The organism is Hydrogenophaga aromaticivorans, from assembly GCF_013387465.1.
GTDB classification, from domain to species: Bacteria; Pseudomonadota; Gammaproteobacteria; order Burkholderiales; family Burkholderiaceae_C; genus Hydrogenophaga; species Hydrogenophaga aromaticivorans.
This window is the reverse complement of sequence record NZ_VYGV01000006.1, coordinates 945,089-1,002,537: the sequence shown is the minus strand read 5'-3', so window position 1 is coordinate 1,002,537 and position 57,449 is coordinate 945,089. Positions and strand designations below refer to the sequence as shown.

The 57,449-nt window shown below is 65.1% G+C and carries 51 protein-coding genes (2 of these 51 running past the window's edge); 39 read left to right on the top strand and 12 right to left on the bottom strand.

Annotated elements, in window-relative coordinates:
• The 24 genes from F3K02_RS09035 to F3K02_RS08920 all read left to right on the top strand — a co-directional run.
• Positions 1-164: the end of a portal protein gene (locus F3K02_RS09035; protein ID WP_484496845.1), read on the top strand. Its footprint begins 1,969 nt before the window's first position; 164 of the gene's 2,133 nt are visible here — the last part of the coding sequence; its start codon lies beyond the left edge, outside the window; it ends in the stop codon at positions 162-164.
• A 189-nt stretch (positions 165-353) separates the two neighbouring features.
• The gene (locus F3K02_RS09030; RefSeq protein ID WP_177135231.1) at positions 354-1,268 is read left to right on the top strand and encodes a hypothetical protein; all 915 of its coding nucleotides are present in this window, start codon (positions 354-356) and stop codon (positions 1,266-1,268) included.
• 32 nt (positions 1,269-1,300) lie between these two features.
• A complete protein-coding gene (locus F3K02_RS09025) occupies positions 1,301-2,602 on the top strand; it encodes a phage capsid family protein (RefSeq protein WP_177135230.1) in 1,302 nt (433 codons plus the stop codon).
• 61 nt (positions 2,603-2,663) lie between these two features.
• Positions 2,664-3,104 (top strand): hypothetical protein, encoded by a 441-nt coding sequence (locus F3K02_RS09020; RefSeq protein ID WP_177135229.1) that lies wholly within the window; start codon positions 2,664-2,666, stop codon positions 3,102-3,104.
• 61 nt (positions 3,105-3,165) lie between these two features.
• Entirely contained in the window at positions 3,166-3,603 is a 438-nt protein-coding gene (locus F3K02_RS09015; protein WP_177135228.1) for a hypothetical protein, read from the top strand.
• Between the two features lies 1 nt (position 3,604).
• Positions 3,605-4,210, top strand: a complete 606-nt coding sequence (locus F3K02_RS09010; RefSeq protein WP_177135227.1) for a hypothetical protein — start codon at positions 3,605-3,607, stop codon at positions 4,208-4,210.
• Position 4,211: 1 nt separating this feature from the next.
• On the top strand, positions 4,212-4,868 hold the full coding sequence (locus tag F3K02_RS09005; protein ID WP_177135226.1) for a phage adaptor protein: 657 nt from the start codon (positions 4,212-4,214) through the stop codon (positions 4,866-4,868).
• Positions 4,869-4,883: 15 nt separating this feature from the next.
• Positions 4,884-6,275 carry an SGNH/GDSL hydrolase family protein gene (locus F3K02_RS09000; RefSeq protein WP_177135225.1) on the top strand — a complete coding sequence of 464 codons (1,392 nt, stop codon included), beginning with the start codon at positions 4,884-4,886 and terminating at the stop codon, positions 6,273-6,275.
• A 104-nt stretch (positions 6,276-6,379) separates the two neighbouring features.
• Complete coding sequence (locus F3K02_RS08995) at positions 6,380-7,300, top strand: tail fiber protein (RefSeq protein ID WP_177135224.1); 921 nt, start codon at positions 6,380-6,382, stop codon at positions 7,298-7,300.
• 2 nt (positions 7,301-7,302) lie between these two features.
• Positions 7,303-9,555: a hypothetical protein gene (locus tag F3K02_RS08990; RefSeq protein WP_177135223.1), complete on the top strand. Its 2,253-nt coding sequence runs from the start codon at positions 7,303-7,305 to the stop codon at positions 9,553-9,555.
• Entirely contained in the window at positions 9,552-9,746 is a 195-nt protein-coding gene (locus F3K02_RS08985) for a hypothetical protein (protein ID WP_177135222.1), read from the top strand. Before F3K02_RS08990 ends, F3K02_RS08985 begins: the two co-directional genes overlap by 4 nt.
• Positions 9,747-9,775: 29 nt before the next feature.
• On the top strand, positions 9,776-11,209 hold the full coding sequence (locus F3K02_RS08980; RefSeq protein ID WP_177135221.1) for a hypothetical protein: 1,434 nt from the start codon (positions 9,776-9,778) through the stop codon (positions 11,207-11,209).
• 1 nt (position 11,210) lies between these two features.
• A complete protein-coding gene (locus F3K02_RS08975) occupies positions 11,211-11,567 on the top strand; it encodes a hypothetical protein (protein WP_177135220.1) in 357 nt (118 codons plus the stop codon).
• Positions 11,564-11,914: a hypothetical protein gene (locus tag F3K02_RS08970; protein WP_177135219.1), complete on the top strand. Its 351-nt coding sequence runs from the start codon at positions 11,564-11,566 to the stop codon at positions 11,912-11,914. Before F3K02_RS08975 ends, F3K02_RS08970 begins: the two co-directional genes overlap by 4 nt.
• A 2-nt stretch (positions 11,915-11,916) precedes the next feature.
• Positions 11,917-12,294 carry a hypothetical protein gene (locus F3K02_RS08965; RefSeq protein WP_177135218.1) on the top strand — a complete coding sequence of 126 codons (378 nt, stop codon included), beginning with the start codon at positions 11,917-11,919 and terminating at the stop codon, positions 12,292-12,294.
• Entirely contained in the window at positions 12,291-12,779 is a 489-nt protein-coding gene (locus F3K02_RS08960) for a glycoside hydrolase family 108 protein (RefSeq protein WP_177135217.1), read from the top strand. Before F3K02_RS08965 ends, F3K02_RS08960 begins: the two co-directional genes overlap by 4 nt.
• 1 nt (position 12,780) lies before the next feature.
• Positions 12,781-13,242, top strand: coding sequence for a hypothetical protein (locus tag F3K02_RS08955; RefSeq protein ID WP_177135216.1), 462 nt, complete (start codon positions 12,781-12,783; stop codon positions 13,240-13,242).
• Positions 13,243-13,925: 683 nt separating this feature from the next.
• Complete coding sequence (locus F3K02_RS08950) at positions 13,926-14,555, top strand: putative periplasmic lipoprotein (protein WP_177135215.1); 630 nt, start codon at positions 13,926-13,928, stop codon at positions 14,553-14,555.
• A 39-nt stretch (positions 14,556-14,594) separates the two neighbouring features.
• On the top strand, positions 14,595-15,074 hold the full coding sequence (locus F3K02_RS08945; RefSeq protein ID WP_177135214.1) for a hypothetical protein: 480 nt from the start codon (positions 14,595-14,597) through the stop codon (positions 15,072-15,074).
• Positions 15,071-15,601, top strand: coding sequence for a hypothetical protein (locus tag F3K02_RS08940; protein ID WP_177135213.1), 531 nt, complete (start codon positions 15,071-15,073; stop codon positions 15,599-15,601). The genes F3K02_RS08945 and F3K02_RS08940 overlap by 4 nt, the downstream gene beginning before the upstream one ends.
• A gap of 10 nt (positions 15,602-15,611) precedes the next feature.
• Positions 15,612-16,490 carry a hypothetical protein gene (locus F3K02_RS08935; RefSeq protein ID WP_177135212.1) on the top strand — a complete coding sequence of 293 codons (879 nt, stop codon included), beginning with the start codon at positions 15,612-15,614 and terminating at the stop codon, positions 16,488-16,490.
• An 18-nt stretch (positions 16,491-16,508) separates the two neighbouring features.
• On the top strand, positions 16,509-18,125 hold the full coding sequence (locus F3K02_RS08930; protein ID WP_177135211.1) for a hypothetical protein: 1,617 nt from the start codon (positions 16,509-16,511) through the stop codon (positions 18,123-18,125).
• 3 nt (positions 18,126-18,128) lie between these two features.
• Entirely contained in the window at positions 18,129-26,489 is an 8,361-nt protein-coding gene (locus F3K02_RS08925; RefSeq protein ID WP_177135210.1) for an LPD38 domain-containing protein, read from the top strand.
• Between the two features lie 227 nt (positions 26,490-26,716).
• On the top strand, positions 26,717-27,625 hold the full coding sequence (locus F3K02_RS08920; RefSeq protein ID WP_177135209.1) for a DMT family transporter: 909 nt from the start codon (positions 26,717-26,719) through the stop codon (positions 27,623-27,625).
• Positions 27,626-27,640: 15 nt separating this feature from the next.
• Here the strand turns inward: F3K02_RS08920 and F3K02_RS08915 are convergent, their stop codons facing one another.
• From F3K02_RS08915 to F3K02_RS08905, 3 genes are read right to left on the bottom strand one after another with little or no spacing between them, the layout of a single operon-like run.
• Positions 27,641-28,102, bottom strand: coding sequence for an RNA-binding S4 domain-containing protein (locus F3K02_RS08915; protein WP_177135208.1), 462 nt, complete (start codon positions 28,100-28,102; stop codon positions 27,641-27,643).
• 17 nt (positions 28,103-28,119) lie between these two features.
• A complete protein-coding gene (locus F3K02_RS08910) occupies positions 28,120-29,541 on the bottom strand; it encodes a sensor histidine kinase N-terminal domain-containing protein (protein ID WP_177135207.1) in 1,422 nt (473 codons plus the stop codon).
• Entirely contained in the window at positions 29,538-30,227 is a 690-nt protein-coding gene (locus F3K02_RS08905; protein WP_177135206.1) for a response regulator transcription factor, read from the bottom strand. The genes F3K02_RS08910 and F3K02_RS08905 overlap by 4 nt, the downstream gene beginning before the upstream one ends.
• Before the next feature lie 142 nt (positions 30,228-30,369).
• Between F3K02_RS08905 and F3K02_RS08900 the strand changes: the two genes are divergently transcribed.
• The 11 genes from F3K02_RS08900 to F3K02_RS08850 all read left to right on the top strand — a co-directional run bounded on the left by F3K02_RS08900 (position 30,370) and on the right by F3K02_RS08850 (position 41,850).
• The gene (locus F3K02_RS08900) at positions 30,370-31,329 is read left to right on the top strand and encodes a tripartite tricarboxylate transporter substrate binding protein (protein ID WP_177135205.1); all 960 of its coding nucleotides are present in this window, start codon (positions 30,370-30,372) and stop codon (positions 31,327-31,329) included.
• Between the two features lie 75 nt (positions 31,330-31,404).
• On the top strand, positions 31,405-31,941 hold the full coding sequence (locus tag F3K02_RS08895; protein WP_177135204.1) for a tripartite tricarboxylate transporter TctB family protein: 537 nt from the start codon (positions 31,405-31,407) through the stop codon (positions 31,939-31,941).
• Between the two features lie 30 nt (positions 31,942-31,971).
• Positions 31,972-33,465: a tripartite tricarboxylate transporter permease gene (locus F3K02_RS08890; protein WP_177135203.1), complete on the top strand. Its 1,494-nt coding sequence runs from the start codon at positions 31,972-31,974 to the stop codon at positions 33,463-33,465.
• 127 nt (positions 33,466-33,592) lie between these two features.
• A complete protein-coding gene (locus tag F3K02_RS08885; protein ID WP_177135202.1) occupies positions 33,593-34,231 on the top strand; it encodes an HAD family hydrolase in 639 nt (212 codons plus the stop codon).
• 147 nt (positions 34,232-34,378) lie between these two features.
• Positions 34,379-35,872 carry a sigma-54 interaction domain-containing protein gene (locus F3K02_RS08880; RefSeq protein WP_177135201.1) on the top strand — a complete coding sequence of 498 codons (1,494 nt, stop codon included), beginning with the start codon at positions 34,379-34,381 and terminating at the stop codon, positions 35,870-35,872.
• A 165-nt stretch (positions 35,873-36,037) separates the two neighbouring features.
• Positions 36,038-37,228 carry a substrate-binding domain-containing protein gene (locus F3K02_RS08875; protein WP_177135200.1) on the top strand — a complete coding sequence of 397 codons (1,191 nt, stop codon included), beginning with the start codon at positions 36,038-36,040 and terminating at the stop codon, positions 37,226-37,228.
• 166 nt (positions 37,229-37,394) lie between these two features.
• Complete coding sequence (locus F3K02_RS08870) at positions 37,395-38,156, top strand: ABC transporter ATP-binding protein (protein WP_177135199.1); 762 nt, start codon at positions 37,395-37,397, stop codon at positions 38,154-38,156.
• A complete protein-coding gene (locus F3K02_RS08865) occupies positions 38,153-38,887 on the top strand; it encodes an ABC transporter ATP-binding protein (protein ID WP_177135198.1) in 735 nt (244 codons plus the stop codon). Before F3K02_RS08870 ends, F3K02_RS08865 begins: the two co-directional genes overlap by 4 nt.
• A complete protein-coding gene (locus tag F3K02_RS08860; RefSeq protein WP_177135197.1) occupies positions 38,884-39,870 on the top strand; it encodes a branched-chain amino acid ABC transporter permease in 987 nt (328 codons plus the stop codon). The genes F3K02_RS08865 and F3K02_RS08860 overlap by 4 nt, the downstream gene beginning before the upstream one ends.
• 10 nt (positions 39,871-39,880) lie before the next feature.
• Positions 39,881-40,981 carry a branched-chain amino acid ABC transporter permease gene (locus F3K02_RS08855; protein WP_177135196.1) on the top strand — a complete coding sequence of 367 codons (1,101 nt, stop codon included), beginning with the start codon at positions 39,881-39,883 and terminating at the stop codon, positions 40,979-40,981.
• Positions 40,978-41,850 carry an alpha/beta fold hydrolase gene (locus F3K02_RS08850; protein ID WP_177135195.1) on the top strand — a complete coding sequence of 291 codons (873 nt, stop codon included), beginning with the start codon at positions 40,978-40,980 and terminating at the stop codon, positions 41,848-41,850. The genes F3K02_RS08855 and F3K02_RS08850 overlap by 4 nt, the downstream gene beginning before the upstream one ends.
• A gap of 10 nt (positions 41,851-41,860) precedes the next feature.
• Here F3K02_RS08850 and F3K02_RS08845 read toward each other — a convergent pair whose 3' ends face one another.
• Both F3K02_RS08845 and hemH read right to left on the bottom strand, forming a co-directional pair.
• Positions 41,861-42,076: a hypothetical protein gene (locus F3K02_RS08845; RefSeq protein ID WP_177135194.1), complete on the bottom strand. Its 216-nt coding sequence runs from the start codon at positions 42,074-42,076 to the stop codon at positions 41,861-41,863.
• A gap of 29 nt (positions 42,077-42,105) precedes the next feature.
• Positions 42,106-43,197, bottom strand: a complete 1,092-nt coding sequence (gene hemH, locus F3K02_RS08840) for a ferrochelatase (RefSeq protein ID WP_177135193.1) — start codon at positions 43,195-43,197, stop codon at positions 42,106-42,108.
• A gap of 19 nt (positions 43,198-43,216) precedes the next feature.
• On the opposite strand from hemH, the gene F3K02_RS08835 reads away from it, so the two are divergent.
• A complete protein-coding gene (locus F3K02_RS08835; protein ID WP_177135192.1) occupies positions 43,217-43,960 on the top strand; it encodes an HAD family hydrolase in 744 nt (247 codons plus the stop codon).
• A 20-nt stretch (positions 43,961-43,980) separates the two neighbouring features.
• Positions 43,981-44,646 (top strand): glutathione S-transferase family protein, encoded by a 666-nt coding sequence (locus F3K02_RS08830; RefSeq protein ID WP_177135191.1) that lies wholly within the window; start codon positions 43,981-43,983, stop codon positions 44,644-44,646.
• A 60-nt stretch (positions 44,647-44,706) separates the two neighbouring features.
• Here F3K02_RS08830 and F3K02_RS08825 read toward each other — a convergent pair whose 3' ends face one another.
• The 5 genes from F3K02_RS08825 to F3K02_RS08805 form a co-directional block, all read right to left on the bottom strand.
• Positions 44,707-45,168, bottom strand: coding sequence for an SH3 domain-containing protein (locus F3K02_RS08825; RefSeq protein WP_177135190.1), 462 nt, complete (start codon positions 45,166-45,168; stop codon positions 44,707-44,709).
• Positions 45,169-45,265: 97 nt separating this feature from the next.
• Positions 45,266-47,686 (bottom strand): Lon protease family protein, encoded by a 2,421-nt coding sequence (locus F3K02_RS08820; RefSeq protein WP_177135189.1) that lies wholly within the window; start codon positions 47,684-47,686, stop codon positions 45,266-45,268.
• A 66-nt stretch (positions 47,687-47,752) separates the two neighbouring features.
• Complete coding sequence (hpnE, locus tag F3K02_RS08815) at positions 47,753-49,123, bottom strand: hydroxysqualene dehydroxylase HpnE (protein WP_281362738.1); 1,371 nt, start codon at positions 49,121-49,123, stop codon at positions 47,753-47,755.
• Positions 49,120-49,986 carry a presqualene diphosphate synthase HpnD gene (gene hpnD / locus F3K02_RS08810; protein ID WP_177135185.1) on the bottom strand — a complete coding sequence of 289 codons (867 nt, stop codon included), beginning with the start codon at positions 49,984-49,986 and terminating at the stop codon, positions 49,120-49,122. Before hpnD ends, hpnE begins: the two co-directional genes overlap by 4 nt.
• Positions 49,987-50,013: 27 nt before the next feature.
• Positions 50,014-50,742, bottom strand: a complete 729-nt coding sequence (locus tag F3K02_RS08805; RefSeq protein ID WP_177135183.1) for a Crp/Fnr family transcriptional regulator — start codon at positions 50,740-50,742, stop codon at positions 50,014-50,016.
• Between the two features lie 367 nt (positions 50,743-51,109).
• Here F3K02_RS08805 and F3K02_RS08800 point away from each other — a divergent pair, with 367 nt between their 5' ends.
• Positions 51,110-52,594, top strand: coding sequence for a methyl-accepting chemotaxis protein (locus F3K02_RS08800; RefSeq protein ID WP_343067042.1), 1,485 nt, complete (start codon positions 51,110-51,112; stop codon positions 52,592-52,594).
• A 12-nt stretch (positions 52,595-52,606) separates the two neighbouring features.
• On the opposite strand, the gene F3K02_RS08795 is transcribed toward F3K02_RS08800, so the two are convergent.
• A complete protein-coding gene (locus F3K02_RS08795; RefSeq protein WP_177135179.1) occupies positions 52,607-53,272 on the bottom strand; it encodes a Crp/Fnr family transcriptional regulator in 666 nt (221 codons plus the stop codon).
• 526 nt (positions 53,273-53,798) lie between these two features.
• Here F3K02_RS08795 and F3K02_RS08790 point away from each other — a divergent pair.
• Complete coding sequence (locus F3K02_RS08790; protein WP_177135177.1) at positions 53,799-55,436, top strand: sensor histidine kinase; 1,638 nt, start codon at positions 53,799-53,801, stop codon at positions 55,434-55,436.
• Positions 55,437-55,445: 9 nt separating this feature from the next.
• Here F3K02_RS08790 and F3K02_RS08785 read toward each other — a convergent pair whose 3' ends face one another.
• On the bottom strand, positions 55,446-57,449 hold the 3' portion of the coding sequence (locus F3K02_RS08785; RefSeq protein WP_177135175.1) for an efflux RND transporter permease subunit. Its footprint extends 1,155 nt past the window's final position; the window shows 2,004 of its 3,159 coding nt (coding positions 1,156-3,159); its start codon lies off the right edge, out of view — the gene reads right to left on this strand; it ends in the stop codon at positions 55,446-55,448.

Sequence of the window (57,449 nt, the reverse complement as noted above, 5' to 3'; positions counted from 1 at the left end):
AGGCCATGGCCAACGCCGCGTTGATCCAGCAGCGCATCGAAGCCGGTGAACCGCAGGCGAACGTCGCCGAGACGATGGCCAAGACCGAGCAGGCCATGCGCGCCGACGCCGCTGCCAACGAAGACCAGATTCTGGAACAGGTGCTGGCAGAAGCCGCCGCCTGACATCCACCCCATCAATCGCAAGAGCCCGCCAAGTGCGGGCTTTTTGCATTGCGCCATCCCGCAGCCCCGCACTGCATGGATGTGTACCCCGCGGAAGCCACCCGGAAGCGAATCGTCCACGCGCCGGGTGTGGATCAGGACGGTGCCGCAAGGCTCGGTGATCGACCGTAAACGAGACAGGAGCAACCAGTGAACGAATCCGCACACCCCACGTTTGACAGTGAAGAGCAACAGATCCTGAGCGCCATCCTGGCCGACGAAGACGGTGAGATGCAAGCCGTCGATGCAGCCACGGTAGACGGTGCACCGGCCGACGCTGCCCCAGCAGCAACGCCCGACCCTGCACCAGTTGTCACGCCTGACGCGAGCGCACCGGCCCAGGCCGATGTGAAGCCCGCCGACGACAAGCCCGCCACGGAACAGTCTCAAGGCGATGTGAAGGCCGCACTGCGCGCCTCACGCCGCTCTGAGCAACGGACCAAGGCTGAACTCGAAAAGGCGCGCCAGGAAATCGAAGAACTGCGCAAGGCGGTACCAGTTGCCGCCAACGAGCAGGACTTCACCCCGGAAGAGCTGGCATCGATGCAAGTCGATTTCCCGGCCCAGTACAAGCTCTACGTCAAACAGCAGGAACTCGCCAAGCAGATCGCCGAGACGCGCGCCGCAGTGCCGCAGCCAGCGACCACCAGCGACGAGTTTCAACCCATCGAGTTCCGGAACGACGTTCAGGTTCTCGTGGACCAAGTGCCGGACCTCCTGAACTGGCAACACGACCCAGATGCACAGGACAAGCTTCAGCGCGCCATCGCCTATGACAGCTCGCTGTTCGTTGATCCCGACTGGGCCGACAAGCCGATTCTCGAACGCCTCGCTGAAGCCGTCGAACGCACCAAGCGCGCGTTCGGTGTGAAGCCCGTTGCTCCCAATCCAGCGGCCCCACCCGCACCCCGTACCGATCCCGCCGCCGCCATCGCTGCGCTCAAGCCCGCAGGGCCGAAAAGCATCAGCGACTTCGGCGGTGGTCAACCCGCATCCGCCCCGACCCTGAACTACAGCCGCATGACCGACGAGGAAGTCCTCGCCAGTTTGTCGGCCACGCAGTGAAGGCAGGGGACACATCCATCTAGGAGTTTTCCATGTCCCAGACTTCCGTTCCCCGCGGCTCCGCACTCGCGAACAAGCAGTTCTCGAAGGCGCTGTCCGCCATGGCTGTTCGCCAGCCCACCCCCATGACGGCCCTGACCGGCCCGATGCCAACCCACGACGGCGCGATGCGCAAGCTCAAGCAGCAGTCCACGACCGAGATGCCCATCGTCCGCGTCGATGAACTGAGCAAAGGCCCTGGCGATGTGGTGCAGATCGACTGTGCCCACGTTGTCAAGCTGCGCCCAGTGATGGGTGATGCCAACGCCGAAGGCAAAGGCGCCGCGCTGAAGTACAGCTCCAAGGACATCACGCTCGACATGGCCACCATCCCGGTGTCCGCGGGCGGAAAGATGACTCAGCAACGCACGCCCCACAGCATGCGCCTGAATGCCCTGGCCCAGCTCAAGCGCGGTATCCCCGCCTTCCGCTGGCAGCGTTGCCTGGCCTTCCTGGCCGGCGCCCGCGGCAAGCAGGACGGAACCGACTGGGTGCTGCCCCTGGCCAGCGATGCCGAGTTCGCTGACATGATGGTCAACGCCATCAAGGCCCCGACCTACAACCGCCACTGGGTGGTCAACGGTTCGAGTCTGACGCAAGGCGGCGCGCAACTGGCTTCCGTGGCCACGACCGACGCCCTGAAGCTGTCGCATCTGGACGAGTTCGCTGCGATCTGGGACGAAATGACCGTGCGTATGGCGCCGATCATGATCCCCGGTGACCCGGCCGCTGGCGATGACCCGATCAAGGGCGTGATGTATCACGACTCCCTGGCCTGGGACGCGCTGCTGACCGACACCACGGCGACCGGCAACCTGCGCAAGTTCGAAGCCGAAGCCATGCAGCGCGCGAAGTACGGCGAACTGGGCAAGCACCCGCTGTTCAGTGGCGCGCCGATCTTCTGGAACGGCATCCTGCACCGCAAGATGCAGTACGCCATCCGGCACGACGCGAGCGATCTGGTCAAGCACATCACCGCGGCCAACCGTCTGACGGCGACCGAGACCGATGTGACCGTGGCCGCAGGCCTGTCCACCACCCACCAAGTGGCGACATCGATATTCCTGGGTGCCCAAGCCCTGGCCGTGGTTTCCGGTGGCAACCAGACCAGCGAGGAAACCTACTCGCTGCTGGAAGCCCGCACCAACTTCGAGCGAAACCTCGAACTGGCCGGCGAAATCATGGGCGTGGAAGAAAAGCTCCGCTGGAGCCTGCCGAACGCCGATGGCGAGCTGGAGCCCACCGACTTCGGTGTGGCCGTCATCAACAGCGTGGTGCGCAAGCGCAACGTCTGATGAACACAGCGGCGGGTTGACGCCCGCTGCTCCCAACCCCTCACATTCATAGGAGCCAAACATGGCACATCTTTACGGCAAAAAGGCCAAAGCGCCTCAGAACATGCCCGGCGACGGTCGCGCGGTGATGATCGATGACACCTACTCGGTGGCAGCGAACCCCACCGATGGCGACGTGGTGAACTTCCTGCTGCCCGCTGGCCTGCGCCTGGGCATGCTGGACATCCGCAGCGATGACCTCGACACCGGAACCCCGGAAATCGTGTTCAGCGTGGGCTACCGCGCCGCGACCACCGGTTCTTCGCTGTCGGCCAATGCCACCTACTTTGCCGCAGCCGGTCAGACCACGGCGCAGGGTGGCGGCACGCTGCACTGTTCCTTCGAGCCCATCAAGTTCGAAGAGGACGTCTACGTGACGATCACCATCGCCACGAACTCGGCCACATTCGCTGCCGGCGACATCTGCATGATCGCTGTCGGCGCTGCCGAAGGCGTGAAGTAAGCAGGAACCGAGAATCCTCCCGACCCACAAGGCCGGGGGGGCTTTTTCACAGGAGCACCAAATGAAGATCAAGTACGTGGGCCTCAAGGGCTTTGAGGACGCATTCAAGAGCGAGAGCGGCAAGACCTGGGGGCCTGGCGTTGAGCACGACATCGAAGACGCTGTTGCCGCTCGCATGCTCAAGCACCCCGACGTGTTCGAGATCGCTGGTGTTCCTGTGAAAGAGCCTGAATCGCTGACCCTGGCCGATGCCATGACGGTGCAGCCGATCCCTGTCGAACCCGACCACGAACAAGCCGCCACTCCAGAAGGCGACAAAGCCCCTGAAGAGCTGGCCGGCAAGCACATCATGCAGACCTCCAGCGGCCCGCTCGCACTGGACGGCCTCGACAAGGACACGCTGAAAGCCTTGGCCAAGGAACTAGACATCGCCGTGGGCAACTCCGGCGAAGAGAAGATCCGCCAGAAGCTGGCAGAAGCTTTCCACGTGAAGGGCTGACATGAAGCTCTGGGTCGATTTCCACCCGCGTGTGATGCCCTACGTGCTGGGTTGCCCGATCCCGGTCGTGGACACGGCCCTGATCGATGCGGCACGCGAGTTCTGCCACAAGACGCTGTGCTGGAAGCAGACCGAACTGGTCTATGTCTCAGGACAGACCCTGTTCGAGTTCGACATGCCGTTCGGCACCGAGCTGGTGAAGGTCGGCCGCGTGCGCGTCAACGGCAAGGAATACGACATCAAGACCTCGGACGATCTGCCAGAGGACTGGGACAGCAACACGCCCGACGACGAGACGCTGTATCAGGACAACCAGCTCGAGTACCGCATCTTCCCGGTGCCAACCGCGGCCGACGAAATCAGCATGACGCTGCACCTCAAGCCTTCGACGGACGGGATCGGCGTGGACGACGAGGTGTTCTCGATGTACTCCGACGCCATCGCAGCCGGCGCCAGGGCGATGCTGCAGCGCATGCCGCGCACGGCGTGGTTCGACATGACGCAGGCCGCTGTGGATGGGCAGGCCTTCATGAGCCGCATCAACTACGCGGCGAACCTCAACTTCATGCGCTCGAAACACCACCGCGTGGCGAAAGCAGGGCTCTGACATGGCAACCACGTCCGCCTACATCATCCGCGAGGTGCAGCGCAACCTGAACGACCTGAACGGGGATCGCTACCCGGCTACCGACGTGGCAGGTTTCGTCAACCGGGCACAGCGCGATATCCACAGCGTGCGCCCGGATGTGACGGCTTCGAACTTCACGTTCATCCCGGTGGCCGGCGCAAAGCAGGCGCTGCCGCAGGAAGCCTCAGTGCTGATCGACGTTCCAGCAAACGCCGAAGGCAACCAACGCCGTATCACCAAGGTGGACATGGAGATGCTGGACGCCAGCGAACCGAACTGGCGCAGCAAGCAGGGCGCCATCGAAATCAAGCACTTCATGCACGACCAGCGGGTTCCGCGGTCGTTCTGGCTCTACCCGCCAGCCGCGGCTACCGGTGTGTCGGTCGAACTCGAAGCCTCGCTCTACCCCATCGACATCACGCAGCCCACAGGCGCCGCGTCCAGCACAGCAACCGGAAACATTTCGCTGCGCGATGAATGGGCCACGGCGTTGATCTTCGTCTCGACCTCCTACGCGATGCTGACCGATTTGGAGGGTGAAGCGAACCCCAGTCTCGCATCGAGCTATCTGGCGCGCGCAGAACAACTGCTGGGCGTGCAACTGCAATCGAGCGCCGCTGTCGCTCCCAAGAACTGATCAACAAGGACCACCATGCGCAACATCAAGTACATCGGAACCAAGCCCACAGAAGACGCGTTCTTCGACCGCACGCAGATCATCTGGACGCCGGGCAAGGTTGACACGGTGCTTGACGATGCCTTGGCGACCGAGATGCTGCGCTTTGCCGAGTTCGAAGACGCAGGCGACTCGCAAGCCGTCGTAAACGGCGTCACCCTCGACCCCATCACCAACGAAGTGCAAGTGGCTGGTGCTGCGCTGGATGCGGGGCAGAAAGCGGATTTTCGGGCGGGGATTGGGGCTGGCGGATTGCTGAAGGCTGGGCGGGCATCTGCTATTGGAACGTCAATCACTGCGACTGGGTTAGCAAGCTGGTTTAAGCAAATGTGCTTGTATTCTGGCGGTATGCTTCGGCTTGCAACGAACGCCGGAGTCGCCTCAAACACCACGACTCAGATGGTTGCCCGCATCGCAACGGACATACCAAAGACCACGAAGAGCGACATCGTGTTCATCGAAGGTGGCACAAATGACACTGCGATTTCAGATGCACTCACGGTGCAAAACATCGTTGGCATGTACAAATACGCGCAGGCGATTGGAGCAAGTGCCTGCGTAGTCTTGATGCCGCCGCGCAGCGACTCGACGGTGAATCGCGACAAGATCATCAGTAAAAAGCTTGCCGTGCAGACCTACTGTACAGAAAACGGGCTGGTCCTCATCGACCCATTCCGCAATTTCATTGCTACAGATGGCGGATGGCTGTCTGGCTCAAGCTCGGATGGAATCCACCCAACAGCAGTGGTAGCGCGAGCAGCCGCACTAGATGCGTGGGACCAGATCAGCCCGATGCTGCAACAGGCATGGGACGGGTTGTCAGCGATGACTGGCGTCCCCGGTGCAATCATCACGACCAACGACTTTCTGTTCGATACGAACATGGATGGCGCTCCCGATGGCTGGGCGGGGTATGCAGTCAATGCACTTGTCACGACAAAGACGACAGTAGCCGGAGCCATCGGGAACGTCTGGAGGATGGAGACTGCTGGCGTGAACGGATCAGCGGTCGGCGTAGCTGGTGAGCGCGTCGAAGAGCGGACGATCAGCGGATTGACACTCGCGGCTGGAACTCGGATTGCCATCACTGGCCGGGTGAGCCTTGAGGGCTATGACTCCGGGATTCGGTGTCATGTCAGGTGTCTCCCGAATGGCGGATCGTCTGCACTAGCTCTGGAACCAACCGTGTTCTCTGGGGACTTGGATGGGGCAATTGTCTGGGCCGAGTCTGTCGTACCCGTGGCTGGCAGCACATCCATCCTTATCCAGTTTCGACTTGTCACGACGGGTACTTCAACGCCATCGGTGGGTGCTGTTGAATTGAGCGAGATACAGATCTGGAACTTGACCGAAATGGGCATTGTGTAACCACCCAGCACAGGTGAGCACGCACCGACTGACCTGACTGTCAAACCATCAGCCACAAGCCCGCGATGTGCGGGCTTTTTCATTTCCGTTGATCGGAACCCCACATGACCCAGAAGTTCTCCAACAACGCGCGCACGGTGCTTGCCGCTGGCATCTCGGCGTCCGAAACGTCGCTGAGTGTTCAGTCCGGCGACGGCGATCTGTTCCCGGTGGCTGACACCGACACCGGCCCGCTGTTCAGCGTTGACGACTGGTTCAAGCTGTTCATCACCGATGTCTCTGGCCAGATCGAAATCGTCGGCGTGCGCACGCGGGCTGGTGGCTCGGATGTCATGAGCAACGTGGTCCGGGCGCTGGATGGGACCACGGCCAGGATCTGGGGTGTGGGTGCTGTGGCCTATCAGGCGTTCAGCGCCAACGATCTGGTGTCGGCCATCTCCAACGCCGAAGCGGCTTTGCTCGCAGCGCAAGAGGCTGAGACGGTGGCGACGAATGCGCTGGCGCTGGTCAGTGGTGGTTCGATTCCTCCGGGTGTCATCGCCTACTGGCCGGCTGCAACGCCACCTGTGGGCTGGTTTATCCGAAACGGACAGGCTGTTTCACGAGCGGACAACCCTCTGCTGTTCGCGATCATCGGGACCGACCACGGCATCGGCGACGGAACCACGACGTTCAACCTGCCCAACGATGTGACGAACAACCGGTTCATCCGGGCGTCTGGTGGGGCTCTTGCTGTTGGTGCCATTCAGGCGCCTGTGAACCTGACCCACACGCACGCGGCATCCAGCGGAAGCACCGGAGCGCACACGCACACTCAGGGCCAGGTCGGAACGGTGGCGAGCGGAAGCTACAACCTGGCGTCAGGTGGCGTTGGCATCACCATCGTGAGCAGCGTCGGAAGTTCATCGGCGAACACGTCGTCAGCCGGTTCCCACGCCCACACGGTCAGCGTCACATCGAGCGGTGACGCGACGGAAGCACGACCTTACGCCCGCGCCTACCTCCCGATCATCAAGGGCGGCTGAACGTGGCAGCTATCACCATCAAGGGCTTCCGGGGGACAGTCCCGCGCACCAGCGGGCGCCTGCTGACGCCGAACTTCGCCAGCGAGGCGACGAACATCAAGATCACGTCCGGGCGCATCGATCCACTGCGTGGCTTGGCGCTGTCGCACACCTCGCTTGCTGCTGCGATCCGGACGATCTGGCGCTACCGATTCACCCAGGCTGACCGCTCGACGGTGGACAACTGGTTTACGTTCCCGGGTGACGCCGATGTGGTGGCCAGCCTGATCGCCAACGATGCCGATGGCCGCGTGTTCTGGACCTCGGACGATCACGAGCCGCGCATGAGCACCTACGAGGTGGCGATCAACGGCGGTGGACCGTACCCGGATGCTTGGTACGCGCTCGGTCTACCGTTGCCGCCCGCTGCACCGGTTCTGACGGCCGATGTGTCGTCTGGAACGGTCACAGCAGCGGTCGCGAACACGCCATCGGCCAACAAGGTGCAAGTCACGTTCAACACCGTCGAGGGCCTGGCCGTCGGTGATTCGGTGACGTTTGCCAGTGTTGGCGGCATGACCTCCTTGAACACCACGCTGGTGGTCGAGAGTATCACCGGCCTGAATGTGGTGTTCCCGCTGGTCACGTCACAGGTCTACACCTCGGGCGGTACGTGGTCGCGCGCCGGCATCACGGTTGATAGGTCCTACGCCTTCACGTTCGTCACCGCACTGGGTGAAGAGTCCGGGCCGTCGCCGGCAACCACACTGCGCAGCGGCCTGGTCAATGGTGCATGGGAACTGACCGGCATCCAGACCGCGCCACCGAACAGCGGCACCATCACCGCGGTGGCGAACAACACGCCATCCCCTGGCTACGTGACGGCCACGTTCGACACCGCCTTCGGACTTGCCGCGTTCGACACGCTGACGATGGCCAGCATCGGCGGCATGACGGACCTGAACGGTGCGCATCGCATATCGAGTGTCGAAGGCGACGACGTGGTGTTCCAGCTCGAAACCGCGCAGACCTACACGTCGGGCGGAACGTGGGTCCGTGATGCGCCAATCAACACGACGGGCATGGTCAAGAGGATCTACCGCACGGACGGAACAGCGGCGCAATTCTTCTTCCTGGCAGAGATTCCAGCCGCCACGACTACCTACAGCGACACAACGATCGTTCTCACAGGCGATCCGATCCAGACCGCTGACCACCTTCCTCCGCCAAAGAACGCGACGAGCATGATCACGCTGCCCAACGGCTGCACGGTGCTGCTGGCGGGGAATGAAGTGTGTTTCTCGGTCCCGTACCAGCCGCACAGCTACCCGGTCTCCAACCGGTACAGTTTCGTCGGTCGAGGCGTGGCGATCTTCCCGGCCGGCAACTCGGTGATCGTGCTGACCGACAAGTACCCGGTGCTGCTGACCGGATCTGATCCGGAGTCCATGAGCCCGTCGATCATGGAAACCTATGCGCCGTGCGTGAGCAAGCGCGGTGCCGTGGACGTGGGCGGTGGCTGCATCTACCCGAGCCACGATGGCCTGTGGCTGGCAACGGCAGGCCGGGTGGAGAACCTGACAAAGCGCCTGTACCGCGAGGATGAGTGGCGCACCAACTCGCCGGCCACGTTCGATGCGGCCTACCACGATGGCCAGTACTACGCGGTGCACACGCCGGTAGGCGCCGAGCGCGCCAGGATGATGGTGGCCGACATCCCGGAACTCGATTCCGTGGTGTTCGTGGACGAGACGGCCGACTTTCTGTATCGCAATGACTACGACGGCGAGCTGTACATCCTGAAGGATCAGAAGGTCTACCGCTGGGACGCACGGGATGATGCACGTTACCCGTCCGAGTGGCGCAGTTCGGAAATCCAACTCGACAAGCCGCGGAACTTCTCCGTCGCCCAGGTGCACGCCCGGTTCGGCGACATCGTGGAACCAGACACCACGCTGGACGATGCCAACGCGGCGATCTTCGCGAGCGGTCCGGATGCGGTCGGCGGCTACTTCGGGAGCGAACCGTTCGGCGTTCTCCCTGTGGGTGGCACGCATCTGTGGCTGCTGGACCTGCTGTCGTTCCGTCGCGTGCAGTTCACGATTTACGACGGTGACACGCCGATCTTCTCGCGCGAGGTCAGCAACTCGAAACCGTTCAAGCTGCCGGCTGGGCTCAAGCAAGAGATTCTGAGGATCGGAATCGGCGCATCGGTCGGCGTCTACAGCGTGACGGTGGCCGAGTCCACGGCCGAACTCGCCAGGGCTTCGCAATGAGCAAGCCAGCCATCCCCAGCGTGCACACGGGCGACATCCGAACCGATCTGGTGATGTCCGCTGTGAAGCAGACGTTGGACGAAATCACTGGTCAGGCAAGAAACATCGGTCGCCTCGCACCGCTTCCGGCCACGGCCACGACCGCACAAATCATCGACCGCCTCAACGCCATCATCGAAAGGCTGCAATGAGTCTTCCAGTTTGCTCAGTGACGTGCACCATGCACGGCCAGGATGGAGAGCCCGAACCGGGTGCTTCGTTCGAATTCAGCCTGAACCGGTACGAGGTCTATGAAGGATTCGTGGTGCCCGAGCGGGTGAGCGGCATTGCGGACGAAACCGGGTCCTGCGTGATCGACCTGTGGCCGAACCAGCTCGGCACCACGGAATCCGTCTACGACGTGAAGATGCGCAGCACCACGGGCAAGACGCAGCGCATCACGGCATCGGTACCGAACGAGGCTGCGGCTTTCCTGCACGACATCGCCATGTTGCCGCCGTACCCCGGGAAGCCTGACTTCCAGACGCAGATGGACGCGGCCATCGAGGCCAAGCAGTCGGCTGTTGCGGCAATGGACACGACTCTCGAAGCGCGGGACGTGACGCTGGCCGCGCGCGATGCTGCGCAGTCTTCCGAGGATGACGCGGCGGCTCAAGCGGTGATCGCAACAGCACAGGCCGTCATCGCAACCACCAAGGCGGCAGAGGCTGCGGCCAGCGCGGTCACGGCAGCGACGTTCGACCCGGCGCTGTTCGTGCCCAAGGCGGGCGGCGTGACGATGACCGGGACGCTTGCGGTACCTGCAGGCGCCACAGGCTCCAACGTGCCGCGGGCCTCTGAGGTGGTTCCGCTGGCCGGTGGCGTGACCATGACGGGCACGCTGGCTGTTCCGGCTGGCGCTACTGGGTCAAACGTTCCCCGGGCTTCCGAGGTCGCGCTTCTTGCTGGCGATCAGACCATCAACGGGATCAAGACTTTCGGCAGTTCTCCAGTGGTGCCAGCTGGAGCCACTGGATCGCAGGCCCCGAGAGTCAGCGAAGTGGTCGGCATCACAAGTGCCACGGGCAGTGCAAAAGGAACATCTGGCACCACTGCGCAGCGCGATGCATCGCCTGTCGCTGGATACGACCGGTTCAACAGCACGCTGGGAACCAAGGAATTCGGCAACGGCACCGAGTGGGTGCAGGTGAAACGCCAGGTTTCTGCGGTCGTCGCCACCACATCGGGGACGTCTCATGTCATCACAGGCATCCCGGCTTACGCAACCCGCGTGGAACTGCATCTGGACGCTGTGAGCACCACTGGCACGCAGCCCATTCTGGTGCAGGCTGGAACATCTGCTGGTGTAGTGGCTACTGGGTATGGCGAGGCTGCTTCGTATGACATATTCGCCGGGACATTCTCTGGTTCGATTACTGCCGGATTCCCGATATCCATAAACCTAGCGATAACCACGATGCGCGGGACGGTAACGCTGTTCAGGAAGCCGGGGACAAACCGGTGGGAGTGCCAAGGGATGACATCGCGTGCGGCCGGTGGCCTTGTCTGGACCACGGGTTACATCGACCTTCCCGGTGCACTGGATCGCATCGCTCTGTCTCGCTCTGGGGCTGACGACTTTGACGCTGGCTCCGTATGGGCAACTTGGAGCTGAGATGGCGCGCTACGAATACAACGCCCAGACGGGTGAAACCACCGAGCACGAAGATCTACCGGTTGTGTATCCATCACCTGCCGAGCTGCAGGCCCAGTACACCGCCACGCTGGACGCATTCATCGACGCCACGGCCAAGATGCGCGGCTACGACAACCGCGTGACCTGCGCTCTGCGTGCTGGCTACCCGGGACCACTGCAGGCCGAAGGGCAGGCCTTCGCACTGTGGATGGAATCCTGCTACGCGGCAGGAAGGCAAGTGCTTGCGGACGTGATGTCCGGCGCGCGCACCTTGCCGACTCCTGAAGCGTTCATCGCCGAGATGCCGCCGATGGTCTGGCCGGAGGCTGCGCAGTGAACGAAGACCCATCCATCTGGACAGTATTCGGCGCTTTCGCTTTGAAGGTTCTCAAGAGCCATTTCTTCATCGGCCTGATCGGCGCGCTTGTTTCCCTGCGCGGTGTACCCGGCTCGACGTGGCGAATCCGCTACCTGAACTCCATCGCCGGCATGCTGATTTCCGGCTTCTGGACGCCGGCCCTGGCCGAATACTTCGTGCTGGATTCAGACGCCACGATTGCAGCCCTGGCCTTCGCGCTGGGCCTGTTCGGGCTCAATTTGGTGGACGCCAGCCGGGAACGCGCGGTCGAGTTGATCCGCAACACCAAGCTGTCGGACTTCATTCCCGGAAAGAAGGGGGAATGACCATGCTGACACCAACCATGCAGATGATCAGCGTGCTGTCCTCGATGTTCGTGGTGGCGGTGCTGGTGGCGGTGATCATGCGCAACGACATCAAAGAGGGCGTGGTCATCAAGATCGGCCTGATCTTCGTGTGCATGTCGCTGCTGGCCTCCCTTTTCCTATCGATGCAGGAGCACGCGCCCGCTCAGGGCTGGGTGAACGCCGGGCTATCGCTCCGGGTTGGCCTGGCCATCACCTGCGCCGGCATTGTCTGGCGAGCCCATTTGTTGGGCAACCTGCGCCGCAGCCGTGAAGGCAGCAGTAAGAAGGCCGCGCGTCTCGTTGACGACCTGTCCGACATGCTGAAAAGCGACTGGGCCGACCTGGACGACAAGCCATGACAACTCCGACCAGCTTCGACGAATGCTTCCGCGTGCTTCTTGGCACCGAGGGCGGCTATGTTGACCACCCGGCAGACCCAGGTGGCGCCACCCGCTGGGGAGTCACTGAGCGCGTGGCGCGCGCGGCCGGCTACGTTGGCGACATGCGCGAGTTCCCGGAGTCCGAGGCCAAGCGCATCTACCACCGCCAGTACTGGGCACCGGCCAGAACCGACGAACTGCCGCCAGCGATCCGCCATGCCGTGTTCGACGCCGCGGTCAACAGTGGGGTGGCGCAGTCCGCCAAGTGGCTGCAGCGCGCCATCGGCGCCAAGGACGACGGCGTGATCGGATCGCAGACCATCATGATGGCTCGCGCATCGACGCCTGATTTCGTGCTGCGCCGGATGCTGTCGCAGCGCCTGCGCTTCATGACCGACCTGAAGACCTGGCCGCACTTCTCGCGCGGCTGGGCGCGGCGCATCGCCGACATGCTGGATGGCTGAGATGATCCAGCTCGTCCACTACACCGAAGGCTACCGCTACCAGACCGAGGCCGATTTCGAATGGCCCACCGGCATCAAACCCGTCAAGCAAGGCGGGAACCGGTTCGTCACGCTGCGCGATGACGGCCTGCTGTACATCGCGGCCGGCTACGCATGGGACGGCGCCAGCGGTCCAGCGTGGAACGACACCGCGTTCGTTCGCCCGTCGCTGGTGCACGATGCGCTGTGCCAACTCTGGGCGCTTGGCATCATTGACGACGCCGGCCGCGCAGCGGCTGACAAGCTGCTCGGCAAGATGCTGCGCCAAGACATGCAGATCGTTGCCGCGCGCATGCCGTGGGTGACCCGCAAGGCGTTCATCGCGCTGTCCTATGTCCGCCCGCTCTGGGTTGTGCGCGGGGTCAGTTGGTACAGCGAGCACATCGCGAACAAAGACCCGGGCGAAGTCCTGACCGCGCCATGACACGAGCAATCACCCTGCTGGTATTCCTTCTGCTGCTGGCATCGCTGGCGCTGGCGCAAGACCCGCGTTACGGCGGTCCACCTGAGCGCGCGATGCGGACGGATCGATCAAGCGCTCGCGTGCCGTGCTGCGAGAGTTCCAGCGCATCCACCCTTGCCCGTCCACCGGCCTGCAGTCAGGCGCCTGTCCGCGGTGGCACCTCGATCATGTGGTGCCATTAATTTGCGGCGGCGCCGATGCGATTTTCAACCTGCAGTGGCTCCCGGTTGAACTCAAGTCTTGTGCCGGCGCGCTTTGCAAAGACCGGTGGGAACGCCGCGTGTACTGCCGATTCATCACCACCAATGAGCCGCCTGCGGTCGGCTCGATTACAGAGTTGGGCACTAGCCCGGAGAGGATGCGATGAAGGAATCAACCAGAGGACGCGGCCCGGGGCAGTGGTGGCCGACGATAAAGCCGGAAGGCGGAATGTCTGCGACCTTCTACTGCAGCGAGTGCACAAAGCCAATGAGTCTCCGCGGCCATGGGATTGCAGGAGACGGAACGGTAACGCCGAGCGTTGTCTGCCCAACTCCTGAAAACGTCGAGTGCCCATCATGCAAGTTTCACGAGTTTGTGCGACTGGTCGGATGGTCGCCAAACACCCAATTCATCACCCCAACCACCACCCTGAAGGACCACCCATGAAACGCTTTTTCCTGCTGATCGCCTGCGCACTCGCTTTGACCGGTTGCGCCGGAATGGACATCACCGGCCTGTCTGACGCCAGCGTCAAGGTCGCCGAAACCTTGACCGACGAAAACACCAGCAGCGCCAAGGGCGTGACCGCTGGCATGTCGTCGTCGGATGCGGCCACGGTGCTCATGAACCGCGACTACTACGGTGCGATCAAGGCCATCGCAGGCGTTGGCACCAAGGGTTCATCCCAGCCTCTGGTCGAGATGGAAGCCCACGATGGCAAGCCCATCACCATCGATGCCAAGGCCTTCCGGGTCTACGCGCCGCCACCGCAGATCGGCGGCGCCGGCTATGCCCTGGCCGCACCGCCCAAGGTCGAGTCCATCGGCCTGAAGCTGTTCCGAGAGGTGCGCCAGACGCTGGCCGAGGTGTTCATCCCCTGGTACTCCATCGACAAGAACAGCGAAATACGCAAGTTGGACATCGTGACCGACGCGCAGGTAAGCACGTTCACCACCCGCGAGAACAACAGCCTGATGCGTGATCTGGTCGGCACCCGCAACGACCCCGCCGAGCTGGACCGGGCCGGCGCCTACCGCATCCGCACCGAAGCCGACAAAGCACAGACACCGTAAAGCGTGACATTTCCGCCGCCATCCAAGAGGATATAGAGCATGTCCAACCACGAAAGTACCGAGATGCATATTCACCCATTGAGAGAGGCCATCGGCGCCCACCTTGGCCAGGTGTTGACGCCCGAAGTGGCTACTTCCATTGAGCTGGCCGCCATGGCTGCTGCAAAAGATACCAACGATCACCGGGCCGTCGAGGTCTACGGTGGTGACGTGGACAGTGGCGGTGTTCTGGCCGTCGTGACCCACATTGATGGCGGCTTCCAGCTGGAATCGCACCGCCACGCCCATGGGCACATGAGCGTGCTAGCCAAGGGCACAGCCGACGTGACCATCAACGGTGTGACCACGCGCTACAGCGGCCCAACCCACGTTTGCGTCCCACCTGATTCTCAGCACGAAGTGCATGCCGTCACCGACGTTGTCTGGTACTGCCTGTGGTCAGAGAAGGACGCCCCGCGCGAGCAGATCGAACAATCTCTGCACGTCATCGAAGCAATGGAAGCTGGAGCCCATCAATGACCGACAAGATCAAGTTGATTTCCAGCGGCATCAATGTTCAGCCGCTGTACTGGGCGCTGATGAATAACCCGCAACTGTGGAACCAGCACACGATGCGAACGGAGAGCCCGGACAGTCCGCATTTTGGACTTGATGACATCTGGATTCGATACGGGAAGTCGGATGCCGCAATGCACGGAGAAGCCCACGATTCAGAATGGTACGAGGCATCCGACGTACTCGACCTCAAGCCGTTCCTGCGCGACCTGATGCACGCCGTTGGAGGCGATGTCATGGGCGGTGTTCTCATCACTCGAATACCGCCAGGTAAGACCTGCAAGCCGCATCAAGACCTTCGCTGGCACGCATTGGAGTATCAAAAGTACGGACTTCAAATCGCCAGCGCTCCAGGTCAAGCATTTTGCTTCGAGGATGTTCAGTTTGAGACAAAGCCTGGGGATCTGTTCTGGTTTGAAAACCAGAGCATGCATTGGGTGCCAAACCCAACCAACTACGAGCGGATCACGATGATCGCTTGCATCAAATAAGGGGATCGACATGCCATTTGCAGTTTCAGCCGTTGCTGGCGGTGTTTTCTGGGGGTCTGTGGCTGCAGGCGTGTACTCAGCAGACAAAGCAGACTCCGCCAACAAGCGGTCCATCAAAGCCTCAGCATCTGCAGCAGATGACGAGCGCGCACTCGCCAGGGAAACGTTGGACTACTACAAGTCCCGCGACGCTCAAAGCGCAAGCCTTCAAGCGCAGGCGAACGCCATTGCCGGCAAGGTAGCGAACTCGCAGGTTGCTCTGATGGACCAGCAGCGCCAGATTTCCGGCGAGTACCACACCCGCAACAAGTCGGTGTTCTGGCCGCTGGAAAACTCCATCGTCAAGAACGCGAACGAGTTCGACACACCAGCCCGTCGCGAGGCCGAAGCCGGCAAGGCGGTTGCTGATGTCGGGCTGCAGATCGACGGCGAGCGCCAGGCCATGGTGCGCAATCAGCAGCGCATGGGCGTGAACCCGAGCAGCGGAAATTCACTAGCCATGAACAACCAGATGAGCCTTGCCGCTGCATCGGCCAAAGGGTCTGCAGCCACCGCAGCGCGCGACAAGATCGAAACACAAGGGTTTGCCCGCAAGATGGACGCTGCCAGCCTCGGGCGCGGACTGGCCAGCGCTCAGGCCACAGCAGCAAGCACGGCAACGCAAGCTGGCAACGGAGCGGTAAGCGCGGCCTATGCCCCGGTCAACGCTGCCGCGCAGTCCACACAGCTTCTTGGCAACGCGCTGCAGGACTACCAGAGCAGCATGAGTGGGGCGAACCGCCTGCTGATTTCCGCCCAACAGCGTGAAGCTGACCAGTGGGGAAGCACATCAAACGCCTTGTTCGGACTGGCCGGCAGTGCCGCAGGTTCGTATTTCGGCAAGAAGTAACACGCGAAGGAAAAAATCATGGGTGCTGCATTGCTATCGGGTCTGGCCAACATGGGCACAACCGGGCTGAAAGCCTACAACGACGAGGTGGACAAGAAGCGCCGCCAGGAGAAAGAGGATGCCGATATTGCATGGCAGAACGAACAGCGTGATGCCATCCGTGCCGAGCGCGCGCAGAAGCAACAGCTCAAAACCTCTCTGGCCGCAGCCGCCAGGCCGGCCCAGGTGGACGCCGGGTATCAGGTGACCGACGCCGCAGGCAGCAATGCGTTCACGAAGGACGCCGATGCCGCTGCCGTCATGGGTGACATGGTTGCCGATCAGCGGCCGAGCCTCGCCAGCGCAACCCGCGTGCAAGACACCGCGTACCGCGATCCGAAACAGGCACAAGCCGCAGAGCAGCAGTACAACAGCACGCCGGCCACGCTGGGCCGCATGAGCACCGCCGCGATGCCAATCGACGCCGAGCGCGGCCTGAAACTGGCCGACAGCGCATCAACCGCCGCCAAGACCCAGAAGGCGCTGAAGGATGAAGAGATCGCCCAGGTGAACGAGTTGTTCAACCGCCAGATCCTGACCATCGCATCGTCCGGCCCGGACTGGTCTGCGCGCGCCGCCGAAGCGCTGACGAAATCCAACGCGCCGGGACTGCAGGGCATGCAGGTTGATCCCGCTCTTTCGCAGGACGGCAAGACGGTTTCATTCAAGGTCGTGCTGCCCAGCGGGGAAACCAAGATCGTCGGAAGCTACGAGAACACCGAGCGCGGCGCCGAGCAGTGGGTGCGAGATTCATCGCGGGTGGACTTCAAGACGAAGATCGGCTGGCTCAACGAGAACATGAAGCACGAGCGCGAGCTTGAGAAGATCGCGGCGCGCAACAAGGGCGACAAGGCACCGTCCGGATGGCAATGGAACGCGGACAGAACGGCGCAGACATTCATCCCAGGCGGGCCAGCCGACCCGGCTAACAGGAAGAACGGCGACAACACAATGCTTCGCGTGACCGTTTCAGGTCAGCGAGACAGTGCCGCCGCTGCCGTGCGAGATCAGCGGAAAGTCATTGCCGATCTTGAATCGAAGATTGCAGAAGACCGTGATCTTCGGTTTGCCGTGCGAGATGGCGCAAAAAGTGAGCACTACGGCAGGTTGCAAGAGATTCAGAGGCAGATTAAAGAGGCACAACAGGAGCTTCAAACATCGTCCGCCAGGGTGAAGGAGTTCGACGCTGCGCTTGATGAGATGAGCCGAGATGCCATCGGAAACCGAGGCGGAAAGCCAAGCCTGTCCACCGCATCGTCAGGCCAATCGCCATCCGCAAGGCCATCTGGCCGCATGTCACTGGCATCGACCAGTGCAGAGAGTGACCGCGCGGCGATCCTCAATGCCGAGCTGAAAAAGGCCAGGGATGCATACGCAAGAAACCCGTCCGATTCTCGCGCTGCAAATGACATCAAGGCGCTGGAGAGCGAGATCATCCGGCTTCCGAAATCGTCGGCTGCGGTTGGGCTGTCTTCTGCCCAGCAGCCCGCGCGACAAGCGGCCCCGGTGAAGGTCACGACCAAGGCAGAGCGCGATGCATTGCCGGCCGGCACCCAGTACATCGACCCGAACGGTCAAATTTTCATGAAGAAGTGATCCATGGCAAAGAACGAATGGGGCGACGAACTGGTATCGACTGGTGGCGGCTCCGACTGGGGCGATGAGCCCGTCAGTGATGCCGCATCCCCCGCCGATTCTGGCGGGGGATTTTCGCTTTCTGACTCTGCGCGCCAGGACTTACCAGCTGGCGTCACGCCATCGACGGCTGGCGCTGGCCGCGGCAACGCAGGATTGGCCGACTACCGCGCGAAGGCGGAGGCGGAAACGAGCCGTCAGGCCGCTCCAGTTGCGCCGCCGCAGGATGACATCGACCTGACCGGTGACGCGCAGGGCTTCGGCTCTTCGGCGATGGCCGGGCAGATGACCAAGCGTGAAGCCGCGCCGCGCGCGAGCGTTCTGGAAGGCGTTCAACTGCAGCCCGAGAAGCCATGGAGCTTCCGAGAAGCCAGCGAGGCACGCCGCGCCATTGACGACATGCCCGTTCGCCGCGGTGAATCCATCGCGACACCGGTACCGACTGCCGCCGGAATCGGCATGGACATCCGGGATTCGATCAAGAACCCGGCCGCGCGTGGTGTGGTGGCCGGATTCACTGGGCTGGGCCAGGTGCTGCCGGGCGCCGTCGAGGCCGCTGCCGATTTCGTAGGTGCAGATGGCGTGGCTGATGTGGCCGCTCGCACGGCGCGCACCGGGCGTCAGATCGCCGCACCGCTGCAGCCCAAGGCCGGCAACGACAAGTTGGTGTTCGACATCACAAACAGCATCGTGCAGACCGCTCCGACGCTGATCATGGGGCTGGGTGGCGGGCCGGCGATGACGGCGCTGTTCGGGCAGTCGGCTGCGCAGGAGTACAGCCAGGGCCGCGCCGCAGGCCTTGACGGTGGCACCGCTGCCGCCCGGGCTGGCGTCATGGCTGGCGCCGAGGTGCTGGGTGAGCGATTCGGGTTTGGTGAACAGATCAAGATCCTGAAAGGCCTGACCGCGCGCATCCCAGCCGAAGAGCTGGCACCGATCTTCGCGCGCCAGATCATGAAGGAAATCCCGGGCGAGCAACTGACCACGCTGGTGCAATTCCTAGGAGACAAGTACGGACCAGGCGCACAGAACCCCGAGGCCGCGCTGTCCGACTACCTGCAGCAGGCCGGCGACACGTTGAAAGTCACCATCGGACAGACGGCCGTCATGGGTGGTGGACCGGTGGCGATCAGTGAAGCGCGCAAGCAGTTCGCCCGCCCGGTGGACCGCACGCCTCAGATCGAAGCCCTGCGCAAGACCGGTGACGAAACCTCCGCCGCGCTGCTGGAGCGCCGTCAGCAGAAGGAACAGGCTGCGTTCACCACCGAGCGCGAGACTGAGGCCCTGGCCAACTTCGGGCCGGACTTGCAGCAGCGCTACCGCGACACGCGACTGGCCGGCGCAAAGACCGGTGACGCAGTGGTGCAGACCGCAGCGCGCTGGAACTTCGAGCAGGCTGCGCAACTGGCCGGCCTGTCTCCAAAGGCGCAGGAAGCCATCAGCAACAAGCTGGCCGAGGTTCCGGCAGAGAAGGCCGCAGGGTTTGTGCAGAAGGCCATCACCGGGCTGGTGAACGCCGGCCAGGCCCAGCCGTTCGACGGCCTTGATACCCTGGCGCAGACCATCGAAACGCAGCGTGACGCCATGCTTGACTCTGTTTTGTCGACCATGGCCGACATTGAACAACTGGAGCAACAGGATGCACCCCAAGAAGCTGCCACCTCCGCCGTTGAAACCGCAGCAGCAGAAGCGCCAGGACTTGGCGGCGCTGGTGTGGATGGAGTCGATCAACCGGGCGCCGTACCGGCACTGAGCGACATCAACGATGTGATGGTGACGCCTGAACTGGACGCAGTGCACGCCGCCGCGACCAGCCCACTGAACGATCTTCCAGAGCCGACCGACGCACAGAAGAAGGCCGGTAACTACAAGGTGGGCAAGATCCGCATGTCCGGCCTGGACATCAGCATCGAGAACCCACAAGGCAGCGAGCGCCGCGGGGTTGATCCTGACGGCAATGAGTGGACGACGCCGATGCGCGACCACTACGGCTACTTCAAGGGGACAACCGCAGCCGATGGCGACAAGCTGGACGTGTTCATCAAGCCCGGAACGCCGCAGGACTACGCCGGCCCGGTGTTCGTGGTGGATCAGGTCGATCCGAAGACCGGCAAGTTCGATGAACACAAGGTCGTGTTCGGCGCCGCCGACCAGGCAGAGGCCGAGGCGATCTACCGTCGCAACTACAGCGCCGACTGGAATGGCCTGGCCAACATCACCGCATTGCCGATGCCGGCATTCAAGGCATGGGCCAGCAGCAAGGAAACCCGCAAGCCGCTGGGCAATATCACTGAGCAAGCCAATGTCCAAAACGCAGCGCCAGGAACCGAAGCCCAAGCAGCCGCCGCGCCAGTTGAAGCGCCAGCGCCAGCGGGTGGCAATGCAGCCGCAGCAGGACTACCCACAGCGACTGGAGCCGGTGACGTTCAAGCCGATGGGGTGACGCTCAAGGACGGCGGGCGGATCACAATTTCTCAACAGCCAGCGCCGAAGGCATTCGGATCGCTGGTGCGAGGCGAGTACGGTGAGCCCAAGACGCTGATCGCTACCAACGATGCCGGCGAGGAAGTCGGTCGCCTGACGTTCATGCCGAACGGAGGTCCAATCGATTCGTTCGTTCGCGAGCAGGACCGTCGTCGCGGTGTTGGCTCGGCGTTGTATGACGCGCTTGAGGCGCGCGGCGGAAAGCTTCCGCCTGTGAGTTCTGGGATGACGATCTCTGACGATGCGCGCGCTTTGCGCACGGCGCGAGAAGGCACCAGCGAAAGCCTGACCGACCGCCCGGACGGAACCCTCTCCGTCAAGGGCGACACCAAGGCGCTGCGCGAACGCCTGACCGCTGCCGGCATCCCGGCGAAGTCCATTCTCTCGAGCGCTACCGGTGTGGTGGTGGGAAGGACTCAGGCGGTAAAGGCCCGCGAGGTTCTGACGCAGACACTCACCGCCCCCACGAAATCCGACATCGAATCCCAGCAGGAACGTGTAAGCCGCGCTGATGAGTTGGATGCACGCGCCCAGGTCAAGCGCGAGAGCGAAGCCGGATCCGACAGCTTCACGCTGACGGTCGAGGATGGTCGCCAGGACACGACTCAGCCGATGTTCTCGCGCAGCGCCGACCCGCTGGCCATCCTCGCCGAAACCGATGACCTGTACTCGATGCCGAAGTCCGATAAGGAAACCATCGAAGGAATCACGGCCGATCACGACCCGGAAATTAAAGTCCGCAAGGCCAACCTTCCGGGCAACGAGACGATGTACACGCTGACCATGCCTGACGGCAAGCTGGCCAGGATCACGGTTCGAAAGTCTGGCCCCAACAGCGTGTACGCCGGTGAAGTCGATTCCGACAACAACACGACATGGGAGATGGGCAGGCCCGGAGAGAACCCAGAGGATGTACCTGACAGCGCCGAAGACGTGTGGATTGATGTGTCGAGCCTGAAGCCCGGCCAGAACGGTGCGCGGGTCTACAACATCGCAGCGACCTACGCGCACAACACGGGGCGCATCTTCATTGGCGACCCATCTGGCCTATCTGACGAAGCCATGCGCCGACGCACCGAGCACATGATTTCCAGCGCTCTGAAGTTTGGCACGACCGCCCACCTGGCGCCGCACCCAAGGCAGACCGAAGGTTCGCCAAAGATCGGCGTACCAGCGCTGAAATGGGTCTATGGCGATCACGTTGGCAACATCGAGCGCATGATTGACGTGTCTGTCAGGGCGATGGACAATGCCTATCCCGACTCTGATCAGATCACCTATGACCTCGCAACCGGACAATTCTTGGGACGTACTGGGCGACCTATTCCTAGAGGGATGCTCGCAGCAAGAAGTAGCGAGTCACGACAAAAACTTCCGGGAAGTGACCTTGCCAAGGCTCAATCAGGGTGGCGCACGGTTGCGCGAGGCGCTGTGTTCCGTTCCCTTCTACGCGGACGGGGAACGGGTGGCGATGGAGCAGGGCGGACCGGTGCGGGTGAAAGCCTACTGGACAAACTTGTTCGCCAACGAGCGCAACTTGCATCGGCCTCAAAAGACGAACGGATCTTCTACAGCCGCCCCCTGACGGCTGATCTTTTCCGCCAGATGACCACGCCGATGCAGCGTGGCATGAAAACCGCCGATCTGCAGAAGGCCATCGCCCCGGTGCTCAAGCGCTGGCAGAACGGTCCGAACGTCACGGTGGTGGCAACGACCAAAGACCTTCCCATGCCTGCCCCGGGCGACGTGCACGGCGTGTACTTCGGCGGCAAGGTCTACCTCGTGGCGCAGAACATCCGCGACAAGGCCAAGGCCATGGAGGTGCTGACCCATGAGGCCATTGCTCACCACGGCCTGCGCGAGATGCTGGGGAAGGACGATTGGAAGAAGTTCATGGGGAACATCCAGCTTGCGCTTAAGACCGGCAACAAGCCGCTGGCCGCGATCCGCAATGACGTTCGCGCGGCCTACGTGGACGACGCCGGAAAGTTCAACCTGTCCGAGATGCAGGAAGCCGACGAGATTGCCGCGAAGGTGGTCGAGCAGGCTGTTGACGCAGACGGCAATTTCCGCCCAGGCTTCGGGTTCGTGAAGTCGGTCTATGCGAAGGTGGTCGAGTTCCTGCGCTCTATCGGTATCGACGTGAAGATGACCATGGCCGAACTGCAGGGCGCGCTGGTGAATGCGCAGCGGTTCCTTGAGGCTGGCAAGCGGACGGACAGCGCCAAGAAGTCAGCAAAGCCGGTGTTCGCTCGCGCATACCACGGCACGCCGCACCGGTTCGAGCGCTTCACCACGGACGCCATCGGCACAGGTGAAGGTGCACAGGCCTACGGGTGGGGTCTGTACTTCGCCAGCAAGAAGGAAATCGCCGAGCACTACCGCAAAGGCCTGAGCTACAAGCAGATCGTCAAAGAGTTCCGCGACGAGATGCCAGATGACGCAGATTTTGACGAAGCACTCGACGCCGCCGACACGATGAGTCCGCAACGCGCCCGCGTGATCCGTGCGCTGGCTGCTGACGACTGGCTCGGATTCGACTACCCGGCCCAGGCCATCACGGCGGCATTCAAGGAGCTTGACGCCTACGATGCATCGCAGGAGCTGCAAGACGCCGTGAAAGGTGCACAAGGCCAGCTCTACGAGGCCGAAATCCCAGAAGACACCGAGATGCTTCTGTGGGACAAGCCGTTGAGCGAGCAGCCGAAGAAGGTTCTGGAGGCGCTAAAACAGCTTGCAGTTGATGGCGCTGATTACTACCAGACACTGGCAGAGATGATGCAGCCGATGGAGGCTGGTAACACCACCGGCCAAGCTGTGTACATGGCAATGCAGCGCGAGTCTGGGAGCGACAAAAATGCGTCCCGTGAGCTTCGCTCTGCCGGCATCCGTGGCATAAAGTACCTCGATGGTGTCAGCCGTGACAAGGGCGACGGCTCGTTCAACTACGTGGTGTTCTCCGGTGATGACGTGAGCATCATTGAGGCTGCGTACAGCCGCACCGCCAAGGCCCCGGCATCCATCGAAGCAGAGAAGGCCGCAGGCGCTGCGAAGCCGGGTCAGGCCGAGATGTTCCAGCCCGGGTTCTGGGATGCCCCGCAGGAAACGCGACTGGACCGCGTGATCTATGAGCTGGCCGATGGTCGCATCGACCTCAAGCGCGTGCAGGAGGCCATCTCCAAGGCCAACACCATCCCCGAGAAGTTCGACGCCCGTCTGCAGGAGACGCTGTACCCGGGCCGTGTGGCGACCCGAGCCAAGCAGTTCCTTGACGACGAGGCCAAGCCGCTGCTGGATGCCATGGCGCGCAACAACGTGACCATGGACGAACTGGCCGACTACCTGCACGCACGCCATGCCGAGGAACGGAACAAGCAGATCGCCAAGGTGAACCCGGACTTGCCAGACGGTGGCGCCGGCAAGAACAGCAAGGGCGTGCTGATGACCACTGAGGCAGCAAAGGCGCACATCGCCGGCCTGTCCGAAGGCAAGCGCATGGTTCTGACCGCCATGGCCAAGCGGGTGGACGCGATCACCCAGGGCACAACGAAGCTGCTGGTTGACGAGGGTCTGGAGAAGCAGGAAACGATCGATGCATGGGCCGGCGCCTACAAGAGCTATGTCCCGCTGTTCCGCGACGAGGCCGAGAACGGCAACCCGCACCCGACCGGATCCGGGATGAGCGTGCGCGGTGGCAGCAGCAAGCGCGCCGTGGGCTCAACCAAGCAGGCGACGAACATCCTGGCGCACGTCCTGATGCAACGGGAAGCCGCGATCACCAGGGCGGAAAAGAACCGCGTGGCGGTGGCGCTGTACGGCCTGGCCCTGACGAATCCGAACCCGGACTTCTGGACCACGATCAAGCCCGGCATGAGTCCGGAGGCCATCGGCAGGGAACTGCAGCGCATGGGCGTTGACCCGACCGTGGCCGAAGCCGGGATGATGGGCGTTCCGACAATCAAGACCGTGGACCCGACGCTGGGCCGCGTGGTCAGCCGGCCGAACCCGATGTACAAGAGCCTGCCCGGCGCCATCGTGCTCAAGGTGAACGGCGAAGACCGGGTGCTGATGGTCAACGTCAACGACCCGCGCGGGCTGCGCATGGCCGAGAACCTGAAGAACATGGACGGCCTGACGAAGTTCGACATCGCCGGGAGCATCGTCGGCAAGACGACGCGATGGCTGGCCAGCGTGAACACGCAGTTCAACCCGGCATTCGGTCTGGTGAACCTGACGCGCGACACGCTGGGCGGGGCCATCAACCTGAGTTCGACCAAGCTGCGCGGAAAGACCTTGAAGGTCCTGGCCATGACACCAGGGGCACTCAAGGGCATCGGTCTGGAGTTGTCCGGCAAGAAGTCCGGCGAATGGGGTCGGCTGTTCCGTCAGTTCCAACAGGACGGCGGGCAGACTGGCTACCGCGAGATGTTCAAGGACGCCAACGACCGCGCCAAGGCACTGGAAGCCGAACTCAAGGCGATGGAGAAGGCCGGCAAGCTGACCACGGACAAGGTGGCCGGCAAGGTGCTGGGTGCGTTGGACATCTTCAACACGACCTTGGAAAACGCTGTGCGCCTGGCCGCGTACCGCGAGGCCCTGCAGGAAGGCATGAGCCGGCCGGAAGCCGCGCGCCTTGGCCGCGAACTGACGGTCGATTTCAACAGAAAAGGTCGCATGGGCCGGGAGCTGGGGCCGCTGTACGCATTCTTCAACGCATCGGTTCAGGGTTCCGCGCGCACGCTGCAGACCCTGGCCGGGCCGGACGGCGCCAAGATCATCGCAGGCGGTGTGACGCTGGGCGTGCTGCAGGCGGTGATGCTGCTGGCCGCTGGCTACGATGACGACGAAATCCCGGAGTTCGTGAAGTCGCGCGCGCTCATCATCCCGCTTGGCACCGACGACGAAGGCAAGAAGCGGTACTTCACGATCCCGCTGCCGCTGGGCCTGCATGTCCTGCCGAACACTGGGCGGGTGCTGGCCGAACTCACGATGGACGGCGGCAAGGATGCGCTATCCAAGGGATTCGCAGCCGTTGGAGAGATTGCCGGTGCGTTCAACCCGCTGGGTGGTGGCAACATCTTCACCGCCGATGGCGCGTTGCGCACCGTGGCGCCGACCGTGATCGACCCGGTGATCGAGGTTCTGTCGAACAAGAACTTTGCCGGCGCCGCCATTGAGCGCGAGGGCTACGGCAACGATCCGCGACCAGGCTTCGAGCGCGCCCGGGAAGGAACGCTGCGCGCGCCCACCGGTCAGGCCTACCTCGAAATCAGCCGCATCCTGAACAAGGTCAGCGACGGCGACGAGTACGAGGCCGGCCGGGTCAGCCCGACGCCTGAGATGGTGCGCTACCTGGCCCAGGTGGTCGGCGGTGGACTGCTGCGCGAAATCGAGAAGACCGTGAACACCAGCATCGCCATGTCCAAAGGCGAAGACACCAAGCCGACCGGGCTCCCGGTGTTCGGCCGCTTCTATGGCGAGGTGGATGACGCATCGGTGCAGCGCAGCCGGTACTACGACAACCTGACCGCCATCGAGAAGGCGGAAAAGCTGATCCGCGCTGCCGAGAAGAAGGGTGATCTGGACGCGGCCGACCGCATCGAAGCCGACAAGCCCGAGGCGATGCTGAAGAAGGAGAAGAACCGGGCCGTCAAGGATCTGCGCGAACTCAACAAGGAGGCGATGGAAACCGTGGGAGACAGCGAAGCCATCAAGGCCCTGGACGAAGAGCGCACCGCGGTCATGCGAGAGCTGAACGAGGCAGCGGCAGAGATTGACGCGCCGCGGCGGGACGCTACGCTGGGTGCGAGGCTGAGGAAGTCGCTGGCTGCTGCGCCCTGACCGTTCGAGTCCCAAGAAATCGCCCGCTGGTCTTCGGACTGGCGGGCTTTTCGTTTTGTGGGCACGGGTGTAGGCATCCTGAATTGTTTCCCGCGAAACACCGTTGATTTACAAGCGAAAATGGCTGTAGTTCGTTTCTCTCTCGCTCCGCCAATCAGAGAAACCCGTTTCAGCGCAAGCTGGAACGGGTTTTTTCTTGGGACTGCCCGCACAAGGACCTTTTGCGCATGTCTTCGACTTCAAGCCCGGCGCTGTCGCGCGCCGCCTTTGCCACGCTGCTGCTGATCGCCTTCATGATGGGGGCCAACCACGTGGCGGCACGCATGGCTTTCGACAACGGTGTCGATGTCGCGACCGCGGTGGTCTTCCGCAGCGGGGTCACGGCGCTGGTGGTGGCATTTCTGTTGCGCTGGTTCCGCGTGCCGGTGCGGCTCGGGCCCCGGCACCGCAAGGCGCTGCCCGTGATCGGCCTGCTGGTCGGTGTCCAGAGCCTGTGCCTGTATTCGTCGGTGGCCCGCCTGCCGGTGGCGCTGGCGCTGCTGGCGTTCAACACCTACCCGCTTTGGACCGCGCTGTGGGCGCGTGTGGTCTACGGCCACCGGCCCGAAGCGCGCATGGTGCGCGCCATGCCGGTGATGCTGCTGGGCCTGGCGCTGGCGCTCGATGTGTCCGGCGCCGCTTCGGGCCTGGGTGCCTCGGGTCACTGGGCGCAGATTGGCGTGGGCGTGGCCTTCGCGCTCACGGCGGCGGCCACATTCGGACTCGCGCTGGTGCTGACCCAGCACGAGACGGCCGACCTGGATGGCCGCCTGCGCACCGCGAGCACCATGGGCATCGTGGCGGTGCTGGCCCTGGCCGGGGTGGCGACACAGGGCGGGTTCCATTTTCCCGTGGCAGTGGCCGGCTGGTGGGGCCTGCTCGGGCTCACGGTCCTGTATGGCACGGCCTTCACCATCATGTTCACCGTGTTGCCGCGCCTGGGCGTGGTGGGCAACTCGGCCATCATGAACATCGAACCCATCTTTGCGCTGATGCTGGCCTGGGCGATTCTGGGACAGAGCATCGCGCCGGTGCAGGTGGCGGGTGGCCTGCTGGTGGTGGCCACGGTGGTGTGGCTGGGCACTCGAAAAAACTGACCGACCGCTCGACGATCAGTCGTCGTCCAGCGAAGCGCTCCAGCGTTCATTCCAGCCCGGGGCCTTGCCCTCGTCGCGCAGGCCTTCGATGTGGCGCCGGTCGCGTTTGGTCGGGCGACCCTGGGTGAGGCTGTGGGCCGGCTCGGGGGCCAGCCGGCGTTGTTCGGCGGCGGCCAGGCGCAGGGCCACCGACTCGGTGGTTTCTTCGTAGAGCAGGGCGGCCACAGGGGCCGGACCGCGCGCGCCGCTGAGCGCACGCACGAGCACGGTGCGGACGATGGGGCCCGACCGGATCTCCAGCGTGTCGCCCGGCTTCACGTCGTGCGAGGGCTTGACCGGCTGGCCATTGAGCCGCACGCGGCCCTTGTCGATTTCTTCGCAGCTCAGGCTGCGGGTCTTGTAGAAGCGCGCGGCCCAGAGCCATTTGTCGAGCCGGATCTTGCCGCTGCCTGCGCTGGTGGACGGGACGTTCTTCATCGAAAGGTCTGTTAGGTTCAGGTGGAGGCCAGCGGCAGGCGGACGGTCGCGTCAAGCCCCAAGACCTGACCATGGGTTTCGCGGTTGATCAGGTCGATGCTGCCACCGAGCGACAGGGTGACGCCGTGGCAGATCGCCAGGCCCAGACCCGAGCCGCTGCCCGGTGCACCGGCGCGCTGCGGGTCGGTGGCGAAAGGCTGGAACAGGCGCTCGCGCAGCGCTGCCGAGATGCCGGGGCCGCTGTCGCTGATGGTGAGCGCCGCGGCGTGGGCATCGCGCACCAGCATCACCGCGAGGCGCGAGCCTTCGGGCGTGTTCTTGATGGCGTTGTGCAGCAGGTTGCGGCTGAGTTCCCGCAGCGCCCACTCGTGTGCACGCACCCGCGCGCTGACGACGTCAAGCGAAAAATCGAGCGCGTGCTCGGCGATCAGGGGCGCGAGATCGAGTCCCACGGCGCGCACCACGTCGGCCCAGTCCACCACCGGCGCGTCGGTCTCCTGGCGCAGTTGCTCGACCTTGGCCAGCGCCAGCATCTGGTTGGCCAGTTCGGTGGCGCGTTCGACCGTGTGGCCGATTTCTTCCAGCGCCAGCTGTGGCTCCACATCGCCCCGGCGCGCCGACTGCACCTGGGTCTTGAGCACGGCCAGCGGCGTGCGCAGCTGGTGCGAGGTGTCGCGCACAAAGCGCTTCTGGTGTTCCAGCAACTGCGACAGGCGCTGCATGTGCTGGTTGGTGGCTTCCACCAGGGGCAGCAGCTCGCGTGGGGCGCTGTTGGTGGGCAGGGGCGACAGGTCGTTTTCGCTGCGCGCCGAGAGCGCGTGGCTGAGCGCGCGCACCGGACGCGTGGCGCGCTGTACCACGAACACCACCACGCCCGCGATCACGATCACCAGCGCCGCCTGGCGCCACAGCGTGTCGATGAGGATCTGGCGCGCCAGCGTCTGGCGCAGCTCCAGCGTTTCGGCCACCTGGATGGTGGTCATGCCCTGTCCGGCCACCCCGGCCACCGGCTGCAGCAGCACCGCCATGCGCACCGGCACGCCGCGGTACTGGTCGTCGTAGAAGTGCACCAGGGCGGCGTAGATCTTCTGGTCGGGCAGGCGCTGGCGGGCTGGCGGCAGGTCTTCAAAGCCGGAGACCATCTCGCCGGCAAACCCGCTGACCCGGTAGAAGATGCGACTGCGGTTGTCGGCTTCGAAAGCCTCCAGCGCGGAGTAGGCCAGCGATGACGTCACCCGCGCACCCGCGCCACCGCTCACCACCTCCAGCTGTTCACCCAGCGATTTGGCGGTGGCCAGCAGGGTGCGGTCGTAGGCCGTGTCGGCGGCGGCGAGCGCCTGGCGGTAGAGCACCACGGTGTTGATCAGCACGAAGCCGAACACCGGCAACAGGATGCCGAGCAGCAGGGTGCGCCGCAGCGAGAGCGAGCGGGACTTCACGTCGTGGCTTTCAACAGGTAACCCAGGCCGCGCAGCGTGACCAGCTGCGCACCGGTGTGGGCGATCTTCTTGCGCAGGCGGTAGGCCACGACCTCGATCGCCTCCGGCTGCACCTGGCTTTCCCCCGGGAACACCAGCTCGGTGAGCCGCTCCTTGGCGATGGCGTGGCCCGGCTTCTGCAGCACGGCGCGCAGCAGGGCCAGTTCGCGCGGCGCAAGTTCGAGTGGCTGGCCCTCGAAGTAGACCGCGCCGTTGTCCTTGTCGAGCTGCATGCCGCACCAGACGGCGGTGCGTCCGGTCGGGCCGTTGCCGGCTTCGCTGGCGCTGGCGGAGCGGCGGACCAGGGCGCGCAGGCGGGCTTCAAGTTCGTCCAGGTCAAAGGGCTTGGGCAGGTAGTCGTCGGCGCCGGTGTTCAGGCCGATGATGCGGTCGCCCACGGTGCCGCGTGCGGTGAGAATGATGACCGGCGTGGTCAGGCCGGCGGCGCGTGCGTCGCCCAGCACCTGCAGGCCGTCGCGCCCGGGCAGGCTCAGGTCGAGCAGCACGGCGTCGGGCAGGCTGGCCTGCCAGAGCGCCAGCGCACGCGCACCGTCGCCACAGGTGAGCACCTGCATGCCACGCCGCTCGAACGTGCGCTGCAGCGTGGTCTGCATGGTGGGGTTGTCTTCGATCAGCAGCAGTTTCATTCGGCTTCGATTATCGGCAGCACCGGGCGGAGCGCTGGGGTGATCCAGATCACTAGGGTTTCTCCTTAGATGTTGGACAGCCGATTGACAGCGTGCGACAGGAACATAGGCTCCGTCGATCAACACCCAATGGAGACTTCACATGCGTCGCGACACCTTCCTCAAATCCCTGGCCGCCATGGCCGCTGCCGGCGCCTTGCCGAACCTGGCCTGGGCTGCTGCCAACGTCAAGATGATGATCCCCGCCAACCCGGGCGGTGGCTGGGACGGCACGGGCCGCGCCCTGGGCGAAGCCCTGCGCGATGCCAAGGTGGCCGACTCGGTGACTTTTGAAAACAAGGGCGGTGCGGCGGGCGCAATCGGCCTGGCCCAGTTCTACAACAGCTCCAAGGGCGATCCGAACGCCATGATGGTCATGGGCGCCGTCATGCTGGGCGGCATCATCACCGGCAAGCCGCCGGTGTCGGTCACCCAGCTCACGCCGATTGCCCGCCTCACGACCGAATACAACGTGTTCGTGCTGCCGGCCAATTCGCCCTTCAAGACCATGAAGGATGTGGTCGAACAGCTCAAGAAAGACCCGGGCAGCGTCAAGTGGGGCGGCGGTTCGCGCGGCGCCACCGAGCACATCGCGGCGGCACAGATCGCGCAGTCGGTGGGTGTGCCCGCGGCCAAGATCAACTACGTGCCTTTCCGTGGCGGTGGCGAAGCCGTGGCGGCCATCCTGGGCGGCAACGTCACCATCGGCGGCAGTGGCTACAGCGAGTTCCAGCAGTACATCGACAGCGGCAAGATGCGCGCCATCGGTATCACCTCCGGCGAGCGTGTGAAAGGCATCGACGTGCCCACGCTCAAGGAGCAGGGCATCAACGTGGAGATCGGCAACTGGCGCGGCGTGTACGGCGCGGCTGGCATCACCCCGGCGCAGCGCGACGCGCTCACCGACATGATCGTCAAGGCCACCAAGAGCAAGGCCTGGCAGGAGGCGCTGGTCAAGAACAACTGGACACCCGCGCTGCTGACTGGCAAGGCCTTCGACGAATTCGTGGACCGCGATTTCTCCAGCCTGCGTGCCACCATGGTGCGCGCCGGCATGGCCTGACGCGGCAGCGCCGCGCACGGCGCGCTGCCCACCGGCCGCGGCACATTTTGTCGCGGTTTTTTTTTGGAGGCCCACATGAACACCACCGATTCCCGAGATCCACCCGCGCGCGCGGACCACAGGCCCGGCCAGCTGGCCCTGGGCATTGCCGCCGTGCTGCTGGCCGCCGGGCTGGCCTACGGCGCGGCCAACATCCCGTCGGACGCGGGCTACGCGGGCGTCGGCCCGGACTTCCTGCCCTGGGTGGTGTCGGCCGCCATGGGCTTGTGCGGTGTGCTGCTGATCTGGGAAGTGCGCACCGGCGGTTTCCGCAACATGCCCGAGCCCTCGGGCGCGGCCCGCGGCGACTGGCACGCCATGGTCTGGGTGTCGGCCGGCATCCTGGGCAACGCGGCGCTCATCACCACCATCGGTTTCATCCTGAGTTGTGCGATGTGCTTCACGCTGGCGGTGCGCGGCTTGCGCATCAGCGAAGGCAAGCCCGCGGGCAACGCCATGCAGACGGTGAAAGACGCGGTGATCGGCATGCTGATCTCGGCGCCCACCTTCTGGCTGTTCACCAAATTCCTCGCCGTCAACCTGCCGGGCCTCACGGGCACCGGCTGGCTGTGAGCCCTGTGACGGACCAGAAAGGAATTCACCATGCTTGAAACCTGGAACAACCTGCTCGGCGGCTTTGTGACCGCCGGCACCCCCATCAACCTGCTGTGGGCTCTGGCCGGCTGCGCGCTGGGCACCGCCATCGGCGTGCTGCCTGGCCTGGGCCCGGCGGTCACGGTGGCCATGCTGCTGCCGATCACCGGTCAGGTGGAGGCCACCGCGTCGATGATCTTCTTCGCCGGCATCTACTACGGCGCCATGTACGGCGGATCGACCACCTCCATCCTGCTCAACACGCCCGGAGAGACCGGCACCATGGTGACCGCGCTCGAAGGCTTCAAGATGGCCAAGAGCGGACGCGCCGGCGCCGCGCTCGCCACGTCGGCCATCGGCTCGTTCGTGGCCGGCAGCATCGCGACGGTGCTGGTGACGCTGTTCGCGCCCATCCTGGCCGAGTTCGCCGTGAAGCTCGGCCCGCCCGAGTATTTCTGCCTGATGCTGCTGGCCTTCACCACCGTGAGCGCGGTGCTGGGGCAGAGCACGTTGCGCGGCATCACGGCGCTGTTCTTCGGCCTGGCGCTGGGCCTGGTGGGCATGGACCAGATCACCGGCCAGGTGCGCTACACCGGCGGCGTCATCGAGTTCATGGACGGCGTCGAGGTGGTGCTGGTGGCGGTGGGCCTGTTTGCCGTCACCGAGGCGCTCTACAACGCCTTGTACGAAGGCAGGAGCGAAGCCAACCTGAACAAGATGAACAAGGCGCACATGACGCGCACCGAGTGGAAGCGGTCCTGGCCCGCCTGGCTGCGCGGCACCTTCATCGGCTTCCCCTTCGGCACCATCCCCGCGGGCGGCTCCGAGATCCCGACTTTCCTGAGCTACGCGACGGAGCGCAAGCTGGCCGACCCCGAGTTCAAGAAGGAGTTCGGCACCACCGGCGCCATCGAAGGGGTGGCCGGCCCCGAAGCCGCCAACAACGCGGCCGTGACGGCCACGCTGGTGCCGCTGCTCACGCTGGGCATCCCCACCTCGGTGACGGCGGCCATCCTGCTGAGCGCGCTGCAGAACTACGGCATCAACGCCGGGCCACAGCTGTTCGAGACGTCCTCTGCCCTGGTGTGGGCGCTGATCGCCTCGCTCTACATCGGCAACGTGATGCTGCTGGTGCTCAACCTGCCGATGGTGGGGTTGTGGGTCAAGCTGCTGAAGATCCCCAAGGCACCGCTCTACGCCGGTATCCTGATCTTTGCTACGGTGGGTGTGTATGGCATGCGCCAGAGCTCGTTCGACCTGTTCATCATGTTCGGTCTGGCGCTGGTGGGCGTGGTGCTTCGCCGGTTCGACTTTCCGACCGCCCCGGTGATCGTGGGCCTGATTCTGGGGCCGCTGGCAGAGGCGCAGTTCCGCAACGCCATGTCGATTGGCGAAGGCAGTCTGGCGGTGTTCTTTGAACGCCCCATGTCGGCCACGCTGCTGGCCATCGTGGTGCTGGTGCTGGTCACGCCGCGCCTGCTGGCCTGGCACCGGCGGTCCTGAAGAAATGGCCCCCACGCTCCGCCGCTGCGCGGGTCGCTGCCCCCCGAGGGGGCTGATCCGGCTTGGGGCGGCCCGGCGCCGGATCGTTGGCCCCCTCCGCTGAGGGGCAGGGCGCGACAATGGCGGCATGAGCCCACAGAAGACGGTCATTTTTGATCTGGGCGGCGTGCTGCTGCACTGGCAGCCGCTGACCCTGCTGCAGCACCTGCTGCCGCAACACGCCCCCCACCACGCTGGCGCGCAGGCGCTGGCGCAGCAGCTGTTTCAAGGCTTCGATCCCGGTGGCGACTGGGCACTGTTCGACCTGGGTCAGATCGAGCCCGATGCACTGGCGCAACGCATTGCCGCGCGCACCGGTCTGCAGGTGCAGGATGTGCAGGCGGTGATCGAGGCGATCCCGCCGCACCTGGCCACACTGGAAGGCACCGAGGCCCTGCTGCACGAGCTGCGCGCGCAGGACCATCGGCTGTGCTTCCTCTCCAACATGCCGGCGCCGTATGCCGAGCGACTGCTGCGCGACAAGGCGTTTTTCAGCGCTTTCGACGACGGCATCTTCTCGGCCCATGTGCAACAGATCAAGCCCGACCCGGGTATCTACGCGCTGGCCGTCGAGCGCTTCGGCCTGGGTGCCGATGAGGTCTGGTTCATCGACGATGTGCAGCGCAACCTGGACGCGGCCCATGCTCACGGCTGGCGTGGTGTTCGCTTCGAATCGGCGTTGCAGGTGAGGGCACAACTGGTGGAAGCGGGGCTGTTGCCGATCTGACCGATCGGACAGCAGCTGCCCCGGAGCGAAATGCCTCAACCCAGGATGCGGCGGAACCGGCTCCGCCGGGCCGCTCGCATCGCCCCTTGAGGGGCGGAGCGCTTACGCGAAGCGAACAAGCGATGGGGGTGGGCTTAATATCCCGTCATGATCCGAGACGACCGACTTCCCCGCGACGCGCAGAGCATTCTGGAGCTCGCCGCGCGTTCCATGTTCGACCTGTTCGCCACCGCCAGCGAAGGCATGATGCTGGTGGACCGCAAGGCGCGCGTGGTCTGGATCAACGACCAGTACCGCCGTTTCCTGCCGGCGCTGGGTTTCGAGCGCGAAGAAGACTTCGTCGGCCACCCGGTCTCCAGTGTGGTGCAGAACACACAGATGCACCAGGTGCTGGCCACCGGCAAGCCGATCCTGATCGACCTGCTCACCAACAAGGCGGGCACCTTCGTGGTCAGCCGCATCCCGCTGCGCGACGACGCGGGCGAGGTGATTGGCGTGCTGGGCATCGTGCTGTTTGACCACCCCGAAACCACGTTGCAGCCGTTGATCGCCAAGTTCGCGCGGCTGGAGCAGGACCTGAGCGACGCGCGGCGCGAGCTGGCCAGCCAGCGCCGCAGCAAATACACCTTCGCGAGTTTCGTGGGCACCAGCCCGGGCGCGCTGGAGGTGAAACGCCAGGCGCGGCGCGCGGCGTCTTCCAGCAGCCCGGTGCTGCTGCTGGGCGAAACCGGCACCGGCAAGGAACTGCTCGCCCACGCCATCCATGCCTCGTCACCGCGCGCAGGGCGGCCGTTCGTGAGCGTGAACATGGCGGCCGTGCCCGATACGCTGCTGGAGGCCGAGTTCTTCGGCGTGGCGCCCGGCGCCTACACCGGCGCCGACAAGAAGGGCCGCGACGGCAAGTTCAAGCTGGCCGACGGCGGCACGCTGTTTCTGGACGAGCTGGGCGACATGCCGATGTCGGTGCAGGTCAAACTGCTGCGCGCCTTGCAGGAAGGCGAGATCGAGCCGCTGGGTTCGAACAAACTGATCCGTTTTGACGTGCGCGTGGTGGCGGCCACCTCGCGCGACCTTCAGCACATGGTGCGCGAGGGCAGCTTCCGCGAAGACCTGTATTACCGGCTCAATGTGCTGCCGATTCGGGTGCCGCCGCTGCGCGAGCGGCGCGACGACGTGCCTTTGCTGATCGAAGCCCTGTGCGAAGACATTGCCGCGCGCGGCGCGGGTGAGCAGATCGACCTGCTGCCCTGCGCCCGTGCCCTGCTCGCGGCCCAGCCCTGGCGCGGCAACATCCGCGAGCTGCGCAACGTGCTGGAGCAGCTGGCCCTGCGCAGCGACTCGCCGCAGATCGCGGCGCCGCAGGTGGAGACGGTGCTGCGCGAATCGGGACTGGACCGCATCGAGCCTGCCGTGGTGCCCGCTCCCGCGCAGGCGCTGGCTGCGGGCGGGGCCGACACCCGACCCCTGCCGGAACAGATCGCCGAACTGGAGCAGCGCGCGATCGCGGCGGCGCTGCAGCGCAGCGGGGGCAACCGGGCTGCGGCAGCACGCCTGCTCGGCATCTCGCGCGCCAGCCTGTACGACAAGCTGGGTGCCCCGGCGGGTTCTGCGGGCTTGTCTGAAATTCAGACAAGTGTCTGAATAATAGTCACGTGTATCCACCCGTGACTGTCTGAAACTCAGACAAGCGCCCAGCCGTCACAGAAAAATCTGTTTGAAATCAAACACTTGTCTCCCTGGCACGGACCCTGCAATGTGAAAGACACGGCGCCACGCGCTGTGACACTTCCAACCAGGAGACAAGACATGCACAACACCACCCGCCGCCTGGCGGTCATCGCGCTCGCCTGCACGGCCACCTTGGGCTTTGCCCAGTCGAACAAGGGCGAGATCCGCATCGCCCACGTCTACGACAAGACCGGCCCGCTCGAAGCCTACGCCAAGCAGACCCACACCGGCCTGATGATGGGCCTGAACTACGCCACCGGCGGCACGATGATGGTGGGCGGCAAGAAGCTGGTGGTGATCGAGAAAGACAGCCAGTTCAAGCCCGACGTGGGCAAGGCCCAGCTGGCGGCCGCCTTCGCCGACGACAAGGCCGACATCGCCGTGGGCCCGACCGGCTCCGGCGTGGCGCTGGCCATGCTGCCGGTGGCCGAGGAATACAAGAAGATCCTGCTGGTGGAGCCCGCCGTGGCCGACTCCATCACCGGTGACAAATGGAACAAGTACATCTTCCGCACCGGCCGCAACAGCAGCCAGGACGCGATCTCCAACGCCGTGGCGCTGGACAAGGCCGGCGTGAACATCGCCACGCTGGCGCAGGACTACGCGTTCGGGCGTGACGGCGTGAAGGCCTTCAAGGACGCGGTCAAGACCGCCAAGATCGTGCACGAGGAATACCTGCCGACCAGCACCACCGACTTCACCGCCGGTGCGCAGCGCCTGATCGACAAGCTCAAGGACCTGCCGGGCCGCAAGGTGATCTTCATCATCTGGGCCGGCGCAGGGAACCCGTTCAAGATCGCCGACCTCGACCTCAAGCGCTACAACATCGAGATCGCCACCGGCGGCAACATCCTGCCGGCGATGGCCAACTACAAGAACTTCCCCGGCATGGAAGGTGCCACGTACTACTACTTCGGCATTCCGAAGAACCCGGTCAACGATGCCATGGTGGCCCAGCACTACAGCCAGTTCAAGAGCCCGCCCGACTTCTTCACCGCCGGTGGCTTCAGTGCTGCGATGGCGGTGGTGACCGCGCTCAAGAAGACCAACGGCGACACCAAGACCGACACGCTGATCAAGACCATGGAAGGCATGAGCTTCGAGACGCCCAAGGGCACGATGACCTTCCGCAAGGAAGACCACCAGGCGATGCAGAGCATGTACCACTTCAAGATCAAGGTGGACCCGGCGTTCCCGTGGGGTGTGCCTGAGCTCGTGCGCGAGATCAAGCCGGCGGACATGAATGTGCCTATTAAAAACAAGCGCTGAGAGCGCTTGACCCCCTGCGATTTATTCGGCGCAACCCCCTGCGCCGCTAACGCGGCTTCCCCCTAAAGGGGGACAACACGAGTGGCCCGGCAAAGCCGGTTCCACCGTGTTCCCGAAGGCCGCGGCACTTGCCGCGCCCAGACTTCCTCTCCCTGTCGGAGACCTCATGCTTGAAACACGCGATCTCACGGTCCGCTTCGGTGGGCACGTGGCGGTGAATGCTGTGTCCTGCGCTTTCGAGCCGGGCACGCTGACCGCCATCGTCGGCCCCAACGGTGCTGGCAAGACGACCTACTTCAACCTCATCTCGGGGCAGATCCGGGCCTCGGCGGGCAGCGTTCGCCTGAACGGGGTGGACGTCTCTTCGCTGGGTGCGCCGGCCCGCGCACAGGCAGGGCTGGGTCGGGCGTTCCAGCTCACCAACCTGTTCCCCAACCTCACGGTGCGCGAGAACGTGCGGCTGGCGGTGCAGGCGAGGGCGGGTGCGGGGCTGAACCTCTGGCGCATCTGGAGCGACCGGCGCGACCTGGTGGTGCGCGCTGACGAGGTGCTGGAGGCCGTGGCGCTGGCCGACAAAGGCGACGCGTTCGCCTCCAGCCTGCCGCACGGCGACCAGCGCAAGCTGGAGGTGGGCATCCTGATGGCACTGGAGCCGCAGGTGTTCATGTTCGACGAACCCACCGCGGGCATGAGCGTGGACGAGGTGCCGGTGATCCTGAACCTGATCCGCCAGCTCAAGGCCGACAAGACCAAGACCATCCTGCTGGTCGAACACAAGATGGACGTGGTGCGCGAACTCTCGGACCGCATCATCGTGCTGCACAACGGCGAGCTGGTGGCCGACGGCGACCCGGCCACCGTGATCGCTTCGCCGGTGGTGCAGCAGGCCTACCTCGGCATCAACCCTGAAGAAGAGGTGTCAGCATGAGCAATCTCCTGACTCTCAAGGGCGTGCACACCCACATCGGCGCGTACCACATCCTGCACGGCGTGGACCTCGACGTGCCCGCCGGGCAGCTGACCATGCTGCTGGGCCGCAACGGCGCGGGCAAGACCACGACGCTGCGCACCATCATGGGCCTGTGGCACGCCAGCCAGGGCACGGTGGTGCTCGACGGCGAGGACATCACGCAGAAACCGACGCCCGACATCGCGCACAGCGGCGTGGCCTACGTGCCCGAAAGCATGGGCATCTTCTCGGACCTCTCGGTACGCGAAAACATGCTGCTGGCCGCGCGCGGTGCGCGCACGCTTGATGACATCGACACCACGCGGCTCGAATGGATCTTCGGCCTGTTCCCGGCCATGAAGAAGTTCTGGACGCACCCGGCGGGCAAGCTGTCCGGCGGGCAGAAACAGATGCTGGCGGTGTCGCGCGCCATCGTCGAACCGCGCAAGCTGCTGCTGATCGACGAGCCCAGCAAGGGCCTGGCGCCCGCGATTATCCAGAACATGATCGAGGCCTTCCGCCAGCTCAAGGCGGCGCAGACCACGATCCTGCTGGTCGAGCAGAACTTCAACTTCGCCAGACAACTCGGCGACACGGTGGCCGTGATGGACGACGGACGCGTGGTGCACAGCGGCTCGATGGCCGAGCTGGCGGCCGATGAATCGATGCAGTCGCGACTGCTGGGCCTTTCGCTGGGAGCACACCAATGAGTTTGTTCAAAGACCTCGACTGGAAACCCATGGCCCTGGTGCCGGTGCTCGCACTGGCCGCCTTGCCCGCCATCGGCAGCCCCTCCACCTGGCTCACGCTCACCGTGGCCGGACTGGCGATGGGCATGATCGTCTTCATCATCGCCTCGGGCCTCACGCTGGTGTTCGGCCTGATGGACGTGCTCAACTTCGGCCACGGCGTGTTCATCGCGCTCGGTGCCTTCGTGGCCACCACGGTGCTCGCGAGCATGGGGAGCTACACCACGGCCGACAGCCTGTGGCTGAACCTGCTGGCGCTGTTCCCGGCGATGCTGGTGGCGATGGCCGTGGCGGGTGCGCTGGGTCTGGTGTTCGAGCGCCTGATCATCCGGCCGGTCTACGGCATGCACCTGAAGCAGATCCTCATCACCATGGGCGGCATGATCATCGGCGAAGAGCTGATCAAGGTGATCTGGGGCCCCGAGCAGATCCCGCTGCCGCTGCCCGAGGCGCTGCGCGGCGCGGTGCTCATGGGCGATGCCGCGGTGGAGAAATACCGGCTGCTGGCCGTGCTGGTGGGTGCTGCCGTGTTCGCTGCCATGGTCTGGACGCTCAACCGCACCAAGGTCGGTCTGCTGATCCGCGCCGGCGTGCAGGACCGCGAGATGGTCGAGTCGCTGGGCTACCGCATCCGTCGCCTGTTCGTCGGCGTGTTCGTGGCCGGCTCGGCGCTGGCCGGCCTGGGCGGCGTGATGTGGGGCCTGTACCAGCAGAGCGTGATCCCGCAGATGGGCGCGCAGGTCAACGTGCTGATCTTCATCGTCATCATCATCGGCGGCCTGGGCTCCACGCTGGGCGCGCTGATCGGCGCGCTGCTGGTCGGCCTGATGGCCAACTACACCGGCTTCCTGGTGCCCAAGGTGGCGCTGTTCTCCAACATTGCCTTGATGGTCGCCATCCTGCTCTGGCGGCCGCAGGGCGTGTACCCGGTGACCAACCGTTGAGGAGCCGATGATGTTGCACCGACTCCTTTCCAACGACCTGCCGCGCAGCCGCTGGCTCGCCGCGCTGCTGGTGATCCTGTTCCTGGGGCTGGCGTTCGCGCCCTTCCTGTTTCCGGGCGTGAAGGCGCTCAACGTGGCGGCCAAGGTGCTGGTGTTCGTGGCCCTCGTCGCCAGCTTTGACCTGCTGCTGGGCTACACCGGCATCGTGAGTTTTGCCCACACCATGTTCTTCGGCATCGGGGCCTACGGCGTGGCGATCGCGCTGAGCGCGGTCGAAGAACCGTCCTGGGGCGCCATCGCGCTGGGCGTGCTGTGCGCGCTGGCGGTCTCGCTGGTGCTTTCGCTCATGATCGGCCTGTTTTCGCTGCGGGTGCGCGCGATCTTCTTCGCCATGATCACGCTGGCGGTGGCCTCGGCCTTCCTCACGCTGGCCTCGCAGCTGTCGGACTTCACCGGTGGTGAAGACGGCCTGAGCTTCAGCGTGCCCGAGCTGCTCTCGCCCGGTTTCACGCTGACCGAAGAGCCGCTGGTCACGCCACTGGGCGAGGTGGATCTGAACGGCAAGCTGATCACCTACTACCTGATCTTCGCGGCCGTCACGGCGATCTTCCTCACCATCCTGCGCATCGTGAACTCGCCCTTCGGCCGCGTGCTGCAAGCCATTCGTGAGAACGATTTCCGGGCCGAGGCGCTGGGCTACCGCACCGTCGTCTACCGCACGCTGTCCAACGTGCTCTCGGCCGGCTTCGCCACGCTGGCCGGCTGCCTGCTCGCACTCTGGCTGCGCTACAACGGGCCCGACACCTCGCTCTCGTTCGAGATCATGTTGGACATCCTGCTCATCGTCGTGATCGGCGGCATGGGCACGCTCTACGGTGCGCTGATCGGCAGCGTGCTGTTCGTGCTGGCGCAGAGCTACCTGCAGGACCTGCTGCGCATGGCGGGGGAAGCCACTGCTGGCATCCCGCTGCTGCCCGCGCTGCTCACGCCCGACCGCTGGCTGCTCTGGATGGGTGTGCTGTTCGTCCTGTCGGTGTACTACTTTCCCACCGGCATCGTCGGCAAGCTGCGCGAGCGCTCGGTCCTCGCGAAACTCAGGGGCCTGAAATGAACACCTCCGCTGTGGTTCCCCAGTCGCGCTACCTCCAGTGCGAAGGCCGCGAGATCCATTTCATGGACTGGGCGCCCGCGCCCGGTGTGCCCGAAAGCACGCCCGTGATCGCCTGGCACGGCCTGGCGCGCACCGGGCGCGACATGGACCCGCTGGCCGCGTACCTGAGTGCCCTCGGCCACCGCGTGATCTGCCCCGACACCATCGGCCGCGGCCTGTCGCAATGGAGCCCGACACCCGATACCGAGTACTGCCTGGCCTTCTATGCGCGCATCGCCACGGCGCTGGTGGATCAGCTCGGGGTGGCGTCCTTCCACTGGGTGGGCACCTCCATGGGTGGCGCCATCGGCATGGTGTGCGCGGCCGGCCCGCTGCAGGGCCGCATCCAGCGCCTGGTGCTCAACGACATCGGCCCCAAGCTGGCCGATGCCGCGGTTGAGCGCATCCGCAGCTACGCGGGCAATCCGGCCTCGTTTGCCACTGTGGGCGAACTGGAGCAGTACTTCCGCACCATCTACAAGCCCTATGGATTCCTCACCGATGCGCAGTGGAAGCTGCTCACCGAAAGCTCCACCCGCCGCCTGCCCAATGGCCGCGTGACACCGCACTACGACCCGGCCATGGTGATGCAGTTCACCCAGCATCCGGCGGACTACGAGCTGTGGGAGGCCTACGACCGCATTCACATTCCGGTGCTGTGCCTGCGCGGCGCGGAATCCGACCTGCTGCTGGCCGACACCGCCGAAGCCATGCGCGACCGCGGGCCGCGTGCGCTGGTGGTGACGATCGCGGGCTGTGGCCACGCGCCGGCGCTCAATGTGCCGGAGCAGCTGGATCTGGTGCAGCGCTTTCTAGCAGGTGTGCACTGAGAGCCTGAGATCAGGGCCTGGACGGGAGGGCTTCGACCTCGCGCTGGTAGTCCTCGTGCGAGGTGCTGGCGCTCTTCAGGCAGCGCTGCCGTTGCTGCATGTCCTCGATCTTGAAACACTGCTGGCGTTGCCAGCCCTGGCCGCTGTAGTAAGCCGTCTGCGTGGAGCAGCCCGCCGCCAGGCTGGCCAGGGCGCACAGGGTGAGGAGGGTGGGCAGCTTGTTCATGATGAAGTCCAGGGCACCGAGGTGTCACGTCAGTCCTTGGCGCCCAGCGCCAGCGCCGCCGCGCGGCTTTCCTTGAGTGCCATTGGGTCGTCGGCCTGTTTCGTGGGCCAGCCCTGGAGGTGGCGTTCGGTCAGGTCGGTGAGCGCGCGGATCCAGTCCGGGCTGTCGTTCAGGCAATCGATGTACTGGAACTGCTGGCCGCCCGCGTGCAGGAACGCTTCGCGCGCCTCCATGTTGATTTCTTCCAGCGTTTCCAGGCAGTCGCTGGTGAAGCCGGGGCAGACCACGTCCACGCTCTTCACGCCTTGTTGGCCGAGCGCGATCAGCGTTGGTTCGGTGTAGGGCTCCAGCCACTTGGCCTTGCCGAAGCGCGACTGGAAGGTGACTTTGTAGCGGTCTTTCGCCAGACCCAGCCGTTCGGCCAGCAGGCGCGCGGTCTTGTGGCATTCGCAGTGGTAGGGGTCGCCGAGGTGCAGGGTGCGCTCGGGCACGCCGTGAAAGCTCATCACCAGCTGCTCGGCCTGGCCGTGGTGCATCCAGTGCGCTCGGATCTTCCGGGTCAGCGCTTCGATGTAGCCAGCGTCATCGTGGTAGCGGTTCACGAAGCGCAGCTCGGGCAGGAGGCGCACCTTCAGGCTCCAGCTGGCCACCGCGTCGATCACGCTGGCGGTGGTGGTGCCGCTGTACTGCGGGTAGGCCGGCACGATCAGCACGCGGGTGATGCCTTGCGCCTTGAGCTCGTCGAGCACGGCGGGGATCGACGGATTGCCGTAGCGCATGGCGTAGCGCACCGTGACCTGGTGGCCGCGCTCGCCCAGGTAGCCGCGCAGCAAGGTGGCCTGCTTCTGTGTCCACACCTTGAGCGGCGAGCCCTCGGGCGTCCAGACGCTGGCGTACTTGGCGGCCGATTTGGCTGGCCGGGTGCGCAGGATGATGCCGTGCAGGATCAGCCACCAGATCGGCTTGGGGATCTCGACCACGCGGTGGTCCCCCAGGAACTCGGCGAGGTAGCGGCGCACCGCCGGGGCGGTGGCTTCGTCGGGGGTGCCGAGGTTGCACAGCACAACGGCCGTACCGGCCGACTGGCCATGCGAGAAGGGAGGTTCTTGTTGGAATGCCATGCGCTATTCTCCCGCACACATGAACACCCTCGAACCCAGCTCACCTGTTCCCCCTGTGATCGACGCCGGCCTGGACGTCTCGCGCATCCGCGCCATCACGCTCGACCTGGACGACACGCTCTGGCCGATCTGGCCCACGATCACGCGTGCCGAAGACGCGCTGCAGGCCTGGCTGAGCGAACACGCGCCGGCCACCGCCGCGCTGTCTGCCGCGCCGGGCACGCTGCGCGAGCTGCGCAACCAGATGAACACCACCCGGCCCGACCTGGCGCACGACATGAGCGGACTGCGCCGCGAGTCCATCCGGCTGTTGCTGCAGCGCGCGGGCGATGACCCGGCCCTGGCCGAGCCGGCGTTTGAGGTCTTCTTTGCCGAACGCCACCGCGTGGAGCTGTTTGACGACGCGCTGCCTGCGCTGGAATGGCTGAGCAGCCGCTACCCGGTGGTGGCGGTGTCGAACGGGAACGCGGACGTGCACCGCGTGGGCATCGGCGCGCATTTCCGGGCCTCGCTCAATGCCCATGGGTTCGGTGCCGCCAAGCCCGATACGAGCATCTTCCACGCCGCCGCGCAGGCCGCCGGCGTGGCGGCGTCGCAGGTGCTGCACGTCGGCGACGACGCGCACCTCGACGGTGTGGGTGCCCTGAACGCCGGCATGCAGCTCGCGTGGGTGAACCGCGAAGGCCATGCCTGGGAACATGCGCCGCTGGCGCCCCACATCACCGTGTCCGAACTGCTGGCCCTGTGCCGCGCGCTGGGCTGAACTTTCCCCATCTTGATTCCATGAGTCTCACCATCTACGGCATCCCCGCCTCGCGCGCGGTGCGCCCGCTCTGGGCCGCCACCGAACTCGGTCTGGATTTCGTCCACGTGCCCACGCCTTTCCAGGGCGGTGCCACGCGAACCCCCGAATTCCTGGCGCTCAACCCCAACGGCCACATCCCGGTGGTGGCGGATCAGCGGCCGCCGGAGCAGGGTGGTGAGGTCGTGGTGTGGGAAAGCATGGCCTGCGCGCTCTACATCGCGCGTCACCACGGCCAGCCCGATGGCACCAGCATCACGCCCGCCAACGCCCGCGAAGACGCCGAGGCGCTGCGCTGGAGCTTCTGGGTGGTGAACGAATGCGAGGCCGATGCACTGACGGTGTTGATGCACCGCATGGTGATGCCCGCCGAACGGCGCAAACCCGAGCTGGCCACCGCTGCCGAGAAGCGCCTGGCGGTGGCGCTGCGCGTGATCGAGCGGCACCTGCAACAGCAGAACGAGCGCGGTGAAGCGTATCTGGCGGCGCCGCGCTTCACCGTGGCCGACCTGTGCGTCGCCAGCGTGCTGAACTGGGCCCGAGCGGCACGCAGCCTGATGGCGGAGCACCCGTTGACGCACGACTGGATCGTGCGCTGCATCGAACGGCCGGCTCACCTGGCGGCCAAAGCCCTTGGCGAGGTTTGAACTGTTGAGTGGGGCAGTGGGAACCTTGGCCCACGGCCGAGAGCCAGGGTCAGGACCCGCTCACCAGCCCCACAACAGGCGCTTGGCGATCCAGCCGGTCTTGCCGTTGTCGCGCTCCACGCGCACCCAGTCGGGCCGCTTCTCGCGCGTGCGCAGCAGCTCGCCGTATTCGGCCTTGCCGACGATGCGGTGCTGCGTGCCGGGGCCGGAGCGGATGTTGGCGACCCGGGACTTCACGACGTGGTGCGGCGTGCGGCCCGTGAGTGAGCGCGCCACCCAGCCGCGGTCGTTTTCGAAATCACTGACCTTCAGCCAGTTGCCCTGGCGGGCGACCACCTTGAGCGGGTAACCCTTTCGCAGCTCCCACAGGACCTCGGTGTTTGTGCCGGGCCCCGAACGCATGTTCAGGACGTTGCCTTTCACGCTGACCATGCTCTGGGCGCTGGCGGTGTGGCCCGTCAGCAGCGCCAGCCCGGTGGCGAGTGCAGCGAGGGTGTTTCGAAAGCGATGTGTGCGTGTCATCCGCGGGGGCTCCTTCTCTTGGGGTGGAACAAACAGCAGGTGGGAGGGCATCAGGCGCCACAGGTTCCCGAGAATGTGCAGGGAGTTGATCGATGGGTCATGGGCTCCACGGTGTTTTCGTCTCCGCAACGGCTTGCCGGCAGGCTTCCCGGTAGGCCTTGAGGGTCTGTTCGCAGCGCCCCAGCAGGCTGTCTATGGGGTACGGGCCTGCCGCGGCATCGGTGATGCCAGAGACCATTCCGCTCAGCAGCGCCAGGCCTTCGCCAACGTGGCTGGCGGTGTGGATGTGGAAGCGGCCCTGGGCCACGGCATCCACCACGGCACGGTCCAGCATCAGGTGGCGCAGGTTGCGCTGCGGCAGCAGCACACCTTGCGTGCCATCCAGACCCGCCGCGTCACAGACGCGGAACCAGCCCTCGATCTTCTCGTTCACACCGCCCACCGGCAACACCTCACCGTGCTGGTTGAGCGCGCCGGTCACGGCGATGCCCTGCCGCAGCGGCACACCCGAGAGCGAGGACAGCAGAGCGAACAGCTCGGCACAAGAGGCCGAGTCGCCCTCCACACCCTGGTATTCCTGCTCGAACACGATGGATGCGTTCAGCGCCAAGGGTGTCAGATGGGCAAACAGCGCCGTCAGGTAGCTGTGCAGGATCAGCACGCCCTTGTCATGGATCGGGCCCGACATCTCGACCTCGCGTTCGATGTTGAGCAGGCCGCGCGTGCCCGCGTGACTGCGCGCCGTCACGCGCACCGGCAGGCCGAAGCGCCAGTCGCCCAGATCGATCTGTGTCAGGCCGTTGATCTGGCCCACACGCGTGCCCTGCAACGAAATCAGACGTTCACCTTCGGCGATGGATTCGCGCAGGCGTTGCTCGGGGTAGTCGTGGCGCTGGCGCCGGGCGGTCAGGGCGGCGTCCACATCCAGCGCGTCCACCAGGGCGGCGCCGCGTGCGCGACACAGCGCGGCGCTCTCGGCCACCAGCGCCTCCGTGCGCGCGAAGATGGCGCTCTGGCGGGCCTGGTCGTCGACCTCGCGGTGCGAGTCTTCCAGCAGCCGCGCCACGGCAGCCGCCGAAAAATGGGGCAGACCGAGCTTGCGGCAGGTGTGCGCCACATACAGCGCGCTGGCCGCGCGGGTGTCGCCGCTGGCGGGGAAGCTTTCGGCAAAGTCCACCTTGACGCGGAAGTGGCGCGAAAACTCCGGGTCGCCTTCCTGCAGCGCGTAGTACTCCTCCACCGAGCCGATCAGCACGATCTTCACCGCCACGTCCACCGCCTCGGGCAACAGCGACACAGCCGCCATCGGCATGGGCGAGCTGCCGGGCTCTTCAATCTGCACCCGGCCCGAGCGCAGGAAGCGGCGCAGCTTCTCCCACACCAGTTCCTCGGACAGCAGGTCGCGCAGGTGCAGCAGCAGGAAGCCGCCGTGGGCCCGGATCAGGCTGCCGGCCCGCACGCGCGAGAAGTCGGTCAGCATCATGTCTTCTTCGGCCTGGTATTCGATGCGGCCAAAGAGCGTGTGGTAGACCGGGTTGTCTTCCACGATCACCGGTGCGCCCGTGCGCCCCGCGTTGTCCACCACCAGATTCACCCGGTAGCCCAGCAGCAACTGGGTCAGCGCTTCCTGGCGCACCTCGTCGTCGCTGTCCTGCGCGATGAAGAGTTCGATGTGTTCCAGCACGTCGTGCTGCACCTGTTCCAGGTAGCTGCCGAGCTTGACCGAGTCCTTGATCTGTTTCTTCAGGCTGACCCGGATCTCCTGCATCTCGTGGTCCAGCCAGGGCTTGATCACCTGGCGGCGCAGCGCGGCCAGGGCCTCGTTCATCACGCGCTCCATGGGCCGGGTCTTGTCGAGGAAGCGTGCGATCTCCTGGCGCAAAGCCTCTTCGGCCTTGTCGATTTCGGCACGCCGCTCCTTGGACAGGGCGCGGGCTTCGTTTTCGGTGAGCGCGCTGCCCTTGTCGCCCATCAGCGTGAACACGAGATGGCCGGATTCGCGGAACAGGTTGAAGCCGTGGGATTCGGCAAACGTGTCCAGCTCGGTGTAGGCCTTGGCTTCCTCGCTCTGGTAGGCGGCCTGGATGCGCCCGCTCTCGGATTTGAAGTCTTCGCTGCCCAGGCGCTGGGGGATCTCGGTTTGCAGTCCGCGCGAAAACCGGGTCATGAGCTGCCGCAGTTCGCGGCCCTGGCCGGCGGGCATTCGCAGGGCGCGCGGCCGCTCGGGGGCGTCGAAGTTGTGCAGGTAACACAGGTCGGGCGGCACCGGTCGCCCCGCCGCCACGGCCTGGGTCAGCTGGCGCAGCAGCGAGGAGCGCCCGCTGCCCACCTCACCCAGCACGAACAGGTTGTAGTCGGCCTGGTCCATGGCCAGGCCGAAACGCGCTGCGTTCTGCGCACGCTCCTGCCCGATCCAGGGCAGCTCGGTGGTCTGCAGTTCCGCCGTGTCGGCAAAGCCCAGCGTGGCCGGGTCGATGTTCAGGCGCAGCTGTTCGGGCTTCAGGGGCGTGGCGTTCATGGGGCGTCTCGTGGGTGGCAAGGTTTCATGATGCGCGGAACGCCGGCCCTTCCGCAAGCGCCGACGTCAAACCGCCCGGCCGGCCGCCAGCCCGCTGCGCACCGCGCCTTCGAGCGTGGCGGGGTAGGGGCCGTCCACGTAGTCGCCCGCTGCCCACAGGCCCGGTGCGATGGCCTCCACCGGCCGTTGCAGGCCGGGCGTGCAGGCGAAGGTGGCGCGTTTTTCCACCACCGTCTGGATCGCCTGCAGGCCTTTCAGGCCCAGCTGGTCCGCGGCCTGCTGCAGCACGAGGGCCTGCAGCGCGTCGCGCTCGCCCTCGCTGGCGCTCACCACGAAGGCGAGAAGGCCTTGCGCAGCCGCGTCGTGCGGCGTGAGCTGGCCACGGTCGAACACGAACTGCGCCGGGGCGCGCAACGCGCCGGGATCGGCCGGCAACGCCAGCATGGGCGCGGCCAGCCGCGCGCCGGGTGCCCAGGCGTAGACGGTGGTGATGGCGGTGAAACGCAGCGCCGCGGTGGTGCGCGACCAGGCGCCGAGCTGGCTCGCGGTGCCGGTGTCACCCGCAGCACCCGCATTGGATGCGGCCTGCGCCATGGCCTGTGCGGCAGGGCCTGCGGCCGTGGCCCAGATCACGCGGTCGAAGGTCTCTGCGACTTCCGCGGTGTACAGCTGCCACGCCTGACCCTGAGGGCACAGGCCCAGCACGCGTTCGCCGGTTCGCAGGCGCACGGTGTCCGGGTGTCGGGTCGACAGCCATTGCGCCGCCGCGTCGGGCATCAGCGCCGAGAGGTCGCTGCGGGGCAGCAGCAGGTTGGATGCGCCCAGCCCGGCATGGCCCGCGCCAAACAACGCATCGCGCATCACGTTCAGGAACACCTGCGCGCTGGCCTGCGCGCCCGGGATGTTCAAGGCCGACACGCACAGCGGCTCGATCAGCCCATCCATCACGCGCGCCGGCAGGCGGGCGCAGAGTTCGGCCACGGTCATCGAAGGCGGGCACGCAAAGCCGGACCGCTGCCAGCCGAGCGAAGCACGAACCAGCGCCAGGCGCTCGCCCCAAGACCAGCCGCGCGCGCTGGCAATCGCCGCCACCGCATCGAAGGGCGCCGGCCAGCGCGCTGCCCAGGCGGGGGTCTGCAGGCCGCTGCCGTCCGGGTAGGGCAGGGCCAGTGGCAGGCGGAGCAGGGCCTGGTCCAGATCCACGCCGACCCGTTGCATGAGTGCCAGCGTCTGGCTGTAGGCGCCGATCAGGATGTGCTGACCGTTGTCGAGCGTGAGGGGCTGGCCGTCGGGCCGTTGCACATGCAATGCGCGGGCGCGGCCACCCAAGGTGCGGGTGGCTTCGAACACCGTCACATCGGCGCCCGCGTCGGCGGCCGCCACGGCCGCGGCCATGCCGGCCCAGCCCGCACCGACAATCGCAAGCCGTGTGCTCAAAGACGACCCAAGGCTTGCACCTTCCAGGCCAGCCAGAACTTGCGCAGCGGCGTCAGGCTCACGCGCTGCGTCAGCACCAGCAGCGGGTCTGCCGCAATTTCCCGCAGCAGGGTGCGGTAGATGCTGGCCATCATCAGACCCGGTTTCTGCGCCCGGCGGTCGGCTTCGGGCAACAGGGCCAGGGCTTCGTCGTAGGTGGCCAGGGCGCGCTCGCACTGGAACCGCATCAGGGCCAGGAAACGGCGCCGGAAGTCGGCGGTGTCCATGCCGGGCGCGGCGCCGCGTTTGATGAGTTCGTGCGCCTTCACATCGAAACGCTGCAGCTCGTTCACCGGCAGGTAGATGCGCCCGCGCGCAGCGTCTTCGCCCACATCGCGGATGATGTTGGTGAGCTGGAACGCCAGGCCCAGCCGGTGGGCGTAGGCGGTGGTCTGCGCCTGGGTCTGGCCGAAGATGCTGGCCGCCACTTCGCCCACCACGCCGGCCACCAGGTGGCAGTACTGCTGCAGGTTGGCGAAGTCGAGGTAGCGGTTCTGGTCCAGGTCCATCTGGCAACCGTCGATCACGGCCAGCAGGTGCCGCGCTTCGATGCCGAAGGCGGCGGTGTGCGGCATCAGCGCCTGCATCACCGGGTGGTTCTTCTCGCCGGCAAAGGCCTGCGCCACTTCGCGCCGCCACCAGGCGAGCTTGGTCTGCGCCACGCCGGGGTCCGTCACTTCGTCGACCACGTCGTCCACCTCGCGGCAGAAGGCGTAGAACGCCGTGATGGCGGTGCGGCGCTCGGGGGGGAGGAAGAGGAAGGCGTAATAAAAGCTGCTGCCCGAGGCAGCGGCTTTTTGTTGAACGTAGTCTTGGGGTGTCATGACTCAGGCAGGGTTGCCTGAGTGTAATCAGACGTTCTCGTCGACCGCGTCGATGCAGCTCAGGTCCAGCTTCAGGACTTCGCAGTGCCCACGGTCGATGCAGCGCAGCACGCCCAGCTCTGCGAGCTGGTGCAAGCTGCGGGTGATCGATCCGCGCGTTGTGCTCAGCAGGTTGGCGAGCGCCGCGCGACTGGGCAGCTGGATCACGGCCTTGCCCTGTTCCTGGCACAGCAGCAGCAAGATGGCCATGAGCTGGCGCGGCAAGCCGCGCAGCTGAACCACCTGGGACCAGTCGGCCAGGTGGCCGAAGGCTCGGACCATCGCGGTGTGCAACGACTGCATGAAGGCAGGGTCCATCGCACGGGTCTTCTGCAGGTCGTCGATGCGCAGTTCGCACAGGCGGCCGGCTGACACACTGGTCACGCCCAGCTGGGGCGCTTGGTCAAAGAGGCCGAATTTGCCCATCAGGCTCCCGCGACCCAGCAGCGCTATGGGGAGCACCTGCCGGTGCGGGCCCAGGCGGGTGCTCATGGCGGTGCCCCGTTTGATGATGCGGATGACGTCCGAAACGACGCCCTCCGTCAGCAGGCATTCGTCTTTCTGGAAGGCCACTTCCCGGATGTGGGGTGCGAGCCGGGCCCGATGTTCGTCGGGCAGGCGCCCGATCAGGCAGTTCTGGGGGGAAGCGCAAAGCTTGCACCGGACGTGGTGGTGGTGGGCTGCCTTGTGAGGCTGGGCAGCGGCGGTCGTGGGCATGGGCGCTGCGGGCGTGAGCTCCGCGGTTGCAGGTTTCTGGGGGCCCCGGGGTGGGGCGATGGGTGTTCTTTTTATAGGGCTGTATCGCTTCAGATCCGTATGGCACCGGTTGATGCCTAGATTAAATCAAGGCAATTCTTAAATTAGAACCAGGCCTTCGCCCGGAAATGCGCCCGGCATCACATTGGTGTCAGGTTGTGGCGCAGAGCCCATCTGTAACCGTGGATTCCCACCGCTGTCTGCCGAAGTTTGCAGAACGGTAACCGACCTGTTGCCGTAAACCTCTTTCAAGAAGGCGGGGCATTTCATGCGAAACAACGAGCCGGTGACCCAGCGGGAATTCGTCCTAGAGGCGGATGCAACATTGATGTCTACCACCGATCTGCAGGGCAACATCACCTATGTGAACGAAGCCTTTGTGCAGGTCAGCGGTTTCTCGCGCGAGGAGCTGCTCGGGCAGCCCCACAACCTGGTGCGCCACCCGGACATGCCGCGTGAGGCCTTTGCCGACATGTGGAACACGCTGCGCCAGGGGCGGGCTTGGTCGGCGCTGGTGAAAAACCGGCGCAAGAACGGTGACCACTACTGGGTGCGGGCCAATGCCACACCGGTGTACCGCGGGGGCCAGCTGGTGGGTTACATGTCGGTGCGCACAACGCCGCTGCGGGCAGAGGTCGAGGCGGCGGAATCCCTGTACCGGCGCTTTCGCGAGGGGCGCGCCCAGGGGCTGCGCTTCTGCCAGGGCCTGGTGATGCGTGGCGGCGGGCTGGCCTGGATGTCCTGGGGGCGTCGCATGCCGCTGGCGTGGCGCCTGCGGCTGGCCTTGATGGTGGTGTTTGTGGCGGGTTGTGCTGGCTGGCTGGTGACCGGCGCCTCGTGGCCGGTCGCCCTGGGCGGCATCGGCATCCAGCTGGGGTTGTTGCTGCTCATGATGGGGCGGCTCCAGGTGCAGGTGGTCCGGCCACTGGCGCTGGTGCTGGGCGAGGCCGAACACGTGGCTTCGGGTCAGACACCGTCGCCCGATGAGCTGGGGCGTGTGGACGAAATCGGCCGCCTGCAACGCGCGCTCCACCAGGCCGGACTCAACCTCAAGGCGCTGCTGGACGATGTGCAGGTGCGCGCGAGCCAGGTGGCCGACGCCAGCAGCGAGATCGCCACAGGCAACGACGACCTGAGTGCGCGCACCGAGCAGGCGGCCGCGAACCTGCAGAAAACCGCGGCCTCGATGGAGCAGTTCAGCACCAGCATCCAGCAGAACGCCGAGTCCGCCGTGCGGGCGGCGCGCCAGGCCAGTCTGGCCAGCACAGCCACCCAGCGGGGCGGTGAGGCAGTGCGTCAGGTGGTGAGCACCATGCAGAACATCAACCAGTCGAGTCAGCGCATGACCGACATCATCGGCGTGATCGACGGCCTGGCCTTCCAGACCAACATCCTCGCGCTCAACGCGGCGGTGGAGGCGGCCCGCGCTGGCGAGCAAGGGCGGGGATTTGCTGTTGTGGCGGGCGAGGTGCGTTCGCTGGCGCAGCGCAGTGCCACCGCGGCGCACGAGATCCGCGAGCTGATTGCCCAGGGGCGCTCCGGTGCGGAGGCGGGCGTGGCGTTGGTGAATTCGGCGGGCCAGATGATCGGCGACAGCCAGCGCCAGGTGGTGGATGTGGCAACCCTCATCGACGGCATCGGCACCGTGACCACCGAACAGGCTGGTGCCGTGTCCCAGGTGAGCGAATCGGTCAACCTGCTGGACCAGATGACCCAGCAGAACGCGGCCATGGTCGAGCAGATCGCGGCCGCCGCACGCGGCTTGCAACACGAAGCCACGCGGCTGCGCGAAGCCATCGGTGTCTTTTCCTGAACGGGGTGGGCCTCAAGGCGCCGCGGACGTGGCGATCAGGGCCGGTCTGGTGGGCTGCAGTGCGACGTCGACCAACTGCGGGTCGGCGAGCTGGCAGTGCCAGCGGTCCCGGCGGATCAACAGGCCCTGCTTCTCCAGCAGGCTCAGGTTGCGCGCCACCGATTCACGCGTGGTCGATAGCAGCTCGGCCAGCGCCACGTGGCTGGGCAGGCGGATCAACTGGCTGCGTTGATCATTCGACAGCAACTGCAAGGCCCCCAGCAGTTGTTGCTGGATGCCCTTGACGCGCATGACGTGGGCCCAGTCGGCCAGATGGCCGAAAGATGCCGAGATCATGGTGTAGACGCAGCCCAGGAACACCCGGTCGATGACACCCAGCCGGTACAGGGCCGCGATGTCGATGACGCACAAGCGGCCCGCCGAGAGGGCCTTGGCGCCGACCTGGTTGCGCTGGCCGAGCAGGCCGTAGGCGCCGATCAGCTGACCGCGGCCAAAGAGCGCCACCGGCCGTTCTATCGAATCGACACCCCGGCGCACGGCTTTGACAGTGCCCAGTTTGACGATGGTGATCTGGTCGGCCACCTCACCCTCCACCTGCACCACGTCCGATTTGCGAAAAAGGCGCTCGTGGATGACTCCAGCCAGCGTCTGTGCCGTGCCCTCACCCACGCAGCTCATGATGCAGACCGAACGTGTTGCGCACACCTCGCAACGTGCCAACTGGGTGGTGGACCGGGAAGTCTTGGTCGGAGTCTGAAATGCTTGCATCAATGGGCCTGAATGCGCATGTTGCGGGGGAGTGGGGTGCGGGGTCATGGTTTCACCAGTGAGCCCAAAGGATGTGACGGCTTCTTGGTGCGTGCCTGAATTAAGCAAGCGTTTGCTTCGTGAAATTACGGATGCGTTGCCTTGAAACGCGTGCTGGATCACTTACGTTTTCGTTTTTGCCATTGATCACATGGGTGCGTATTGCGTATACGCAAGTTGAGTGCGTGCGCATCGCAGCTGACCTCTCTAATTCGCAAAGGTTGAATGCCGTGCTCTGCTTTTTGATGCAAGCCGGCGCGATTCTGAGCCCTGTGATTTCGCCTTCCACCAGGTGCTCGCCAGGAAATGCGCGACGGGTCACATTGACAGCGGATGCGGCCCTTTTTCTGCACCGCTTTGCTTTAACCCCCTTGTTATATGTGTCGAAATATCGAGCATGAACGACGCACTGGAAATCGACGACCTCACGCTGTGGCTGGGCATGCTCGAGAAGGTGGTGGACGGCAGCACCAACATGGTGGTGGTCACCGACCGGGAGCGGCGCATCAAATGGGTCAACGCCACCTACTCGCGGGTGACGGGCTGGTCATTGCCCGAGTGCATCGGCAAGCGGCCACGCGAACTGCTGCATGGCCCGCAGACCAGTGCGGAGGAACTCTCGCGGCTGGCCTCCCTCATTCGGCAGGGGCAGTCGGTTTCCAATTTCGAACTGGTCAACCACAAGAAGTCGGGTGAGCCGTACCACGTGGCGCTGAACATCGAGCCCATTCGCGATGCCCATGGCGAGGTGTGTGCCTACCTGTCGATCCAGTCCGACATCACGGAACGCCGCCAGCAGGAGCGCCACACCGTGGAGCTCAAACAGCGCCTGGAGGTGGCGCAGCGCCTGGCCCGGCTGGGGCGCATCGACACCGAAGTGGAAACGGGGCGGCCCCGCTGGTCCAGCGAGGTGTTCCGCATTCTCGGCATGGTGCCGGACGAAGCGCCGCGCGAATTCGAGGGCCTGCTGGCGTTCACCGTCCCGGAGGACGTGTCGGATCTGCGTCGCAGCCTGGCGGACGGGGTAGAAGCCGGTGAAGAGCTCGACGTGGAGTTCCGTGTCATCGGCCGGCATGGCCAGCAGCGCTGGGTGCGTTGCCGCGGTGTGCCGGCTTGTGAAGACGGCCGGTACACGCTGCCGCGCAGCTGGTCGGTCCAGGACATCACGTTCTACAAGATGCGACTGGAAGAAAAGCGGCAGCGCAACGAGGAGCTGAACCAGCTGGTGCTGGCGCGCACCCGCAAGCTGGAAGAGTCGAACCGTGCGCTGGAAGAGTTTTCCTGCGCACTTTCGCACGACCTGCGTTCGCCCCTGCGCCACGTGGCCGGCTTCGCCCATCTGATCAAGGAGAACCTGGCCAAGGGCTCGGTTGATGACTGTCTGGGCTTTTGCGACCGCATCGTGCAGGCTGCCGGCCGGATGCAGAACCTGATCGAAGGCCTGCTGTCGTTTTCGCGCATGGGGCGCGAAGGCCTGAACGTCGAACGCGTCGATCTGGACGCGATGTTGCGCGAGGTGGTGGTGGGTCTGCACGACGACGCGGGGCTGCGCAACATCCAGTGGCGCATCGCGCCGGATCTGCCGGCGATCCAGGGTGATGCGGTGCTCCTGCGCGAGGTCTGGATCAACCTGCTGGACAACGCACTGAAGTACACCGGGCATCGCGACATCAGCGAGGTCGAGATCGGCTGGCACCCGCACCCGGATGGCCCGGTGTTCTTCGTTCGCGACAACGGCATCGGCTTCGATCCGGAGCACGCCCAAAAACTGTTCGGCATGTTCCAGCGGCTGCACAGCGAGCCACAGTTCAAGGGCGATGGCATCGGCCTGGCCCTGGTGCGCCGCATTGTCGAGAGCCACGGCGGGCGCATCTGGGCGACCTCGAAGCTCAATCAGGGCGCCACGTTTTATTTCCTGCTACCGAACATCGCGGACAGCGCCATGCCCTCGGACTGGGGCGCGGTCGAGAGCGTGCACGCCATCGGTTGCCGGTGTGGGGATTCGCAGGCTGTTGAACCGGGCCTGCAAAGCTGAGGTCCGGCCTCAGGCGGTGGCAGGCCTTCGCCAGCGCCACCACCGGCGCGTTGCCCGGGCGGCTTTCGGGCGCATGAAACCCAGGTAGAGCAGCGGCACCACGAACAGCGTGAGCACGGTGGAGAACGCCAGACCCCAGACGATGCTGGCCGCCACGGGGCCCCAGAGCAGGCTCTGGCCACCCAGGCCAAACGCCAGCGAAAACAGGCCGCCGATGGTCGTGGTGGTGGTGATCAGGATCGGCACCACGCGCCGGCGGCTGGCCTGGATGATGGCGTGGATGGTGCTCATGCCGCGCTGCATGCGGTCGTTGGCGGCATCGATCAGCACGATGGCCGAGTTCACAGCGATGCCGGTGAGCGCGATCACGCCGTAGAGCGTGTAGAGCGAGAGCGGGTTGTTCGAGATCGCCAGGCCAAACGCCACGCCGGTGAAGGCCAGCGGCACGGTCACCAGGATCATCAACGGCTGCCAGTAGCTCTTGAACTGCGCCGCGAGGATCAGGTAGATCAGACCCACGCCGAGCAGGAACAGCACCTGCATCGACTCCAGGCTTTCTTCGATGTCTTCGAGCTCGCCCGAGAAGTCGAGGTCGATGCCGGGGTGCTGGGTGCGGATTTTTTCCCACTCGGCCTTGACGATGTCGTTGGCCACCGTGGTGTCGGTGATGGCCTTGTCGAGGTTGGCTTCCACCGTGGTGGTGCGGCGCAGGTTGTGGTGGCGGATGAAGCCGCGACCCGGTGTGGCCTCGGCCTGCACCAGGGCACCGAGGCGGGTGGTCTGCCCGTTGGGCAGGGCGATGGGTTCGTCGAGCAGGCTGGCCGGATCGACACGCAGGTTGCCGGGCTCGCGCAGGGCCTGGTCGGAGCGCACGCGCAGCTCGATCTTGTCGCCGCCGTCGCGGGTGAAGGCGACGACCTCGCCGTCCACGCTCAGGCGCACCAGCCGTGCCACGAGCGCCGCGTTGAGCCCGGCATCGCGCACGGCATCGGGGTCCAGTTGCAACTGCAGCTGGGCCCGGCCCGGTAGGTTGTCGTCCTGCACATCCTTGGCGCCGGGTATGGCGGCCACGATGGTCTTCAGGGCATCGGCCGCACGCTGGATCGGCTCGAACTCGTCCCCGCGCACCTTGACGCTGATGGCCTTGCCCGCCGGCGGGCCGCCGGCCAGTGCGGTGAAGCTCTTGCGGCCGGGTCCGGGCAGGTTCTCGATGGTCTTGCGCATGTCCTCGATCACCGTCATGACCTCGCGCGAGCCGTCGGTGCGCGGGTTGAGCGAGACAAACACCTGGCCGTACAGGTCGCCGTAGACCGGTTCGGTCTCGGTGAACTTGAGGCCGGCGGTGCTGGTCACGGCGCGTGCTTCGCCGTCCAGACCCACGCCACGCAGCTGCTCGCGCACCGCGGCTTCGACGCGCTGGGTTTCGGCCAGCGTGTCCTCCAGTGCCGCGGTCTGGGGCATGTCCACGTTGACGTAGAACGCGCGGATCGGATCGAAGGCGAAAAACTGCACGCGGATGATGCCGGTCGCCATCAGGGCCACGGCGGCGGCCACCGCGGTCACCCCCACGAGGGCGAAGCGCTTGGGGCGGCGCAGGGCATAACCCAGCGCCTGGCCGTAGCGCAGGCGGATGCCGCGGTTGAAGCGCTCGCGCCAGGCCTGCACGCGCGAAGGGCGGTCAAAGCGCACACCGATCGCGGTCACATGCACGGGCATCATCCAGAACGCCTCGATCAGCGAGATGGCCAGCGCCAGCGTGACCACGAAGGGGATCACGAACATGAACTTGCCCATGATGCCGGGCAGCAGCATGAGCGGCAGGAAGGCCGCCATGGTGGTGGCCACCGAGGCGACCACGGGTTTCCACACTTCGACGATGGCGTCCAGGCTCGCGGCCAGGGCCTGCTGGCCACGCTCCATGCGGTAGTAGATGGACTCGACGACCACCACCGCGTCGTCCACCAGCATGCCCAGCGCGATCACCACGCCCAGCAGCACCGAGACATTGACCGT

What these genes read in the sequence shown, in the direction of transcription:
- F3K02_RS09025 (WP_177135230.1), top strand. Translation starts at nt 1,301, where the DNA reads ATGTCCCAGACTTCCGTTCCCCGCGGCTCCGCACTCGCGAACAAGCAG.
- F3K02_RS09020 (WP_177135229.1), top strand. Translation starts at nt 2,664, where the DNA reads ATGGCACATCTTTACGGCAAAAAGGCCAAAGCGCCTCAGAACATGCCC.
- F3K02_RS09015 (WP_177135228.1), top strand. Translation starts at nt 3,166, where the DNA reads ATGAAGATCAAGTACGTGGGCCTCAAGGGCTTTGAGGACGCATTCAAG.
- F3K02_RS09010 (WP_177135227.1), top strand. Translation starts at nt 3,605, where the DNA reads ATGAAGCTCTGGGTCGATTTCCACCCGCGTGTGATGCCCTACGTGCTG.
- F3K02_RS09005 (WP_177135226.1), top strand. Translation starts at nt 4,212, where the DNA reads ATGGCAACCACGTCCGCCTACATCATCCGCGAGGTGCAGCGCAACCTG.
- F3K02_RS09000 (WP_177135225.1), top strand. Translation starts at nt 4,884, where the DNA reads ATGCGCAACATCAAGTACATCGGAACCAAGCCCACAGAAGACGCGTTC.
- F3K02_RS08995 (WP_177135224.1), top strand. Translation starts at nt 6,380, where the DNA reads ATGACCCAGAAGTTCTCCAACAACGCGCGCACGGTGCTTGCCGCTGGC.
- F3K02_RS08985 (WP_177135222.1), top strand. Translation starts at nt 9,552, where the DNA reads ATGAGCAAGCCAGCCATCCCCAGCGTGCACACGGGCGACATCCGAACC.
- F3K02_RS08980 (WP_177135221.1), top strand. Translation starts at nt 9,776, where the DNA reads ATGCACGGCCAGGATGGAGAGCCCGAACCGGGTGCTTCGTTCGAATTC.
- F3K02_RS08975 (WP_177135220.1), top strand. Translation starts at nt 11,211, where the DNA reads ATGGCGCGCTACGAATACAACGCCCAGACGGGTGAAACCACCGAGCAC.
- F3K02_RS08965 (WP_177135218.1), top strand. Translation starts at nt 11,917, where the DNA reads ATGCTGACACCAACCATGCAGATGATCAGCGTGCTGTCCTCGATGTTC.
- F3K02_RS08960 (WP_177135217.1), top strand. Translation starts at nt 12,291, where the DNA reads ATGACAACTCCGACCAGCTTCGACGAATGCTTCCGCGTGCTTCTTGGC.
- F3K02_RS08955 (WP_177135216.1), top strand. Translation starts at nt 12,781, where the DNA reads ATGATCCAGCTCGTCCACTACACCGAAGGCTACCGCTACCAGACCGAG.
- F3K02_RS08950 (WP_177135215.1), top strand. Translation starts at nt 13,926, where the DNA reads ATGAAACGCTTTTTCCTGCTGATCGCCTGCGCACTCGCTTTGACCGGT.
- F3K02_RS08945 (WP_177135214.1), top strand. Translation starts at nt 14,595, where the DNA reads ATGTCCAACCACGAAAGTACCGAGATGCATATTCACCCATTGAGAGAG.
- F3K02_RS08940 (WP_177135213.1), top strand. Translation starts at nt 15,071, where the DNA reads ATGACCGACAAGATCAAGTTGATTTCCAGCGGCATCAATGTTCAGCCG.
- F3K02_RS08935 (WP_177135212.1), top strand. Translation starts at nt 15,612, where the DNA reads ATGCCATTTGCAGTTTCAGCCGTTGCTGGCGGTGTTTTCTGGGGGTCT.
- F3K02_RS08930 (WP_177135211.1), top strand. Translation starts at nt 16,509, where the DNA reads ATGGGTGCTGCATTGCTATCGGGTCTGGCCAACATGGGCACAACCGGG.
- F3K02_RS08925 (WP_177135210.1), top strand. Translation starts at nt 18,129, where the DNA reads ATGGCAAAGAACGAATGGGGCGACGAACTGGTATCGACTGGTGGCGGC.
- F3K02_RS08920 (WP_177135209.1), top strand. Translation starts at nt 26,717, where the DNA reads ATGTCTTCGACTTCAAGCCCGGCGCTGTCGCGCGCCGCCTTTGCCACG.
- F3K02_RS08915 (WP_177135208.1), bottom strand. Translation starts at nt 28,102, where the DNA reads ATGAAGAACGTCCCGTCCACCAGCGCAGGCAGCGGCAAGATCCGGCTC.
- F3K02_RS08905 (WP_177135206.1), bottom strand. Translation starts at nt 30,227, where the DNA reads ATGAAACTGCTGCTGATCGAAGACAACCCCACCATGCAGACCACGCTG.
- F3K02_RS08900 (WP_177135205.1), top strand. Translation starts at nt 30,370, where the DNA reads ATGCGTCGCGACACCTTCCTCAAATCCCTGGCCGCCATGGCCGCTGCC.
- F3K02_RS08895 (WP_177135204.1), top strand. Translation starts at nt 31,405, where the DNA reads ATGAACACCACCGATTCCCGAGATCCACCCGCGCGCGCGGACCACAGG.
- F3K02_RS08890 (WP_177135203.1), top strand. Translation starts at nt 31,972, where the DNA reads ATGCTTGAAACCTGGAACAACCTGCTCGGCGGCTTTGTGACCGCCGGC.
- F3K02_RS08885 (WP_177135202.1), top strand. Translation starts at nt 33,593, where the DNA reads ATGAGCCCACAGAAGACGGTCATTTTTGATCTGGGCGGCGTGCTGCTG.
- F3K02_RS08880 (WP_177135201.1), top strand. Translation starts at nt 34,379, where the DNA reads ATGATCCGAGACGACCGACTTCCCCGCGACGCGCAGAGCATTCTGGAG.
- F3K02_RS08875 (WP_177135200.1), top strand. Translation starts at nt 36,038, where the DNA reads ATGCACAACACCACCCGCCGCCTGGCGGTCATCGCGCTCGCCTGCACG.
- F3K02_RS08870 (WP_177135199.1), top strand. Translation starts at nt 37,395, where the DNA reads ATGCTTGAAACACGCGATCTCACGGTCCGCTTCGGTGGGCACGTGGCG.
- F3K02_RS08865 (WP_177135198.1), top strand. Translation starts at nt 38,153, where the DNA reads ATGAGCAATCTCCTGACTCTCAAGGGCGTGCACACCCACATCGGCGCG.
- F3K02_RS08860 (WP_177135197.1), top strand. Translation starts at nt 38,884, where the DNA reads ATGAGTTTGTTCAAAGACCTCGACTGGAAACCCATGGCCCTGGTGCCG.
- F3K02_RS08855 (WP_177135196.1), top strand. Translation starts at nt 39,881, where the DNA reads ATGTTGCACCGACTCCTTTCCAACGACCTGCCGCGCAGCCGCTGGCTC.
- F3K02_RS08850 (WP_177135195.1), top strand. Translation starts at nt 40,978, where the DNA reads ATGAACACCTCCGCTGTGGTTCCCCAGTCGCGCTACCTCCAGTGCGAA.
- F3K02_RS08845 (WP_177135194.1), bottom strand. Translation starts at nt 42,076, where the DNA reads ATGAACAAGCTGCCCACCCTCCTCACCCTGTGCGCCCTGGCCAGCCTG.
- hemH (WP_177135193.1), bottom strand. Translation starts at nt 43,197, where the DNA reads ATGGCATTCCAACAAGAACCTCCCTTCTCGCATGGCCAGTCGGCCGGT.
- F3K02_RS08835 (WP_177135192.1), top strand. Translation starts at nt 43,217, where the DNA reads ATGAACACCCTCGAACCCAGCTCACCTGTTCCCCCTGTGATCGACGCC.
- F3K02_RS08830 (WP_177135191.1), top strand. Translation starts at nt 43,981, where the DNA reads ATGAGTCTCACCATCTACGGCATCCCCGCCTCGCGCGCGGTGCGCCCG.
- F3K02_RS08825 (WP_177135190.1), bottom strand. Translation starts at nt 45,168, where the DNA reads ATGACACGCACACATCGCTTTCGAAACACCCTCGCTGCACTCGCCACC.
- F3K02_RS08820 (WP_177135189.1), bottom strand. Translation starts at nt 47,686, where the DNA reads ATGAACGCCACGCCCCTGAAGCCCGAACAGCTGCGCCTGAACATCGAC.
- hpnD (WP_177135185.1), bottom strand. Translation starts at nt 49,986, where the DNA reads ATGACACCCCAAGACTACGTTCAACAAAAAGCCGCTGCCTCGGGCAGC.
- F3K02_RS08805 (WP_177135183.1), bottom strand. Translation starts at nt 50,742, where the DNA reads ATGCCCACGACCGCCGCTGCCCAGCCTCACAAGGCAGCCCACCACCAC.
- F3K02_RS08800 (WP_343067042.1), top strand. Translation starts at nt 51,110, where the DNA reads ATGTCTACCACCGATCTGCAGGGCAACATCACCTATGTGAACGAAGCC.
- F3K02_RS08795 (WP_177135179.1), bottom strand. Translation starts at nt 53,272, where the DNA reads ATGAGCTGCGTGGGTGAGGGCACGGCACAGACGCTGGCTGGAGTCATC.
- F3K02_RS08790 (WP_177135177.1), top strand. Translation starts at nt 53,799, where the DNA reads ATGAACGACGCACTGGAAATCGACGACCTCACGCTGTGGCTGGGCATG.